The sequence below is a fragment of the Nisaea sp. genome, from assembly GCF_039990255.1.
In the GTDB taxonomy this organism is placed as follows: domain Bacteria; phylum Pseudomonadota; class Alphaproteobacteria; order Thalassobaculales; family Thalassobaculaceae; genus Nisaea.
Map to the genome: position 1 here is coordinate 112,482 of NZ_JBDXGG010000009.1, position 57,671 is coordinate 170,152.

Annotated in this window: 48 protein-coding genes and 1 pseudogene (1 of these 49 only partly in view); 28 read left to right on the forward strand and 21 right to left on the reverse strand. The window is 58.1% G+C overall.

Annotated features, from left to right (window positions below; translation table 11 throughout):
• Positions 1 to 1,341, reverse strand: partial view of a helicase-related protein gene (locus tag ABJ076_RS08535; protein ID WP_348193527.1) — the 5' end (the start) only. 1,377 nt of this gene lie to the left of the window's left edge; the window shows 1,341 of its 2,718 coding nt (coding positions 1–1,341); its start codon is at positions 1,339 to 1,341; its stop codon lies beyond the left edge, outside the window.
• A 126-nt stretch (positions 1,342 to 1,467) separates the two neighbouring features.
• Between ABJ076_RS08535 and htpG the strand changes: the two genes are divergently transcribed.
• Both htpG and ABJ076_RS08545 read left to right on the forward strand, forming a co-directional pair.
• A complete protein-coding gene (htpG, locus tag ABJ076_RS08540) occupies positions 1,468 to 3,387 on the forward strand; it encodes a molecular chaperone HtpG (protein WP_348193526.1) in 1,920 nt (639 codons plus the stop codon).
• Positions 3,388 to 4,001: 614 nt separating this feature from the next.
• Positions 4,002 to 6,314, forward strand: a complete 2,313-nt coding sequence (locus ABJ076_RS08545) for a calcium-binding protein (protein ID WP_348313408.1) — start codon at positions 4,002 to 4,004, stop codon at positions 6,312 to 6,314.
• 77 nt (positions 6,315 to 6,391) lie between these two features.
• Here ABJ076_RS08545 and ABJ076_RS08550 read toward each other — a convergent pair whose 3' ends face one another.
• From ABJ076_RS08550 to ABJ076_RS08560, 3 genes are all read right to left on the reverse strand, one after another.
• A complete protein-coding gene (locus tag ABJ076_RS08550) occupies positions 6,392 to 6,862 on the reverse strand; it encodes an MOSC domain-containing protein (RefSeq protein WP_348192178.1) in 471 nt (156 codons plus the stop codon).
• A 160-nt stretch (positions 6,863 to 7,022) separates the two neighbouring features.
• On the reverse strand, positions 7,023 to 9,230 hold the full coding sequence (locus tag ABJ076_RS08555; RefSeq protein WP_348192175.1) for a xanthine dehydrogenase family protein molybdopterin-binding subunit: 2,208 nt from the start codon (positions 9,228 to 9,230) through the stop codon (positions 7,023 to 7,025).
• A 3-nt stretch (positions 9,231 to 9,233) separates the two neighbouring features.
• Complete coding sequence (locus ABJ076_RS08560; protein WP_348192172.1) at positions 9,234 to 9,692, reverse strand: (2Fe-2S)-binding protein; 459 nt, start codon at positions 9,690 to 9,692, stop codon at positions 9,234 to 9,236.
• 139 nt (positions 9,693 to 9,831) lie between these two features.
• On the opposite strand from ABJ076_RS08560, the gene ABJ076_RS08565 reads away from it, so the two are divergent.
• Positions 9,832 to 10,749, forward strand: a complete 918-nt coding sequence (locus tag ABJ076_RS08565; RefSeq protein ID WP_348192169.1) for a LysR family transcriptional regulator — start codon at positions 9,832 to 9,834, stop codon at positions 10,747 to 10,749.
• Here the strand turns inward: ABJ076_RS08565 and ABJ076_RS08570 are convergent.
• Positions 10,746 to 11,855 (reverse strand): crosslink repair DNA glycosylase YcaQ family protein, encoded by a 1,110-nt coding sequence (locus ABJ076_RS08570; RefSeq protein WP_348192184.1) that lies wholly within the window; start codon positions 11,853 to 11,855, stop codon positions 10,746 to 10,748. The genes ABJ076_RS08565 and ABJ076_RS08570 overlap by 4 nt on opposite strands.
• Positions 11,856 to 12,027: 172 nt before the next feature.
• Here ABJ076_RS08570 and ABJ076_RS08575 point away from each other — a divergent pair, with 172 nt between their 5' ends.
• Positions 12,028 to 12,435, forward strand: a complete 408-nt coding sequence (locus ABJ076_RS08575) for a VOC family protein (protein ID WP_348192166.1) — start codon at positions 12,028 to 12,030, stop codon at positions 12,433 to 12,435.
• A gap of 6 nt (positions 12,436 to 12,441) precedes the next feature.
• Here ABJ076_RS08575 and ABJ076_RS08580 read toward each other — a convergent pair whose 3' ends face one another.
• From ABJ076_RS08580 to ABJ076_RS08590, 3 genes are all read right to left on the reverse strand, one after another.
• Positions 12,442 to 14,859: a hypothetical protein gene (locus ABJ076_RS08580; protein WP_348199305.1), complete on the reverse strand. Its 2,418-nt coding sequence runs from the start codon at positions 14,857 to 14,859 to the stop codon at positions 12,442 to 12,444.
• A 65-nt stretch (positions 14,860 to 14,924) separates the two neighbouring features.
• The gene (locus ABJ076_RS08585) at positions 14,925 to 15,161 is read right to left on the reverse strand and encodes a ribbon-helix-helix domain-containing protein (RefSeq protein ID WP_323797403.1); all 237 of its coding nucleotides are present in this window, start codon (positions 15,159 to 15,161) and stop codon (positions 14,925 to 14,927) included.
• Between the two features lie 191 nt (positions 15,162 to 15,352).
• Positions 15,353 to 16,990, reverse strand: coding sequence for a GMC family oxidoreductase N-terminal domain-containing protein (locus ABJ076_RS08590; protein WP_348192160.1), 1,638 nt, complete (start codon positions 16,988 to 16,990; stop codon positions 15,353 to 15,355).
• 180 nt (positions 16,991 to 17,170) lie between these two features.
• On the opposite strand from ABJ076_RS08590, the gene ABJ076_RS08595 reads away from it, so the two are divergent.
• The 3 genes from ABJ076_RS08595 to ABJ076_RS08605 are packed head-to-tail and all read left to right on the forward strand — an operon-like array spanning position 17,171 to position 19,809.
• Positions 17,171 to 18,193: an ABC transporter substrate-binding protein gene (locus ABJ076_RS08595; protein ID WP_348192157.1), complete on the forward strand. Its 1,023-nt coding sequence runs from the start codon at positions 17,171 to 17,173 to the stop codon at positions 18,191 to 18,193.
• A 55-nt stretch (positions 18,194 to 18,248) separates the two neighbouring features.
• Positions 18,249 to 19,016 carry an ABC transporter ATP-binding protein gene (locus ABJ076_RS08600; RefSeq protein ID WP_348192154.1) on the forward strand — a complete coding sequence of 256 codons (768 nt, stop codon included), beginning with the start codon at positions 18,249 to 18,251 and terminating at the stop codon, positions 19,014 to 19,016.
• Positions 19,009 to 19,809 carry an ABC transporter permease gene (locus tag ABJ076_RS08605; protein WP_348192151.1) on the forward strand — a complete coding sequence of 267 codons (801 nt, stop codon included), beginning with the start codon at positions 19,009 to 19,011 and terminating at the stop codon, positions 19,807 to 19,809. Before ABJ076_RS08600 ends, ABJ076_RS08605 begins: the two co-directional genes overlap by 8 nt.
• A gap of 4 nt (positions 19,810 to 19,813) precedes the next feature.
• Here ABJ076_RS08605 and ABJ076_RS08610 read toward each other — a convergent pair whose 3' ends face one another.
• Complete coding sequence (locus tag ABJ076_RS08610; protein WP_348192149.1) at positions 19,814 to 20,647, reverse strand: DUF547 domain-containing protein; 834 nt, start codon at positions 20,645 to 20,647, stop codon at positions 19,814 to 19,816.
• A gap of 164 nt (positions 20,648 to 20,811) precedes the next feature.
• On the opposite strand from ABJ076_RS08610, the gene ABJ076_RS08615 reads away from it, so the two are divergent.
• A complete protein-coding gene (locus ABJ076_RS08615) occupies positions 20,812 to 21,849 on the forward strand; it encodes a C45 family peptidase (RefSeq protein ID WP_348192146.1) in 1,038 nt (345 codons plus the stop codon).
• A 70-nt stretch (positions 21,850 to 21,919) separates the two neighbouring features.
• Here ABJ076_RS08615 and ABJ076_RS08620 read toward each other — a convergent pair whose 3' ends face one another.
• The gene (locus ABJ076_RS08620; protein ID WP_348192143.1) at positions 21,920 to 22,222 is read right to left on the reverse strand and encodes a hypothetical protein; all 303 of its coding nucleotides are present in this window, start codon (positions 22,220 to 22,222) and stop codon (positions 21,920 to 21,922) included.
• A gap of 56 nt (positions 22,223 to 22,278) precedes the next feature.
• On the opposite strand from ABJ076_RS08620, the gene ABJ076_RS08625 reads away from it, so the two are divergent.
• Genes ABJ076_RS08625 through chrA form a run of 3 tightly spaced genes read left to right on the forward strand, consistent with a single transcriptional unit; the run spans position 22,279 to position 25,298 of the window.
• On the forward strand, positions 22,279 to 23,481 hold the full coding sequence (locus ABJ076_RS08625; protein ID WP_348192141.1) for an MFS transporter: 1,203 nt from the start codon (positions 22,279 to 22,281) through the stop codon (positions 23,479 to 23,481).
• Between the two features lie 37 nt (positions 23,482 to 23,518).
• Positions 23,519 to 24,085 carry a disulfide bond formation protein B gene (locus ABJ076_RS08630; RefSeq protein WP_348192138.1) on the forward strand — a complete coding sequence of 189 codons (567 nt, stop codon included), beginning with the start codon at positions 23,519 to 23,521 and terminating at the stop codon, positions 24,083 to 24,085.
• Positions 24,086 to 24,089: 4 nt separating this feature from the next.
• Complete coding sequence (chrA, locus tag ABJ076_RS08635; RefSeq protein WP_348192135.1) at positions 24,090 to 25,298, forward strand: chromate efflux transporter; 1,209 nt, start codon at positions 24,090 to 24,092, stop codon at positions 25,296 to 25,298.
• Between the two features lie 15 nt (positions 25,299 to 25,313).
• On the opposite strand, the gene ABJ076_RS08640 is transcribed toward chrA, so the two are convergent.
• Both ABJ076_RS08640 and ABJ076_RS08645 read right to left on the reverse strand, forming a co-directional pair.
• Positions 25,314 to 25,907, reverse strand: a complete 594-nt coding sequence (locus ABJ076_RS08640) for an HNH endonuclease (RefSeq protein WP_348192132.1) — start codon at positions 25,905 to 25,907, stop codon at positions 25,314 to 25,316.
• A 239-nt stretch (positions 25,908 to 26,146) separates the two neighbouring features.
• Complete coding sequence (locus ABJ076_RS08645; protein WP_348192130.1) at positions 26,147 to 26,800, reverse strand: phospholipase; 654 nt, start codon at positions 26,798 to 26,800, stop codon at positions 26,147 to 26,149.
• An 11-nt stretch (positions 26,801 to 26,811) separates the two neighbouring features.
• On the opposite strand from ABJ076_RS08645, the gene gluQRS reads away from it, so the two are divergent.
• From gluQRS to ABJ076_RS08665, 4 genes are all read left to right on the forward strand, one after another.
• Entirely contained in the window at positions 26,812 to 27,780 is a 969-nt protein-coding gene (gene gluQRS, locus ABJ076_RS08650; RefSeq protein WP_348192127.1) for a tRNA glutamyl-Q(34) synthetase GluQRS, read from the forward strand.
• 105 nt (positions 27,781 to 27,885) lie between these two features.
• Positions 27,886 to 28,743 (forward strand): TauD/TfdA family dioxygenase, encoded by an 858-nt coding sequence (locus tag ABJ076_RS08655; protein WP_348192124.1) that lies wholly within the window; start codon positions 27,886 to 27,888, stop codon positions 28,741 to 28,743.
• Positions 28,744 to 28,894: 151 nt separating this feature from the next.
• Positions 28,895 to 30,139, forward strand: coding sequence for a PAS domain-containing sensor histidine kinase (locus ABJ076_RS08660; RefSeq protein WP_348192121.1), 1,245 nt, complete (start codon positions 28,895 to 28,897; stop codon positions 30,137 to 30,139).
• Between the two features lie 7 nt (positions 30,140 to 30,146).
• Entirely contained in the window at positions 30,147 to 31,274 is a 1,128-nt protein-coding gene (locus ABJ076_RS08665) for a PrpF domain-containing protein (protein WP_348192118.1), read from the forward strand.
• 9 nt (positions 31,275 to 31,283) lie between these two features.
• Here the strand turns inward: ABJ076_RS08665 and ABJ076_RS08670 are convergent, their stop codons facing one another.
• The 5 genes from ABJ076_RS08670 to ABJ076_RS08690 all read right to left on the reverse strand — a co-directional run bounded on the left by ABJ076_RS08670 (position 31,284) and on the right by ABJ076_RS08690 (position 36,557).
• Positions 31,284 to 32,156, reverse strand: coding sequence for an EamA family transporter (locus ABJ076_RS08670; protein WP_348192116.1), 873 nt, complete (start codon positions 32,154 to 32,156; stop codon positions 31,284 to 31,286).
• A gap of 107 nt (positions 32,157 to 32,263) precedes the next feature.
• Positions 32,264 to 33,193, reverse strand: coding sequence for a helix-turn-helix domain-containing GNAT family N-acetyltransferase (locus ABJ076_RS08675; RefSeq protein ID WP_348199303.1), 930 nt, complete (start codon positions 33,191 to 33,193; stop codon positions 32,264 to 32,266).
• 74 nt (positions 33,194 to 33,267) lie between these two features.
• Positions 33,268 to 34,425 (reverse strand): acyl-CoA dehydrogenase, encoded by a 1,158-nt coding sequence (locus ABJ076_RS08680; RefSeq protein ID WP_348192110.1) that lies wholly within the window; start codon positions 34,423 to 34,425, stop codon positions 33,268 to 33,270.
• Between the two features lie 22 nt (positions 34,426 to 34,447).
• Positions 34,448 to 35,824, reverse strand: a complete 1,377-nt coding sequence (locus tag ABJ076_RS08685; protein WP_348192107.1) for an MmgE/PrpD family protein — start codon at positions 35,822 to 35,824, stop codon at positions 34,448 to 34,450.
• Between the two features lie 25 nt (positions 35,825 to 35,849).
• Positions 35,850 to 36,557, reverse strand: a complete 708-nt coding sequence (locus tag ABJ076_RS08690; RefSeq protein ID WP_348192104.1) for a haloacid dehalogenase type II — start codon at positions 36,555 to 36,557, stop codon at positions 35,850 to 35,852.
• 304 nt (positions 36,558 to 36,861) lie between these two features.
• On the opposite strand from ABJ076_RS08690, the gene ABJ076_RS08695 reads away from it, so the two are divergent.
• The 3 genes from ABJ076_RS08695 to ABJ076_RS08705 all read left to right on the forward strand — a co-directional run bounded on the left by ABJ076_RS08695 (position 36,862) and on the right by ABJ076_RS08705 (position 40,459).
• Positions 36,862 to 38,502, forward strand: a complete 1,641-nt coding sequence (locus ABJ076_RS08695; protein WP_348192101.1) for an ABC transporter substrate-binding protein — start codon at positions 36,862 to 36,864, stop codon at positions 38,500 to 38,502.
• Between the two features lie 77 nt (positions 38,503 to 38,579).
• Positions 38,580 to 39,551: an ABC transporter permease gene (locus tag ABJ076_RS08700; RefSeq protein ID WP_348199201.1), complete on the forward strand. Its 972-nt coding sequence runs from the start codon at positions 38,580 to 38,582 to the stop codon at positions 39,549 to 39,551.
• A 14-nt stretch (positions 39,552 to 39,565) separates the two neighbouring features.
• Positions 39,566 to 40,459 (forward strand): ABC transporter permease, encoded by an 894-nt coding sequence (locus ABJ076_RS08705; protein WP_348189625.1) that lies wholly within the window; start codon positions 39,566 to 39,568, stop codon positions 40,457 to 40,459.
• 101 nt (positions 40,460 to 40,560) lie between these two features.
• On the opposite strand, the gene ABJ076_RS08710 is transcribed toward ABJ076_RS08705, so the two are convergent.
• Both ABJ076_RS08710 and ABJ076_RS08715 read right to left on the reverse strand, forming a co-directional pair.
• A complete protein-coding gene (locus ABJ076_RS08710) occupies positions 40,561 to 41,583 on the reverse strand; it encodes a threonine/serine dehydratase (RefSeq protein ID WP_348189627.1) in 1,023 nt (340 codons plus the stop codon).
• Between the two features lie 119 nt (positions 41,584 to 41,702).
• Positions 41,703 to 43,559 carry a dipeptide ABC transporter ATP-binding protein gene (locus ABJ076_RS08715; protein ID WP_348189629.1) on the reverse strand — a complete coding sequence of 619 codons (1,857 nt, stop codon included), beginning with the start codon at positions 43,557 to 43,559 and terminating at the stop codon, positions 41,703 to 41,705.
• Positions 43,560 to 43,718: 159 nt separating this feature from the next.
• Here ABJ076_RS08715 and ABJ076_RS08720 point away from each other — a divergent pair, with 159 nt between their 5' ends.
• The 6 genes from ABJ076_RS08720 to ABJ076_RS08745 all read left to right on the forward strand — a co-directional run bounded on the left by ABJ076_RS08720 (position 43,719) and on the right by ABJ076_RS08745 (position 50,627).
• A complete protein-coding gene (locus ABJ076_RS08720; RefSeq protein WP_348189631.1) occupies positions 43,719 to 44,444 on the forward strand; it encodes an AzlC family ABC transporter permease in 726 nt (241 codons plus the stop codon).
• The gene (locus ABJ076_RS08725) at positions 44,441 to 44,779 is read left to right on the forward strand and encodes an AzlD domain-containing protein (RefSeq protein WP_348189633.1); all 339 of its coding nucleotides are present in this window, start codon (positions 44,441 to 44,443) and stop codon (positions 44,777 to 44,779) included. The genes ABJ076_RS08720 and ABJ076_RS08725 overlap by 4 nt, the downstream gene beginning before the upstream one ends.
• Positions 44,780 to 45,017: 238 nt before the next feature.
• Entirely contained in the window at positions 45,018 to 45,524 is a 507-nt protein-coding gene (locus tag ABJ076_RS08730; RefSeq protein WP_348189635.1) for a hypothetical protein, read from the forward strand.
• Positions 45,525 to 45,682: 158 nt separating this feature from the next.
• Positions 45,683 to 45,994 carry a hypothetical protein gene (locus ABJ076_RS08735; protein WP_348199202.1) on the forward strand — a complete coding sequence of 104 codons (312 nt, stop codon included), beginning with the start codon at positions 45,683 to 45,685 and terminating at the stop codon, positions 45,992 to 45,994.
• A gap of 147 nt (positions 45,995 to 46,141) precedes the next feature.
• On the forward strand, positions 46,142 to 48,622 hold the full coding sequence (locus tag ABJ076_RS08740; RefSeq protein ID WP_348189637.1) for a response regulator: 2,481 nt from the start codon (positions 46,142 to 46,144) through the stop codon (positions 48,620 to 48,622).
• A 391-nt stretch (positions 48,623 to 49,013) separates the two neighbouring features.
• Positions 49,014 to 50,627, forward strand: coding sequence for a methyl-accepting chemotaxis protein (locus ABJ076_RS08745; protein WP_348189639.1), 1,614 nt, complete (start codon positions 49,014 to 49,016; stop codon positions 50,625 to 50,627).
• An 86-nt stretch (positions 50,628 to 50,713) separates the two neighbouring features.
• Here the strand turns inward: ABJ076_RS08745 and ABJ076_RS08750 are convergent, their stop codons facing one another.
• On the reverse strand, positions 50,714 to 51,598 hold the full coding sequence (locus ABJ076_RS08750) for an AraC family transcriptional regulator (protein ID WP_348189641.1): 885 nt from the start codon (positions 51,596 to 51,598) through the stop codon (positions 50,714 to 50,716).
• Between the two features lie 140 nt (positions 51,599 to 51,738).
• Between ABJ076_RS08750 and ABJ076_RS08755 the strand changes: the two genes are divergently transcribed.
• Both ABJ076_RS08755 and ABJ076_RS08760 read left to right on the forward strand, forming a co-directional pair.
• Positions 51,739 to 53,802 (forward strand): TonB-dependent receptor, encoded by a 2,064-nt coding sequence (locus ABJ076_RS08755; RefSeq protein WP_348189643.1) that lies wholly within the window; start codon positions 51,739 to 51,741, stop codon positions 53,800 to 53,802.
• 45 nt (positions 53,803 to 53,847) lie between these two features.
• On the forward strand, positions 53,848 to 54,294 hold the full coding sequence (locus ABJ076_RS08760; protein WP_348189645.1) for a hypothetical protein: 447 nt from the start codon (positions 53,848 to 53,850) through the stop codon (positions 54,292 to 54,294).
• 252 nt (positions 54,295 to 54,546) lie between these two features.
• Here ABJ076_RS08760 and ABJ076_RS08765 read toward each other — a convergent pair.
• Positions 54,547 to 54,914 (reverse strand): annotated as a pseudogene (locus tag ABJ076_RS08765) (AarF/ABC1/UbiB kinase family protein); the annotation flags it as partial.
• A gap of 79 nt (positions 54,915 to 54,993) precedes the next feature.
• On the opposite strand from ABJ076_RS08765, the gene ABJ076_RS08770 reads away from it, so the two are divergent.
• Positions 54,994 to 55,674, forward strand: a complete 681-nt coding sequence (locus ABJ076_RS08770) for a transposase (RefSeq protein ID WP_348189647.1) — start codon at positions 54,994 to 54,996, stop codon at positions 55,672 to 55,674.
• Positions 55,675 to 55,922: 248 nt separating this feature from the next.
• Complete coding sequence (locus ABJ076_RS08775) at positions 55,923 to 57,353, forward strand: hypothetical protein (protein ID WP_348189649.1); 1,431 nt, start codon at positions 55,923 to 55,925, stop codon at positions 57,351 to 57,353.
• Positions 57,354 to 57,671: the final 318 nt, after the last annotated feature.

Sequence of the window (57,671 nt, forward strand, 5' to 3'; positions counted from 1 at the left end):
CCAATGAACCGGGTCGGACACCCAGTCTGCACGGTGCGTAATATACGTCCAAGTGCGAATATGTGCGATACGGTTTACAAGCGTGTCTATATCACCGTCCGTCCGGTCGAAACGGCTGACCTGATTGGCGACCCAATCTGTCTCCAAACACTGCGCCCCGTCCGTCAAATCGAAATAAATTTTTGCCAGCAGATTGGCGTGGGATTCGCTCATCGTCTTGCGAAAATCCGGGATCTGGCAAATGTCCCACAACAACCGCACCCGGTCTGGCCCCTTTGCCCGCTCGACCACGGCTTCCATCCGCGCCAGCGATTCCAGCGTCCGGTGGTCCTCCGCATCCCGCTTCCTGATCATATGAGGTTGATCGCTGTACACTCCAAGAGAGCGCTGCAATTCACTAAGACTGCGGAACGACATGCGGTGATTACGCCAATAGACGTGCCGGAGCGGATCAAACCGGTGGCTTTCCAGCGCCTCGACCATCTCTTCGTCCAGCGGCGGGCAATCTCCTGTCACGCCGAACGTGCCGTCATTCATATGCCGCCCGGCCCGTCCGGCGATCTGCGCCATCTCTGGCGGCGTCAGTCGGCGCGGTGCACGGCCGTCGAACTTCATGTCCTCCGCAAAGGCGACATGATCCACGTCCATGTTGAGGCCCATGCCGATCGCATCGGTCGCAATCAGGTAGTCGACCTCGCCCTCCTGGTACATTGCCACCTGCGCGTTTCGGGCCCGGGGCGAAAGCGCGCCCAGCACGACGGCGGCGCCGCCGCGCTGGCGCCGGACGATTTCGGCCAGCACATAAACGTCTGCGGCCGAAAAGGCGACGATGGCAGTCCGTCGCGGCAACCGGGTCAGCTTGCGCGGACCGGTATAGGTCAGCCGAGACATCCGCTGCCGGCCGACAATCTCCGCCTTCGGGACCAGCTTCCTGATCAGCGGACGAATGATGTCGGAGCCGAGGAACATGGTCTCCTGACGGCCCCGCGCATGCAGCAGCCGATCTGTGAAAACATGACCGCGCTCCCGGTCGCCGCAAAGCTGGATTTCATCGATCGCCAAGAAATCCACAATCCGGTCAACCGGCATGGATTCCACAGTACAGACAAAATAGCGGGCGTGCGGCGGAAGTATCTTTTCCTCGCCCGTGATCAGGGCGACGGCGTTCTTGCCTTTCAGGGAAACGACACGCTCGTAGTTCTCGCGGGCCAGCAAACGCAAAGGAAAACCGATCATACCCGAGGCATGACCGAGCATCCGCTCGATGGCGAAATAGGTCTTGCCGGTGTTGGTCGGCCCCAGCATTGCCGTGATCCGACCGTCCTCAAAAACACTGCTCATGGGGGATACGGGTCCGCTCTCGGCTCACGTGGGAAGCGCTGGGGTCTTGCGATTAATGCCAACTTCCCACATATCAGGCTCCATCAATCATAATGATGTCATTCTAGGCAAGAGGTGATCAAGAAGATGACTGCGGAAAAGCGAACGTTCCAGGCCGAGGTCAGCAAGCTCCTGAAGATCGTCGCCAATTCGCTCTATAGCGAGCGTGAAGTGTTCCTGCGCGAATTGATCTCCAACGCTTCCGATGCCTGCGACAAGCTGCGCTATCTGGCCCTTACCCAACCAGATCTGACCACTGGCGACGGCGAATACAAGATCAAGATCGCGGCAGACAAGGATGCCAATACCCTTACCCTGTCGGATAACGGTATCGGCATGACCGCCGATGAACTGAACGACAATCTCGGCACCATCGCGCGCTCCGGCACGGAAGCTTTCGTCTCCAATCTGTCCGGCGACGAGAAAAAAGACAGCGGGCTGATCGGTCAGTTCGGCGTCGGTTTCTATTCAGCCTTCATGATCGCGGACAAGGTCGAGGTGTTGACCCGGCGCGCCGGTGAGGACAAGGCGCATCTCTGGAGCTCGGACGGGCTCGGTGAATACACCATCGCGGATGCCGAAAAGGCCAATCGCGGTACCATCATCACGATGTATCTGAAGGAAGACGCGCTCGAGTTTCTTGAAGAGCAGCGCCTGCAGCACATCGTGAAGCGCTATTCCGATCATATCCCGGTGCCGATCCTGTTCGTTGAAGCCAAGGGTGAGGAAACCAAGGACGGAGAGACAGAAGAGCGTCCGCTGAACGAGGCTTCCGCTCTCTGGACCCGCTCCAAGAGCGACATCACGACGGAGCAGTACGGCGAATTCTACAAGCACGTCGCCCATGCTTTTGACGAGCCCTGGCTGACCATGCACTGGAAGGCGGAGGGCGTGATCGAATACAGCTCTCTGCTCTACGTGCCGACCCAGCGGCCGTTCGACCTGTTCCATCCGGAGCGTAAGAGCCGGGTAAAGCTCTACGTGAAGCGGGTCTTCATCACGGATGATTGCGACGGCCTGGTGCCCGATTATCTGCGCTTCATGCGTGGCGTGATCGATTGCGAGGACCTGCCGCTGAATGTCAGCCGCGAACTTCTGCAACGCAATCCCGTGCTGCAAAAGATCTCCTCCGCCGTCACCAAACGGGTGCTCACCGAACTCAGCAAGAAGGCCGAAAAGGACCCCGAGGCATACGCGGTTTTCTGGGACGCTTACGGCCCGGTGATGAAAGAAGGCATCTATTCCGAAAACGGCGAACACAAGGACACCCTGATCTCTCTCGCCCGCTTCGATACGACGGAAAGCGACACGCTGGTCAGCCTCGCCGACTACAAGAAGCGGATGAAGGAAGGCCAGGAGGCGATCTACTACATCATCGGCGAGAGCAAGGAAGCACTGCTGAACTCGCCTCACATCGAGGGCTTCAAGGCCAAGGGCGTGGAAGTTCTGCTGCTCTCGGATCCGATTGACGATTTCTGGATCCAGGCCATGTTCGAGGGCTTTGAGGGCAGCCCCCTCAAGTCGATCACCCGAGGCTCCGCCGATCTCGATGCCGTCAAGGACGATGACGACAAGACAGACGAGGACAAGGCCGCGGACAAGAAGGACGAGGAGAAAGCCTCCGCCGATATCGCGCCGCTGCTCGCCTCCATCAAGCTGGCCCTCGGCGAGGAAGTGAAGGACGTTCGTGAATCAAACCGTCTGACCGACAGCCCGGTCTGCCTGATCGCGGATGACGGCGACATGGACATCAACCTGGAACGCCTGCTGCGCCAGCACAAGCAGATCGACAAGTCCAATCCGCGCATTCTGGAAGTCAACACCAAGCATGCGGTCATCAAGGCCCTCGCCAAGCGTGTAAAGGACGGCAAGACCGGCCAGGAACTGGACGACGCGGCCCACCTGCTGCTCGACCAGGCCCGCATTATGGAAGGCGAGGCCATCCCGGACCCGAAAGCGTTTGCGCGGCGGATGGCTATGGCTATGGAGCGGGGCTTGGCGCTCTAAAGACGCACCCGCAGAACAACGGAAAATCAACACAGCGGCCGGAATTTCCCGGCCGCTTCTTTTTTGCACCCAGCATTATCCAGGGTGAAGGTTGCGGACAACAGCCCCCCCGTTCGTCCATGTCGAGGGTGTCGGTTAAATGATCGAGGGTGATCGGCGGATCATGTCGCAGGTCAAGGGAAGCACGACGCTCTGCGACTTCAGCGCCTCCGTGCCACTCGCTCAGCCTGCCGGACTCGCGTCAATTTCCCGGAGCCTGAAGCCATCATCCGGCACGAAAGAGATAACGCTGCTTTTCGAAAAATCCCCTCGCACCTCATACATTTCAAACCACACCCCCAAGTACATTCGGCACAAAAATACGAACGATTGACTTATTTACATAATCTCGGCGGCTTTGTTATTTTTAAATAACACTTCCAATCACTTCAACAACTAAGTGCATTTGGTTTTCTATTTTGTCTTGAGGAAATTTGGTTACTTTTTCGGCGAAGATTTTCCACTCCCATTTTTACCAATCAATTCAACCCGTCTTCGCACGCCGTTTTCAGGCGCGTGCAATAGGCAAAACAGAGCGGGTCAGCCTCCAGCTCCAATGAACCGGGACAAAATCCATGGCTACTCTGAACACCACTGCTGCCAGCTTTGATCCGAATAACGGAACAAATGTTTCCGGGACGCTCACCGCAGGCGATGACACCCTGACTGTCGGAGATCAGGCGCATATCACCGCAGGCTCCACGCTGGTCAACAACAGCACCGGCACGGACATGCTGATCTTGGCAATCGACGGTACGGTGAACGCATACAATATCGGCGACAGCGACATCTCGGGCTGGAATCTGATCCGGTTTAACGGCAATGCGACTGCGGTCTTCAATGAAAGTCAGATCACGTCGATCGGGACAGCGCAGATAGAAAGCGTAAACAACGATGCCGTTTCCCTCACCTTCGATACGCACGGCAATTACGACCTCTCCAATATATCGCTTAACAATGTAAGGATCACCGGGACGACTGGCGCTGATACCATAATCGGCTCCAGCGGTGAGGATACCGGTTTCAGCGGAGGAGACGGCGACGACCAGCTCCATGGTAACGCCGGGGACGACCTTATCAGAGGAGGCAACGGCGCCGATATTCTTTACGGCGACGCCGGAAATGACAGAGTAAGCGGAGAAGCGGGAGACGACGTGCTCTACGGCGGTAGCGGGAGCGACTCGCTCACTGGCGGTGACGGCGCCGACACGCTCTACGGCGACGACGAGGGCGACAGGCTCACTGGTCAGGATGGAAACGACTTTCTCTTCGGCGCTGCCGGAAATGACAGACTCCGCGGAGACGCCGGAAATGATCATCTGGCAGGCGGCGACGGGAACGATTCTCTTTCTGGTAACGATGGAAACGATACACTGTCCGGCGGCGACGGGAACGATATGCTCACTGGTGGCGCCGGAAGCGATCATTTGGCCGGTGGCAACGGCAATGACGAATTCATCGGGAGTGCTACTGAGTTCAACGCCGATACGATCACCGGCCTTGCTGCCGGAGATACCATCACCGTCAAAAGTGCGGATGTCACCAGCAGCTTAAACGGCACGACGGTCGGCAGCACGATCGACCTCGGCGGCGGTAATATGCTCACTTTATCCGGCACAAGCGGTACATTGACCATCAATGCAGCATTGGACGGCGCCAATACGGCACTGACTTTTACGCAGGTCGCAGATTCCTCCGGTGGCGGCAGCTCCGGTGGCGGCCTCACAGAGACCAGTCAAACTGCGTCGGATGCAGCGGGAACAGAGACGAACCACACCCTCACTAATAATAGCGGGAGTACCGCAACTGGCGCATTGGTGGAGAATAGTGGAAACGGCAACACCGTAACCGCCACCCTCCCCACGGGGGCATCCCTCACCCAAACCGGCACCTCCTCGGCGGTCAACGCTAACGCTTCCGCCGCCGATGTAACACTGACCAGCCAAATCCAGTCCGCCGAGCCAGCCACCTCGGACCAGATCTTCCTCAACGGGCATGGACAGGTATTTTTGACTTCACTCGGCACCGGCATCGATGTCGATATCCGCTCGATCTCTTTCTCCAGCGCCAGCACCACGGCGGAGACCGTCAAGATCACCGGCGACGATGGGGCGGCGAACGGCTCCGAAGCCTTCGTCATCAATACATCCGGCCTGCCCGCCAGCTCGAACATCGTGCTCGACAATATCGAGTTCGCAGCCATCGTTGGCCAAGCTTTCGTTACCGGCGGCGCCGGACAGAACTATGTGGTCGGCGACGACGCTGTTCAGTTCATCTCGCTGGGGGCCGGGGACGATACCCTGGCCGGTGGCGGCGGAAACGACTCCATCGGCTCTGGCGTCGGCGAGGACATCATCTACGGCAACCAGGGCGACGATCTTGTCTTCGGCGGCGAGGGCAAGGACACGCTCTATGGCGGCCAGAACAATGACACCGCGGTCGGCGGCAGCGGTGACGATGTCATGCATGGCAACAAGGGCAACGACATCCTCTCCGGTGGAGAAAACAACGACATCCTCTACGGCAACCAGGGTAATGACACGCTCTCCGGCGGAGAGAACGACGACATCCTCTATGGCGGTCAGAACGACGATTTGATCTCGGGCGGGAGCGGCAACGACTTCCTTGCGGGTAACAAGGGTGACGACATACTGGACGGCGGAGATGGCGCGGATACTTTCGCCTTCTATTACAGCGGCGGTAACGATCAGATCAGCGACTTCACCGTCGGGACTGATACGCTGATGCTCGAGGACGGCCTCGGCGTCAGCGCCGGCACGGAGACGGACGGCAACACAACCATCACCTTCTCCGACGGCGGCACCCTCACCGTAATCGGCGTCTCAAAGGCTGAGATTACCTCTGCAACAGGATGGGAACTGGGCTAACCGAACACGTCCGACGCCGTACACGTAACGGTTTGAGGTTTGATTCGACTCTCGGCGCCTGACTGATCAGCCAATGCTCACTCGATCCACTCGACCAAATCGCCTGGCCGGATCACACCACCCTCGACGATCTCGCAATTGAGGCCGGAGCGGTTCAGCAGCAGTTTGAACAGCTTTTTGCCCAGCAGATCGTCGAGATACTTGCAGGGTGTGTTCAGCCTGCCGCCATAAAGCACGACATCGCCGACCCTGAAGCGCTTGCCGACAAGATGATTGAGCGGCACGCCCGTGACCGTGAGGTTGCGGCGGCTTTCGACGGGCGTCAGTTCCATATTGTGATCCCGAGCCAGCGCTTCGAGCGTCTCACTTTCGATCAAGGTGACCTGCCGGTCAGGTGCCGGTTTGTCAGAATAAGTGCCGGTTCCGAGGAAATAGCGATCTCCCTCGATACCCTGCCCCGCAACAAGTTTTGCTTCTCGCAGCTCGGTCATCGCATCGGCGCCCTTGGCGCAAATATGGATGTGATCGAGACGGCCATTCCAAGACATGCGCATGCTCCCTGATTGCGTTAGGAAAACGGTAGCATGATCCAACGAAACCGCCACACCCGTCATCACGGACGTCGAGCCGGGATGGCAATAAAAGAAGCATGAAAAACCGCCGCCCTTTGCCGGACGGCGGTTTTCTTTATTCAGTTGAGGTATCCAATCAGGCTGACTTGAAGCCCTTCTCAAACGGCAAGGTCCGCACCCGCTGCCCCGTCGCCCGAAAAACAGCGTTACTGACGGCCGGACCAATCGGCGGAACACCGGGCTCGCCAATACCGGTCGGAGATTCGGTGCTTGGCACGATATGCACCTCGACCTGCGGCATCCGCTCGATCCGGAGCGGCAGATAGGTATCGTAATTTCCTTGGTCCACCACGCCATCCGTCAACGTCAGTTCTTCCTGAAGCACCGAGCCGAGCCCGAAGCCGACACCGCCTTCGACCTGCGCCTTGATCACGTCCGGATTGATCGGCGTGCCGACATCAACGGCAGCGACGACCCGGTGCACGATCACCTCTCCATCCTCGACCGAAACCTCGGCCAGCTCGGCAACGTAGGACTGGAAGCTCTCATGCACGGCGACGCCCCAGTGATGACCTTCCGGCAGCGGCCTGCCCCAGTCAGCCTTTTCGGCCGCCAACTTCAGAACGCCCGCGTGGCGCGGATGATCCTTCAACAGGTCCAGCCGGAACTGCACCTGATCGGCACCGGTCTCGGCAATCACCTCGTCGAGGAAGACTTCGGTGGCATAGGCCGTGTGGGTCGAGCCCACCGCGCGCCACCAGAGCACCGGTACCTGCACATCCGTGGAAGTCAGCCCAACAGAAAGGTTAGGAATAGCATATGGCAGGGTGGAGGAGCCTTCGACCGAGGTGGCATCGATGCCATCCTTGATCAGTCCGGTGAACGAAGTATTGGCGGCAATCGACTGGCCGACAATATGGTTGTCCCAGGCGACCAGCTTGCCGTCCGCATCGATCCCGGCACGCAGACGGTGGACATAGGCCGGACGGTAACGTCCGCCGCGCGTATCGTTCTCTCGTGTCCACTGCACCTTAACAGGCGCCTTCCAGCCAATCGCCTTACCGATACTGACCGCTTCAAGGATCACATCAGCATCCGGTGTCCCACGCCGGCCAAAGCCGCCGCCTGTCTTCATGATATTCATGCGGACATTTTCCGGCGGCAGACCCGCCACTTTGGCGGCTATCTGACGATAGAGGTCCGGCAACTGGTGACCGCCCCAGATTTCCAGACCACCATCCGCATTCATGCGCACCACCGCATTCAGCGGCTCCATGGCGGCATGGGCGAGATACGGGAACTCGTAGGTCGCCTCCAGTACCTTTGCGGCAGTGGACAGCGCCGCCTCCGGATCCCCGTCCGTCCGGGCAACCGCCGTCGGAGCCTTTGTAGCCAGAGCGTGATATTCGGTCATGATTTCAGCCGAACCACGCGTCTCCGCCTTGCTCTCATCCCATGTGACGGTGACAAGATCGCGCCCCTTAAGGGCGGACCACATATCTGTCGCCACCACCGCAACGCCCCGGTCGATGGCCACCACGTCGGTAACGCCCTTCAATGCCTTGGCCTCATCAGCATCAAAGCTGACAACCGTCGCGCCGAATTTCGGCGGATGGATCATCACGGCCGTCAACATGCCGGGCAGTTTCACATCGATGGTGAAGTCCTGTACGCCTCTGGTCTTGCCGACCCGGTCGAACCGCTTCAGATCCGGATTGCCGATCTCGGTCCATTCGGACGGGTCTTTCAGTGCGATTGTGTCCGGGATCGTCAGGTTTGCGGCGGCTTTCGCGAAAGCTCCGAAACCGGAGGACTTGCCCGAACCGGCATGGGCAATGACACCCTTGCCGACAGTGATCTCGGAGGCCGGAACATTCCATTCCTGCACGGCAGCCTCGACCAGCATCATCCGTGCGGCGGCACCGGCCTTGCGATAGCGGTGCCAGGAAGATGCCATCGAGGTAGACCCGCCGGAGCCCTGGAACTGACCGCCCCACATGATATTGCCATAGTGGGCAACATTGCCTGAAGCGCCCTCGACCTTCACCTGCGCCCAGTCCGCCCCAAGCTCCTCAAGAACCAGCGTTGCAACGCCGTGATAGGAGCCCTGCCCCATGTCGAACTGCGAGGAATAGATGGTGACACTGTCGTCTTCGGAAATCGAGATATAGGCCGCAAGATCGCCGCCCTGTTTGGACGGTTCAGTTGCCGCGAGACCCTCCAGTGGGCGATAGCCGATAGCGAGCCCTGCCGAGGTGGCCGCGGCGGATAGCAGGAAGCCTCGACGAGAGACCGGTTCGGCCTTCACGCGTTCGGCAAGTACATTGAGTTCATGGACCAGCATCGATCAGGCCTCCAGACGGTCGGCGGCGACATGGATCGCGGCACGAATGCGTTGGTAGGTGGCGCAACGGCAAAGGTTCCCGCTCATCGCCGCGTCGATATCGTCATCCGTCGGCTTCGGCGTCTCCGCCAGCAAGGCAGCAGCGGACATGATCTGCCCGGACTGGCAGTAGCCGCATTGCGGCACGTCCAGTTCCGCCCAGACCGTCTGCACGGTCTCGGCGACCTTGCCTGTAACGCCCTCGATGGTGGTAATCTTCGCGCCCTCGATATCGCCGAGGAAAGTCTGGCAGGAACGCGCCGGCACCCCGTCGACATGTACGGTGCAAGCCCCGCATTGCGCCAACCCGCAGCCGAATTTCGTTCCGGTCAAACCGGCATGGTCTCGGATCGCCCATAGCAATGGCATATCCGCGTCAGCATCGAGTTGATGCTCGATGCCGTTCAGATTAAGTGTGATCATTTTTCAGCTCTCCCACATGCGCGAAAGTTCACTGACGCATCACCGCGCCGCTTTCGTCGCTGTTGGAATAGAGATGGGTGCCGCAGCAAAAAAGGACACCCGCCCTTGAACTGCATGTATTGTGCAATATTATTCAGCAATGCAGAGAGATATCTTCCCTCATCTTCCCGTCATCCTTGCCGTTGCGCGACGGGGAGGTTTCGCGGCCGCCGCCAAAGAGCTCGGCATGAGTGCTTCGGCGGTGAGCCATTCGGTGCGTTTTGTCGAGGACCGGCTCGGCCTCCCGCTCTTCGCCCGAACCACCCGTAGTGTCTCGCTGACGGACTGGGGGCAATTGCTCGTCGATACCACCGGCCCTTCCATTTCAGGCATTGACGAAGCGCTGGAGCGGCTGAAATCGGCTCAAGGGAAAGTTTCCGGGCTATTACGCCTGACAGTCGCGCGTCCCTTCGTTCCCATGGTGGTAACACCGGTCGTCAAGGAGATGCTCCCGCGTTATCCCGAACTGAGGGTCGAGATAGCCGTCGACAAAAGACTGGTGGATATCGTCGCCGAAGGATTCGATGCAGGCATCCGGCTCGGCGGCTCCATTGAGCAGGATATGAAGGTCTTCCGGCTTAAGCCGCCCTTCCGGACCATCGTAGCGGCCTCACCTTCCTATATCGAAAGATACGGCAAGCCGGCATCGATTGAAGAACTCGAGAACCACAATTGCATGTCATATCGAAATTCCTCAGGCCGCGTGTATGACTGGGAGCTGGAATCCGGCACCGGTGAAGTGCGCGTCCCTTCAAACGGCAACCTCGTTCTGAATGACCTGACGATCGGCCTTGATTTCGCGCTCGAAGGACTCGGCATCATCTATATTTTCGAGCCATGGATTGAGGAAGAACTGGCGGATGGCAGACTTGTCGAGCTGCTCCCAGAAGCGTCTGTCGAGGAGACCGGCCTCTTCCTCTACTTCCCGGAACGCGCTGGAAATAACCCGAAACTGCGCGCCTTCATCGACACGGCAAAAACAGTTCTGAGGCGCCGGGAAAATCCCACGATCGGCTAAAGGGCAACCTCGAACCCGTCTCCTTCCGCCCGTTCCAGACCGAGATATTTCAACCATCGGACCAGCTCCGCCTCCATCCTGGCCTTGCGCTGGGTGGTGAGACTTAACCGCGCTTCAAGCCAGTGCTTGCGCACCCGCAGCACGCCTGCGGGCCGGTCGGCTTTCATGTCGACCCGGCCAACCAGCTTGTCCCCTTCCAACATCGGGAACACGTAATAACCATATTTCCGCTGCGCCTCGGGCACGAAGACCTCGATCCGGTAATCATAACCGAACAGTCGTTGCAGGCGCTTTCGGTCACGCAGCGCCGGATCGAACGGGCTGAGAAAACGAATACGGCCAGGCGGGACCGGGGCGGCGGCGATCAGATCGAGCATGTCGGGCCGGGCCAGATGCTGACGCAAGGATCCGTCCGCATTCTCTACCTCAACCGGGATAGCCACATCGGCGGTTTGCCGTTCGGCCCAGACTTTTGCCTCCGCCGGAGAGATCGCGTCCCAATAGGCGGCCAGCTCCCCCGGTGTTGCGAAACCAAGCCGCTCAAGAGCAGAGCGGCAGGCCCAGTCGATGAACTCCGCCTCATGCACCACCGGCTCGAAATGCTCCGCCGGCACAACATTGGAGGCGATATCGTAGACTTTCTGAAAGCCTTCGCGCGCGGAGACAGCCAGCTCCCCCGTGCGCCAGAGATGCTCAAGCGCGGATTTCGACGGCTTCCAGCCCCACCAGGCCATGTTCGCGTCGCTCCCGTCATGATGGCTTTCCCCAACCGTCAGATCACGGGAACGGACCGGGCCGTTCTCGACGATGTGCGCGCAAATGCGGGAGCAGGTTTCCTCGTAATCCTCGCCAAGCCGTTCGCGCCACCAGTCCCGGCTCATCAACCGGTCCCGCGTCCGGGCGAATTTCGGCTTCCAGTAGCGATAGAACTCGACCGGAATCACCGAGGCATCATGCGTCCAGTTCTCGAACAGGGTGCGTTCCCGCTCGATATGATGATGCAACCATTCCGGCTTGTACGCGGTCGTTCTGGAAAACAGGATATGATGATGTGCCCTTTCCACAGTGCGGATACTGTCCACCTGTACAAAGCCGATACGATGCACCAATTCTGGCAGGTCCTTCCGCCGGAACCGCCGACCAGGAGGCTCCGACAGCGCGTGTAAAAAGAGAAAAAGGCGCCGCGAGTCGCGGTTGGGTATGACATTGACCATGAATTAGGCTGCTTTCGAATTGATCTGCCAAATCGGAACATAATGTGAACAAAAAGGAAAGCCCATGGCACTGAAAAAACTCGATCATGTTAATATCCGAACGAAAAACCTCGACGATATGGTTGCCTGGTATGGCCGTGTGCTGGATATGCATACAGGCGACCGGCCCCCTTTCCCGTTTCCCGGCGCATGGCTCTATGCCAACGGCGCTGCAATGGTGCACCTGGTCGGTGTCAAGGACGCGCCGGCTCCGTATCGTCCGGACGCTCAGCTTGAGCATTTCGCGATCTCGGCGGAAGGCCTCGCCACGTTTCTTGCCCATTTACGGGAGCAGAAAGTCGCCTATCGTTGCGGCGTGCTGCCGGAAATGGGTATCCAGCAGGTGAATATCCACGATCACGATGGGAACCACATCCACATCGATTTCGCTCCGGGCGAAGAAGCAGACCTGACAGATTATGATGGCAGGTAGCCAGGATCAAAGGGGGACATGACGACCGGAGATCCAACGCAGCCGCTCTCCCCGCAGAGCCGCAGCATAGGCTGCGGGAAAGAACGCTTCCAGTTCTTGAACACAGGCTTGGTTTTCGAACAGCTCGTGTTTTCGGGCCTCGATCTTGGCGACAACTTCCGCCCGCCATGCCGGGTCAGTGCCACAGGCCAGCGTGATGCGAACATAGTCCTCTGCCGTATCTGCGACCATCTCCGTCACGTCGATCGCTTTCAGCCACCCGACCGTCATTCTGCCGCGGACATAGTCAGCCGGCAGGGTGACCGGCGGTATGCCGAGGCCAAGCGCCTGAATGGTTGTGTTCCCACCGCAAAAATGAGTGGTGTCCAGCATCACCGCACTGTTCTTCAGCAAAGCATAATAATCAAGTTTTGGCATCCGCCCGACCCAATGGATGCGCTTCGTCAGCGCGCCAAGGGTCTCTGACAAACGCTCTTCAAGCTGCCGGTTTCGGGTTTCCTGCCGGTCCTTCAGCAACACAAGTATGCCATTCGGATCGCCTTCCAGAATGCCTTTCAGGATGGCATCGAAGTCCGGATGGAACTTGAACAGGGTCTGCGGACAGAAATAGAGCGTCCGGTCCTGCGGCAGGCCGAAGGCTGAAAGCGGCTTGTCCGCGACCTCAGGCAGTTCCGGATAGCAGAGCGGGATATCCTTCACCCGGATTGGCATTTCCGTGTAATGCGCTTCCGCGCCATCGATTTCCTGCAATGCGCTGCAGACGAAATAGTCCATATGCGGCAGGCCCGTCGTCACCGGATGCCCCTGCATGACACATTGCACCGGGGCAAACCGCGCGAAACCGAGATAGTAACTGAGCGGCTCCATCCCGATATCGCCGAAGACCAGAATATCCAGCTCCAGTGCCGCGATATCCTGCTGTGCCTGAAATAGATCTTCCTCGATCCGAGTGTAAACAGCCGGCCCCTGGCCTGGCGGAAAAATGTCGACATCCTCTTCCACCATGGTGCTGATCAGGTGCACCTCGAAAAGCGCGGGATCGAGATTGCGGATGATGCCTTCGCTGATGAACTTTACCGAGTGGTCGTAGAAAAATTTCGACAGGAAGCCGATGCGCAATTTGCCGCCGGAACGAGGCTTCGGTGTCCGGCAGTGCGGCGCAACGAAACCGAGCGCGGGGCAGAGCGTGAGATAAGTCTCCGCGATCAGGGACTGCAGGTCGCGGTCATTGCGACCGTGGTAAGCAAGATAGAAGTTCGGCCGGCCGACCTCCTTCAAGGGGTCCGCGATCGCCAAGCCGGAGCATTTGATCGCCTGCATCCGATGCTCAATATCCGCCCGTATGGCATCGATTTCAGCTTCGGACCGCACAATGGTCGGGAAGGTCATCGCCCGCTTCATCGCGAGACCGGCATCATCCGGGGCAATACGGAGCGCATGATCAAAGGCGTCGGCAGCGGCCTCCATGTCTGTCATATCGAACAGAAGTGCCGCGTGGTTTTTAATCGCAGGAAGCAATTCGGGGGAGATCACCCGCGCCCGCCCATAGGCAAGATCAGCACCATCTACTGTGCCCACCTCCTTGAGCATCACCCCCCGGTCGTTCCACTCCATCGCGTCCGCTGGATCAAGCAGCAATGCGCACCTGTGGCCCGCAATGGCAGCATCTTTCTCTCCCCCGGCGAAACGGGCAAGGGCGAAGGCGGCATGTGCCTTAGGCCAGCCGGGAGCGATCACAAGTGCACGTCCGCATTCACGGCTAGCGGTTTTATTCTCCCCCACCAGGTCGAGAATACGTGCGGCATTGAAAACCGCATCGAGATCGGCCGGGAAGAGGCACTGGCTACGCCGGAATACCGCTACCGCTGGAGCATACGCGCCCTGCTGGCCGAGATGATGCGCCATCAGAAGATGCAGGCGGGCCGACTCCGGAAAACGCCGGGAGGCATTTTCCAGGATCGACGAAGCATCCTTAGCTCCGATTCTGAATGAGATCTCGCCGAGCCGTTCCGCCTGTTCGACCTGCAAGTTGCCAGTCGCTGCAAGTTGGCGCCCGCTGCTCAAGACGTCGCCGTGCAAGCCCGCAGCATACGCAACCTCAAAAAGGAGAATCAGCGCTTCTGTGCTACCCGCTCCCCCTGCACACCGAAGAGGCGGAAGGGCATCGTCAGCAGCGCCACGCCGCAATCTGAGGCGGGCAAGATTGATTGCGGGTTCAGGCAGGCCCGGTTCCATTTCATGGGTCTGGGCAAGCACGACCTCCGCTTCGTCAGCGCGGCCGCTCCCGTCCAGCGCGATGGCGAGCAGGTTGCTCGTCGCCGCGTCCGGCCCGTCATCAAGAACGGCACGGTAACCCGCGATCGCACGTTCGAGATCACCCGCATGATGAGCGGATTTGGCGTCAGCCAGGAGAGGAGAAATCATCATGCCGCAATGATAACGGGTCTGGCGCAGAGCGCCACAACACGATCATCCCGGCACGAGGCAGGTTAGTGAATGGGGTCGGTATCTTCCGCCTTGGTGCGGAAATGCTCCAGCAGGAACATCCGGACAGCAGCGGTCCGGCTCATCTCCGGGAATGCCTTCTCGGCATCGGTGACGATGGAATCAATACACAATTCACGGTCATGCGCGCACTCCTCCAACGCATCCCAGAAGTCCTCTTCCAGGATGATGGAGGTCCGATGCCCCGCATAAACATTCTTGCGTGATTTTGAAGAGCTCATGCTGCCCCCGTTAAAATCCAACGCCATGGTTAATTCCCGTGAATACTAAGACAAGTTGTACGCATTCAACAATCCGAATGATCCGGAAACTAAGAAAAACATGGAACTTATTAATTCTTGTTTAACATCCAATCCCGAAAAAGCCCGCAATTTCGGAAAAAACAACCATTAGAATGATTTACTTTATTACTTCAATCATTAAGGGCTACCGATTCTGCTGATGGATTACCAAGGATCAGATCCGCAGCTTTCTCCCCGATCATCATGGCCGAGGCATTCAGGTTCGCCGAGGGCATGGTCGGCATAATTGACGCATCGACAACCCTGAGCCCCCCTATTCCCTTAACGCGCAGCTGATCGTCAACCACGGATGTCGCATCACTGTCCGGACCCATCCGGCAAGTGCCCATAAGGTGAAAAGTCGTAGTTCCTCGTTCACGGGCCGCCGCCAGCAGCTCATCGTCGCTCTGCACGCTCGGGCCTGGATACAGCTCGCCGTCGAAGTAAGGCTGCAACGGCTCCGTCTGCAACAGACGCCTGCCAAGCTTCATGCCGGAAAGCAGCACCTGCCGGTCGGTCTCGTCCGCCAGATAATTCGGCTGGATTACAGGTGCTTCGAATGGATCCGCATTGCGGGCCCGGATATAACCAATGCTCTCCGGCCGTTGCTGCCAGGAGGCGATGGTCATGCCGGGCAGATCGTCCAGTTTGGACTGCACGCCGTGCTTGTAGCTGGCCGGTGTAAAGGTGAACTGCAGATCGCTGTTTCGTGCCGCCGCGTTCGAGTGCCAGAAGCAATAGACCAAAGTAGGGCTGAGACCGAGAATACTCTTCTGTCCGGTAAAATACTTGAACACCTCTCCCCAGAGTCGCGGCCCGCGAGCCAGTTCGTTGATGCTGTTCGAGTTTTTCACCCGGGCGGTAAAGCGTGGGGCGTAATGGTCCCGCAGATTCTCGCCAACACCGGCGAGCGCATGCAGCACCTCGATCCCGAGCCCGCGCAGCAGCTCCGGATCGCCGACGCCGGAGAGTTGCAGCAGTTGCGGTGAATTCACCGCACCACCGGACAGGATCACCTCGCGCCGGGCAAAAACCTCCGTCTCTATCCCGTGCCGGCCGCCTTCGGAATAGCGGATACCGTTGGCGCTCTTGCCATCAAACAGGATCTTCGTCGCATGTGCATTGGTCCGCACGGTCAGATTCTTGCGTTTCATCGCTGGACGCAGATAACCGCGCGCCGTGCTAATCCGGCGACCGCCGTGGATTGTCCGCTGGGCGTAGGAAACGCCTTCCTGGATCTTGCCGTTATAGTCCTTGTTGTACGGGATGCCGATGCTCTCGGCGCCCTTGATGAAAGCATCACAGAGCGGGTGCTGCCAGTCGATATCAGTGACTGCCATATTCCCCTCACGGCCGCGGAACGTATCCTCGCCCTCTCCTATGCGATGTTCAGTCCGTTTGAAGTATGGCAGCACGTCGGCATACCCCCAGCCCCGATTACCGCGCTGGGCCCAACTATCGAAATCCAGACGCTGGCCGCGATTATAGATATGCCCGTTGATGGAACTGGAGCCGCCCAGGGTCTTGCCGCGCGGCGCCGCGATCGAGCGGCCACCGGTCCAATAACTCGGCTCACTCTCGTAAAGCCAGTTCACGGACGGATCGACCAGGGTCTTCATGAAACCGGCAGGGATGTGGATCATCGGATGATAGTCCGGCGGTCCGGCCTCAAGCAGGCATACGGTGACGGATGGATCCGCACTGAGACGGTTCGCGAGTACGCATCCGGCGGAGCCGGCGCCGACGATCACATAATCAAAGCTGGTCATTGAAGGCGTTTCCAAGGATGGGAAGGGCGTTTCTAGGAATTTGTTTATTGGCCCTATCATTGCTCAAGCCGAAGCGGTTGCGCAATTTGGTTTCCTCAAGGGCTCTAACCAATTAAGAGAAGGCCCGTGTCATCTAGCGGTTTTATACTGCACTTCATAAGAAACTCGGGAGGATCAGAGATGAAGCATCTCTTCACGCGCCGTGCCGTGATGGCGGGCCTTACGGCATTAGGCATCATCGCCGGAACCATCGGAACGGCCGCAGCCGCCGACAAAATCACCTTGGGCGCGCTCCGCTTCACCTCACACTCGGGCGGCTTTGTCGCCTTCGAGAAAGGCTATTTCGCCGAACAGGGGCTCGAGGTCGAGTTCAAATACTTCCAGGCGGCCCAGCCGATGGCGGTGGCAATAGCCTCCGGCGACGTCGATTTCGGCGTTACCTCGATCACGGGCGGTCTCGTCAACCTCGCCGATAAGGGCGCAGTCAAAGTGATCGGCGGCGTGTTGCAGGAAGAAAAGGGCATCGACGGTTCCGCAATCCTTGCCGGAACGGCGGCTTATGAAGCTGGCATGACCAGCCCGGACAAGCTCGCGGGCCACAGCCTCGGGATTACCCAGACAGGCTCCTCCTTTCACTACATGGCTTCCCAGGTCGCAGCGAAGGAAGGCTTCGATGTCTCGAAGGTTTCCCTGAAGCCGCTGCAAAAGGTCGGCGCCATCATCGGCGCGCTGAAGTCCGGTCAAGTGGACGCAATGATCATCGTGCCGCATATCGCCAAGCCACTGCAAAAGGGCGGCGCCGCGAAGATCATCGGCTGGATCAACGCATATGACGACTATCAGGTGACCACAGCCTTCACATCGGCGAAAAACGCTGCCGAGCGTCCGGATCTGGTGAAAAAGTTCGTCGCGGCCTACGCCAAGGGCGCCGCCGATTTCAACACTGTCATGGTCGATAAATCCAAAGGCGATGCGGCCATCGAAGAGATGACCAAGCTCATCCACAAATATGTCTATACCAGCCGGCCTTACGAGAAAGCCGCGCCGTCGATCAAGAACGGCGCCATGAGGCTGCAACCGGACCTCAAGCTGAACCTGACGAACGTGAAGAAGCAGCTCGCCTGGTTCCAGAGCGAAGGTCTGGTCGGCAAGGACATCTCCATCGACACACTGGTCGATACTCAGTTCGTCGAAACCTACTGACCCTTATGGGCCCGGCTTTTGAAGCCGGGCCCTTCCGAAACCCGCGAGCCTTCTCATGCAGCTGACACTGAACGGCATCAACCACCGCTATGGCGGCATGCCGGTTCTAAGCGATATCGACCTTGAAATTCCTGCCGGTGAGATCGTCTGTATCGTCGGCCCATCCGGCTGCGGAAAGTCGACCCTGCTGCGCCTGATCGGCGGGCTGGAACGCCCGGATGAAGGCGCGGTTCTGGAGCATGGCGCCCCACCCGCCGACAGCCTCAACCCGCTGACCTATATCTTTCAGGATTTCGCCCTGTTGCCCTGGCGCAGCGTTGCCGGAAACGTCTCTCTGGTGCTGGAAGATCATGGACTCGGCAAGGCTGAGACCGATGCGATCATTGATGACGTGCTGGCGCGCACCAAGCTCTCCGATTTCAAGGCCGCCCTGCCTCGCCAACTTTCCGGCGGCATGAAGCAGCGCGTCGCTATCGCCCGTGCCCTCGCCGTTCGCCCCGCGGTCCTGCTGATGGACGAGCCACTTTCCGCTCTGGACAGCCAGACCCGTGAGCTTTTGATGGACGATCTCGTCGGCCTCTGGTCGAAGACGCCTTTCACGGCCGTTTATGTCACCCATAATCTGAACGAGGCTGTCCGTCTCGGGCACAAGATCGTCGTGCTGTCCCGCCGTCCCGGACGCATTCGGGAGACCGTATCCATAGACATGCCGCTTGCCGAGCGCGCAGCGCGTGTGGGTGAGTTGGCCTCTAAGCAGGAACAACTCTGGTCCCTGATCCGCGACGAAGCTGCGGCCGCCGACATGGAGCTGATCGATGACTGAGCCTCGCGTGTCACAATCTGTTCCCTTCCGTGGTGGCGGTTTCAGCCCACGCCCCCGTGTCCTGTTCGGACTTGCAGTCATGGTTATCCTGATCACGGTCTGGGAGACCGGATGCAGGACCGGGATCATCCACCCGCTGGTCCTGCCCGCGCCAAGCGAAGCGGCAACGGCTTTCATGGAACTGTTCGAGAGTGGCATGCTCTGGAAGCATCTCGGCGCCTCGCTCTCGCGTCTGGTGATCGGTTGGACGGCGGGAACCATTCTGGGCATCACGGTCGGCTTCGCGATCGGACTGTTCTCCCTCGCCCGGGCTGGACTGGTGCCACTGGTCGCCGCGATCTTCCCCATCCCGAAAATCGCGCTGCTACCGCTTTTCATCATATGGTTCGGCATCGGTGAAGGCTCGAAGGTTGCCACCATCCTGTTCGGCACCTTTTTCCCGACGGTGGTCGCGACCTATGGCGGGGTCGACAATGTGGACCGGGGGCTGATCCGCATGGGCCAATCCTTCGGCCTGTCCTGGTTCTCGATCGTCCGCAAGATCATTCTACCGGGCGCCCTGCCCGCGATCCTGCCGGGCTTCCGGATCTCCGCCGCCATCGCCATCGTTCTGCTCGTTGCCGCCGAAATGATCGGCGCGGAGTTTGGCGTGGGCGCCTATATCCTGATGGCCGGAAGCTTGATGGCAATGGACCAGCTCATCGCCGGAGTCGCCATTCTCTCGACAATCGGCCTTACGGTCTCATGGATCATCGGCCGGACAGAAAAAGCACTGCTGCGCTGGCGGGTCTGAAACCTCAAGGCGCCCGCGTACTGTTTAGGCGCCAGTCGTAATCATCCCCGGCGATCCGCGAGACATCGGACAAGCCAACCGCGAGTTCGCCATTCGCATACTCCCGGAGGTGCGCGATCACACCTGCATCGTCACCACCGAAGTCCGCTTCGAACCAGTCGTAAATGCTGGATACCCGCAGGTCGCCATGCTCGATCCGGGCACCACGCGGATGGTTTATGAAGGCACGTGCCGCATCCTCAAGGAAAGCCTCCGCATTCTCAGCCGTCATAGAACGTGGCTGCAAATTCGGACAGCCGAGAGACGCGCAGTTCACGGCGTAATGGATACGAGGATCGCGCCAGATGGGGCGCAGGATGCGGTGCTCGATATCGTCGAGCGAGAGCTCTTCGCTTTCTACTGTGACCAGCTTCTTCCCCCATGGCCCGTCCGCAAAAAAGCCGGGTGAGATGTCGATGTCACGGATCGAAGCGACCGGATAATGCTCCAGCACGACGCGAACCGTCAGCGCGTTGTAGAGATTGACCCAGAATGCCTGCTGTTCGGCCCGTGAGAAGGAACGCACCGGCATGGCCGCAAGGGCGTCGATATATCCGTCTAGGGCCTTCCGATCAGCCGCAGTGACCTCGTCATAGGCAACCCGGTTTATGCCGTCACTTCCCGGCCGGACGTGATGTTCAAGGAAACGGTCCCACGCCATATGGTCCAGAACGATAGTGCTGCCCGGATCATGCGCCTCCCAGATATCCCAGAGCGCGGCTTTCGGCGCCGCCCCGGCCAGCATGGTCCAAGTCGTCAAGGCGATAAGCATCACAGCTATTCGCGTCAGAAGATTCATGCCTCGGGTCCGTTTATCGTTCTCGATCAGCGCCGCTGGTTTCAAATGGCAATGTGCGTATGGTATTCCTCTGCGGCAATATCCGCAGCCCCCACCCTTCTTCACATTGCTGTAGGGCGTCCAGCGTGAAGCACAAGAAACCATAAAACGAGAAGACGATCGCAATGGACCAGATCACCCTCAGCGGCTCTCCTTACGACCTCGGCTACGGCCTCGGGAAACAAGCGGCGGAGGCAGTCGCGAACGCGTCCTTCTCCACACCGCAATTCCGTGCACTGGAACAATGGCTCGGATCGGATCGCCTCAAGGGCCTGGAAGCTGCTGCCCGCAAAGCCTATCCGCAAATCATTCGGGAAATCGAGGGCATCGCGGACGGTGCCGGTCAACCTTTCGATAAAGTCTTCCTCTGGAACTGCCGGGGCGATCTCCGGGACCTGATACGCAGTGACGAGGATGCCTGCACCAGTTTGATGCTGCCCCCGGAAGGCGAGCGACCAGCCGCTCTCGCCCATAACGAGGACGGCGCTCCGGAACTGGCAGGGCAGGGTTTCATTGCCCATTTCCAGCCGGAAGACAGTCTCGCCTTTTCCGCCTTCTGTTATCCTGGAATGCTCCCGGGGCACGCCTTTGGCTGGAACGCGGCGGGCATTGTCCAGACCATCAACAATATCCGCCCACACGACCTGACAGTGGGCGTTCCCCGGCACGTCATCACCCGTGCCGCACTCTCCGCCACGACCCTTGAACAGGTGCTGGAAATCGTCGGGCGAGACGACCGGGCCTCCGGCTTCCACCACAATTTCGCGGACGGCGCCGGGCGGATGATTTCAGCCGAGGCACCGGCAAGCGGGATGGTCTCTCTGGAAGTGACAGAGCCACATGCTCACGCCAACCATCTGGTCCGCCCCGCATTCACCGGCATCGACCAGACCATTTCAGATTCTTCCCGGCTGCGGCAAGCCCGTGCAGACGAAATGCTGCTCGCCGGAGAGCGGGATGCCCTGACAATCCTGTTCGACCGCACGGTCCAAGAATTCCCGATCCTGTGCCGTGGTGAACACGATGCGAGCGATAGCTACACCCTCGCGACCTTCTCATGCACATTTGGTGCGGCTGGAATTGATTGGGCGGTGCATCACGGACCGGACCGCAATCCGGTCGCTTCCGGTACAATCGTCACTAACCCAACCCCGAAGAAGTGAAGACTGATGGCAGAATGTTAACACGCTGAGGAAAACAACCCTCTTCGTGCAGCCGCTTGTTTCCCGTTTGTTATTTAGATTTCAGATACCTGAGTTCATAAACATAGGATTTAGAGCCTTTCCGACTGACCCAGATCCCCTCTGGCGGATGAGAAAGAGATTGATCACCAGGAAGCGTTTCCCAGGGCTTCCCCAATATGGCATTACTCTCCTGATCAAACGCTACCCACCCCAGATCAACTTGGTGGGTAATCCAAAGGTCTTGATCACGGCGTTTATAGCCGAATACGCCATCCGACTTTTCTTGAAAGTCGAATTGATAGACTAAGTCGTCGCTCAAACGAATGAGTTCAAAATACTTAAAACCATCCATCCAACGATCATACCGTCTCCTGACAAAAAGCCACACCAAGGAAAACCGGTAGCCAAATGCGCCTAGACAAACCCATAGCTCTGCTCGCCATTGCGGAAACCATTGTCTGGGCCGGTCTCTACTACATTTTCCCCGCCCTGCTGGTGCATTGGGAAGCCGATCTCGGCTGGTCGAAGACAGAGCTGACCGGTGCCTTCACCGCCTCGATAGCCATGAGCGCACTCTGCTCTCCCATCGTCGGCAATCTGGTTGACCGGGGACATGGGGCAACGGTTCTCAGCGGCGGAACCCTGATCGGCGGCATCCTGATTTCCTTGCTTTCCCTCGTCGACAGCCTGCCCGTGTTCTATGCTGTCTGGTGCGGTCTCGGGATGGCCATGTCAGCCTGCCTCTACGAGCCCTGCTTTATGCTGGTCACCCGAACGCGGGGCGTTTCTGCAAAACGCGGCATAACCTTGATCACTCTGATGGCCGGGTTCGCCGGAACGGTCTCGTTCCCCACCGCACATGCGTTGGTCGGCTTCGCTGACTGGCACCTCGCGGTTCAGGTCGCAGGCGCGGCCGTCTGCCTCGTCGCACTGCCGTTGATGATCCTGGGTGCGCGCGAGCTGGAGCGGACCCGGACAATCCATGTACCCGCCCAGGCCGCGACGCCCGGGGATCACGACAGCCCCACGCCGAAGAAGTCCGCCTTCCTCGCCAACCCGACCTTCTGGCTGCTTGCTATCGGGTTCTCTCTGATGGCGATTTCTCACGGCGTGGTTATTAACCACCTGCTGCCTTTGTTGAAAGAACGGGGTGTCGACGCCGCGATTGCCGTTGCAGCCGCGTCGATGATCGGTCCGATGCAGGTGCTCGGCCGGGTCGTGATGATGAGTGTCGAGCGCTTCGTCTCCAACTTCATCGCCATGTGCTACTGCTTCATAGCCGTCGCCATTGCCTGCATCTTGCTGATCGGGGCCGGAGCCTTACCGATTCTGCTGGTTGGGTTTGTCTTCCTGCAAGGCAGCGGCTACGGGCTGACGAGCATCATGAAACCGGTCGTCACCCGAGAAATAATGGGCGAGACGAATTTCGGATCCATCTCCGGTGCCATGGCGCTGCCCTATCTCGCCTGCTTCGCCGCCGCCCCGTTCCTCGGCTCTCTGTTGTGGGAAATCGGCGGCTACGACTTCGCCCTCGAAGTGGTCGTGGGCACGTCGATCATCGGCTTCTTCTGCTACCTGCGGGCGGCCATGAGAGCAGGGAAAACAGCGTAACCATAAGATAGCGCTGACAGGACTTGACCTCACCCGCATGAGCGATAGAACCGACGAGACCATCCGCCGAACAGCCGGGAATGTGGCCATGGACACCGGGACTACGAGACCCTTTATCGGACACTTCCCCGAATGGCTGGTTCCCGCCGGGCTTTCCGCATTCGCCTCATCCATGCTCGGCGGTGCGTTCGCTTTCCAGTATATCGGTGGCCTCGCCCCCTGCGTGCTCTGCCTGTATCAGCGTTACCCGCACGCCGCCGCTATTGTTCTCGGACTACTGGCCCTCGCTTTCGTTAAGCGGGCCCCGAAAGTCTCACGATGGCTTTGTATTCTAGGTGGCTTGGCACTCCTTACCAGCGCAGGAATCGGCCTCTTCCATGTTGGTGTAGAGCAGCTCTGGTGGGAAGGCACAGCCGAATGCGGCGCGACCTCGGCTCCGGACAATCTGGAAGCGCTGAAAGCGCAGCTCATGAATCAGCCGGTCGTCCGCTGCACGGACATTGCCTGGGAAATGCTCGGCATTTCGATGGCCGGTTACAACTTCCTGCTTTCCACACTCGCAGGCGTCCTTGCCATCGCTCTCAGCCTGCCCCGCCGGGTTTGACAGCATGAACATGCAACCAAGAGAGCATGCGTCCGACCGGCTCTCCTGGTTCGAAATCCTGCTGATTTTTCTCAAACTTGGCTGCAGCAGCTTCGGTGGACCGGTCGCTCATATCGGCTATTTTCGCAGCGAGTTCGTCGAGCGCCGCAAATGGTTCGACGACGGCACCTATTCAGAACTTGTGGCGCTCTGCCAGTTTCTGCCTGGGCCTGCCAGCAGCCAGGTTGGCTTTGCCATCGGCTTGTTGCGCGGCGGAATTCCCGGCGCGCTGGCCGCATGGATCGGCTTCACCTTGCCTTCAGCAGCTCTTCTGGTTGCTTTTGCTTATGGCGTCAACGTCGTAGGCGGGGCAGAAGGCCAAGGTTGGCTGCATGGTTTGAAACTGGTCGCAGTCGCCGTGGTGGCCCAGGCCGCATTACAAATGGGACGTTCCCTCTGCCCCGATGCGCCGCGCGCGACCCTCGCCGTCTGCGCGGCCACGTTCATGCTCATGGCGGCACCCGCCTATGGCCAGTTGCTGGTGATTCTTATCGGAGCCATTGCCGGACTGCTGTTGCTGAAACCTGGTGATGTCTCACCGGCCGGCGCCCCCATGAAGCCGGGGATAGGCACAAAGACAGCGCTGCTGCTCTTCGCTCTGTTCGCTGCATTGCTGATTGGACTGCCGCTGCTGGCCGCCCAGTCCGGCCACACACTTATCCAGCTAACCGACATTTTCTACCGGGTCGGCGCGCTTGTTTTCGGCGGTGGTCACATAGTGCTGCCGATGCTGCAGGCGGAGATCGTACCGACGGGTATTATCGGCAATGATGCGTTTCTGGCGGGATACGGCATGGCCCAGGCCGTGCCGGGACCGCTCTTCACTTTTGCTGCCTATCTCGGCGCCGTCATCGCCCCGCCAGGCAGCGAGATCGCCTATGCCGGAGCAGCGCTGCTTGCAATCTTCTTCTCCAGCTTCCTGCTGGTCCCCGCCGCCCTTCCCTTCTGGGCGAAACTGAGAGGTAACAGCAAGGCGCACGCAGCCCTCTGCGGCGTCAATGCCGCGGTCGTCGGCCTAATCCTGGCGGCGCTTTACGATCCGGTTTTCATCGGTGCCGTAACGTCTCCGGCGGACTTCGCCCTGGTTGCCGCAGCCTATCTCGCCCTGGCAGGCTGGAAGCTGCCGCCGTGGCTGGTCGTGCTGCTCGGAGCGCTTGTGGGCTGGCTCACCTAGATCCCGGAACGATGATCAGAAGCCCGGATGGGTTTCGAACTCATCCTGCTCCAGCTCGCTATCCCAATAGAGATAATCGCGCCAGCTTTCATGCAGATAGTTGGGCGGGAAGGCTCGACCGTTCTCCTGCAGCATATAGGTCGATGGCTGCACCGGCTTCACGATAGGCATGTAGCCGCGCGACGTCGGCATCTTGTTGCCCTTATGCAGATTGCAAGCGCCGCAGGCGGTCACGACGTTTTCCCAACTGGTACGGCCACCGCGCGAACGCGGGATCACATGATCGAAGGTCAGTTCCTGGGTCGGAAAGCGGGTGTCACAGTATTGACAGCTGAAACGATCCCTTAAAAACACATTGAACCGGGTGAAGGCCGGACGCCTGGACTGGGGAACGAACTCTTTCAATGCGATCACGCTTGGCAGCTTCATCTCAAAGCTCGGTGAGTGCACCACGTGATCGTATTCGGAGAGAATATTGACCCGGTCCAGGAAGACCGCCTTGACGACATCCTGCCAGGACCAGAGAGACAGAGGAAAGTAGCTGAGCGGTCTGAAATCAGCATTCAAGACAAGGGCCGGAGAGGGATGAGCAGCTGATAGGGCGTTCACGCGTTTCTCTCCGTCCTGTCGAGGGATTACCGACTAGGAAACTGGCGGGGGCGCGCTAAGCCCGGCCACAATATGTTGTGGGGTATAACGATGTTCATTTCTCGTCGACCTCAGTTTCCAACGATTTATGCTCCAGGAGCACCCAATTGATATCAATATATTGTTACGGTTTTTCGAACTTGTCACCGGAGAATTTACCCGCCTCTTCCCGGATCGCGGGAAAGCCTTGCCGTCTGCCGCTATTGAGGTAGCACACGCTGCAGAAAGGCAAGCCCCCGGCCCAGCCCTTCTTCGTCAATACCATGGCCCAGCCCTGGACGAGACAACGATTCGACTTCGATACCTACAGCCTGCAACGCCGCCTCGGCAGCCGGCATTGCCGCGTGCGGCACAACCTCGTCCGCCACCCCATGGATCAACGAAACAGGCGGTTTTCCAACTGCTTCTTCAGCCAGCAATCCACCCGCGACGAGAGCGCCGGAATAACCGAGCACGCCGGCGGGAGCCTGTTTCAGACGGGGCGCCACATGCAGGGACGTCATGGTGCCCTGGGAGAACCCGACCAGCGCCAAACGGTCCCAGCCGAGTCCTGTACGGCCCAACTCACCGGCCAGAAAACCTTCAAGGATCGGCGCGGCCTGCTGCACGCCTTGGAGCATGACCTCCTCGGTCCGGATTTGCAGACTGAACCATTGCCGGCCGTATGGCGCCATGTCGCAAGGGTATGGTGCATTCGGGGAGACGAACTCGACATGCGGCAGATGCGGCGCCCAGACCGGCGCGAGGCCGATCAGATCGTTCCCGTCAGCACCAAGCCCATGCAAAAACACTACGAGCGCCGTCGGGGTCTCTCCGCTCGCAGCCGCCATGCGCGGCCCATCAAGTTCGGTCATTTCCATCTCCCATGCTCTATCGTGGGAGACCGGTTTCGCTCCCTCACCTGCTACGCTACCTATATCAGGAACCGTGCTCCGCCAAGCTTGGAGGCTTCGCTCTGCTTTCTTCGCTGCTGTTTTCCGACGGCACGCCGCCCCTGACCGGCACCGTCACCCGTTTCGCGCCGTCACCGACCGGCGATCTGCATCTCGGCCATGCATACTCGGCCTTGTTCGCGGCTGATCAGGCTGAGCGCGACGGCGGCACATTCCTGTTGCGGATAGAGGACATCGACGTCACCCGTTGCCGGGCGGAATACGAAGCTACAAATCTGGACGATCTCCGCTGGCTCGGTCTGTCCTGGGCGGAACCGGTGCGCCGCCAGTCGGAGCATTTCGATTTTTACCGGGCAGCCGTCGATCTGCTGGAAGAGATGGGACTGCTCTATCGCTGCTTCCTGTCACGGCGAGAGTTGAACGAGACACTCTCGGCGCCGCACGGCGCACCGGCAGAGGCACCCACAGACACCGATAAGCTGCTTACTGAAGCCGAGCGCAACCGACGCCTCGACTCCGGCGCGCCCTTCACGCTGCGGCTGCGGATGGAACGCGCGCTTGAACGGACCGGCGCGCTTGACTGGACAGACCGGCAGCGCGGCACGCAACAAGCCCGTCCCGAGATGTTCGGCGACGTGGTGCTTGCCCGGCGGGACATTCCGACGAGTTACCATCTCGCGGTGATACTCGATGATGCACTGCAGGGCATCACTCTGGTCACGAGGGGCGAGGACCTGCTGGAAGCGACACATATTCACCGCCTGCTGCAGGCCCTGCTCGACCTGCCCACACCCGACTATCAGCATCACGGACTGGTGCGAGACGAAGATGGCAAGCGGCTCGCCAAGAGAGAGCAGTCCATCGCCATCCGGGATTTACGCGCGGCCGGACACAGCGCCGGGGACGTGTGCGCCATGGCTCGAAACCAGGCTTCCGACTGACGCATGTTCGGAACCTCCAAATGGTTGAATCGGCGCCTTGTCGCCAGCCATCGACGTGGGATTAAATTGCAGTAACGCAAAAAAATAATCACACGGGAGGAAGAGATGGCTCAGTCCAGACTGGCAGAGCAGACATTCGATATCAGACCGATAGCCGGTGCCATGGGCGCGGAAATCCATGGCATTGATGCGTCCCGGGAGCTTGGCGATGCGACTGTCGCCGCCCTCCGCAAGGCGCTGCTCGATCATCTGGTGATCGTCTTACCGGGCCAGACTTTGACGCCGGAACAGCAGCTCCGTTTCGCACGCCGCTTCGGCGAGCCACTGATCTATCCCTTCGCAAAGGGGTTGGATGAATTCCCCGAGATTACACCAATCCTGAAGAAGGAAGACGATCAGTACAATTTCGGTGGGGTCTGGCACTCGGACACAGTCTACCAGGACACCCCGCCGATGGGCACAATGCTCTATGCCCAGGATCTGCCTCCTTTCGGCGGCGATACGCTCTTCGCGAACCAATATCTGGCGTATGAAAGCCTGTCCGATGGCATGAAAGCGCTACTCGGCAATCTGAGAGCCATAAACATTTCCGGCAAACGTAAGGTGCAGAGAACGCGAACACATATGATGGATCGCGCCTCAGCAGGGCTGACCGGAGACGAGTTCGAAGCATGCCATCCAGTGATCCGGAAGCACCCCGAAACAGGGCGAAAGGCACTCTACGTCAATGTCGCCCATACGGTCAGGTTCGAAGGCATGACCGAGGAGGAAAGTACACCAATTCTAGAGTTCTTGTTCGAGCACCAGATTCAGCCCGAATTCACCTGCCGTTTACGCTGGTCAGAGGGTGCTGTCGCCTTCTGGGACAACCGTGCGGCGATGCATTATCCGGTAAATGATTATCATGGATATAGACGTTTGATGCACCGGATCACACTTGCTGGCGACCGCCCGCTCCAATAAAGCAACAACTTAGGTAAAACCATTCCAAACTAGATAAAATTTCACTAAATCCGGCACTAAATCATGTAGCACAAACTCACGATTACACTTAGTCTTGTGATGTGGCGGCGAAAAAATAGCTGTCGGCACCATGCTCAGAATGGGGGAGGGCATGGCCGATTTTGTTCAGGTAAACTATCCGGGAACGACCACATTGCCTTATCCGACCCTCCGGGGCCTAGGAGCATTGGAAGAGGACTCAGAACAGCCCTTCGCCGGCTATGGCGGCGGCTTGAGCCAAACAGATCTGCCGATTCCGATCGACGCAGTGCCGGATGCCCTTGTCGTTTTCGATGCCGAGGGCATTATTCGCGGCGCAAACCGGCTGTTGAGCCAGTTGCTCGATTACAACGCATCCGAGCTTATCGGCCAGCCGATGGAAATTCTCTTTCCCGATGCAGACCGTTCGGCACATCGTTCCGTGCGTCAGACCTTTCTGTCCCAGGCTGCGGAGCCGACACAGACGCTGCGGCGCGAGGTTTTTGCCCGCAAGCGCAACGGCTCCCTGGTTCCAGTTGAGCTGTCAATGATGCTGGTACCGACTGCGGTCGGCGTGATGTTTACCGCAAGCATGCGTGACGGCTCCCGCCATGTCGAAATCGAAAAAGCCCTCACCGAAGCGGCGGACGAAGCGGAGGCCGCGAACGTCGCCAAGAGCCGGTTCCTCGGCACCATGAGCCATGAGCTGCGGACTCCATTGAACGCAATCATCGGTTTTTCCGAGATGATTCAACATGAAACCCTGGGTCCACTGCCGCACGAAAAGTATGCGGACTACGTCCAGACCATCGGAGTATCCGCGCGGCATCTGCTTGACCTGATCAACGAGTTGATCGACCTGTCGCTGATTGAGGATAACAGTCTCCGGCTCAAGCTGGAGCCCTCGAACATCAAAGAGATCCTGGAAGAATGCCAGGCAGTCATCGAGCCGAAGGCGCGCTCGCAAGGCCTTAAACTGCGCCTTCTTATGCCACATGGACCGATCGCGCACCCGGTCGATCCGCAAAGGTTGCGGCAGGTAGTGCTCAACCTTCTCAGCAACGCCATCAAGTTCACGGATTCCGGCGGCACCATCAATATCGCCTTGAGTAAGGACGCCACCGGCATGAGGGTGCTGGTTTCTGATACCGGCACGGGGATCGCCCCGGCAGTTCTGGAAAATATATTCGATCTTTATGTCCGATCGGAAACCGAACGCAATGTCTCCGCTGGCGGGCTCGGCATCGGGCTCCATGTATCGAAACGGCTGACAGAAGCGATGGGCGGCGCCATCGACATCACAAGCACCCTCGGAGAGGGCACCACAGTCACTCTCTCCTTTCCTCCGAAAGCGACTATTCCGGCAAACGAACGGTAGGCGGACAATGACAAGCGTCCGCATCCCTGCCTGCTTCTTCCGCGGTGGCTCCAGTAAGGGCGTTTTCTTCTCATTTGAAGATCTCCCACCGGACCGATCCTTCTGGGATCCCCTGTTTCTATCCGTGATCGGCAGCCCCGATCCCTATGCGCGCCAGCTCAACGGCATGGGTGGCGGGGTTTCATCAGTTTCGAAAGTAGCCGTGATCTCGCCCAGCGAACGGGGGGATGCTGATCTCGATTTCACCTTCGGGCAGATCGCGGTCGGCGATGCGCTGGTCGATTACAGCTCAAACTGCGGAAACCTTTCCTCCGCCGTTGGGCCCTTCGCCCTGGAACGCGGCCTGATTCGGTTGGCCGACGGCCAGCGCTCTGTCCGTGTTTACAACACCAACACCGACAAAATCCTGATTGCTCATTTCATTGTTGAGGACGGCCTTGCAGCCGAGGCCGGTGCTTTCACCATCCCCGGTGTTGCCGGCACTGGCGCACCGATTCGACTCGAATTCCTCGACCCAGCAGGCGCCGGAACCGGCAGCCTGCTTCCCACGGGCAATCTGACGGACCAAATCAAAAGCGATGACGGGCGCACCTTCGATGCGACTCTGATGGATATCGGGAATCCATGCGTTTTTATTGATGCCGCGGCTGTTGGCCGCAGCGCGAACGAGATTATTGCGGATCTTGAAACCGACCGGGCCCTGATGGATCTGCTTGAAGAACTTCGGCGCAAGGCTGCCATCATGATGGGGCTGGCAAAGAACGAGGCATCGGCACCCGCCGCTGTCCCCAAGATCGCGATCGTCGGTGCACCACAAACTGCCCGCGACCTTGCCGGCAACATGATCGATCCGGAGATGGCTGATCTGGCCGTCCGGATGCTCTCCATGGAGAACGTACACCGAGTGCTGCCCCTCACCGGCGCCATGTGCACTGGCGTCGCCTGCCGACTGTCCGGAACGGTCCCGGCAGCGCTCTCGAAAGTGCCTGACGGGGATGTACGGCTCGCCAATCCATCAGGTATTCTACCGGTCGGCACCGACGTAACTGTGAACGATGGCCCCGCGGTTCGATCAGTGACCGTCATCCGTACCGCACGCCTGCTGATGAACGGTGAAGTGGCCGTCCCTGTCTAGCTCTCCAACCTAGCGGTTCAGAGCAATCAGGATCACCGAACAACAGACCACCAGAACCGCGACGGCAATCCGTAGCGTCAGCACTTCGCGCCGGAAGACGACCAGGCTCAGGATCATGCTGAAGATTGGCGAGGCAGCGATGATCGGTACGACCGTCACGACCTTCCCTATGAGTAGCGCCTGATTGAGGCAAACGACCGCCGTTCCAAAGGTCAGTCCTGCTACCGCGAACCAGCGCGGCCCCGGTGCATTCCAACTGAAAGGCACATCGGCCTTCTTCACAAACCGGGCCCCTGTCGCGACCACAGCCGAAACGGTAAACCCGACGACCGTGGCGAAATAGGGATCGGGAATGTACTCCATCCCGGCTTTGGAAAGCACATGCGCCGCCGACCGGATCGCGGCTGCGGCAACCGGAAACAACAGCGCCCAGACAGGCCAGGAAACCTCTACCATCTTCCCCCGGCGGGATAACATGACAACTGCCAGAACAATGCCGACTGTGCCGAGAGCAGTCTGCCAGGTCAGTACTTCCCCAAGGACGAGAATACCCAAGGCGAGACCGAACAGTGGTGAGGTCGACGACAGAGTGGAAGACAGGGTCGGGCCAAGATAGCGGATCCCGACAACCGAAAAATTCGCAGACAGCGCCGGCCGGAAAATACCGACAGCCATAAAGATCAATACTGCCGGATGTGCCCATGCGGACCAGTCCATGAAGAACGGCGCCGCGCACCAGCACATCAAGGCCGAGACACTGATTGAAATCGCAGCTCCCGTTCGGGAGTCGACCGTTTTCACGCCGAGATTCTGCAACTGCCCACCGATGGCAAACAGGAACGCTGCGAACAGCGCGAGAAGTAGAGGCGTGTATTCAGACATCCGGAAAGCCCGCTGCAAAGGATTGGCAACGGGTCTAAAGTTCCGCGCCTGAATACTGATTTTGCTGGAAACTCTCCGTCGTAGGTAGCCCCATTCCACGCACTGATCTATGCCAGATCGCGGCGCCAATGCTGAGCTGTCAGGGACTGGCCATAGACCTGTTCGTCTTCTTCTGCATCAAGGGTGAACCCGGCCACCTTATAGACCCGCCGGGCCGCGGCCAGCATACTGTAGGTCGACAGCACCATCTCGCGATAACCGCGCGAACGGGCAAAATCGATACAGGCTCCGACAAGCTTGTGCCCGAGTCCCAGCCCGCGTGCGTCCGGCTCGACATAGACGATCCTGAGACGCGCCGTTTCCGGCCCGTCGCGTACCACAGCCGCTGATCCGGCGATCCGGCCATCCACCTCAGCAATCCAGAGACAGTCATCGTCGGGGTTGTGATGCTCGAGAAACTCGCGCCCGATCTTCAGCAGGTTCAGCTCAAAACCACCGTCCCAGCCATATTCCTGCTCATAAAGCATGGCTTGCCGGGCAAGCGCCCAGGACAGCTCACCGACCCGGTGCGGCCGGATCACGGGGACCGGTTTCACGACGGCACTCTCACCACCAAGCAAGTGCTCAGCCTGGCGCAAGGTGGAGACCAGGTCTCGACGTGCGTCCTGCCCCAGCGGCTCCAGCACAGCGGAAACCTCGGCACGCGATTTTGCCTGAAGTGCTTCAAGCGCGCTGCTTCCGGCCTCGGTAAGCGCAAGGACATGGCGCCGCCGATCCATCTCGGATACCGACCGGGTAAGGATACCGCGACGCTTCAAGCCATTCAGAAGACGGCTGAGATACCCCGGATCGAGCCCCAGCATGTCCGCCAGATCGCGGGCACTCATCCCGTCGCAATGGCCAAGCTCGAAAATCACACGGGCTTCCGGCAGCGAGAATTCGCTCTCCAGCAGACGGTCCGCCAGAACATTGATTCTGCCTGTGTAGAAACGGGAAAAGTGGCGGACAGCCTCCACCGGGTCATGCTTATCGGTCACCATGTTCCTCCCTGAGGTGGACGCATGGTGACCCCATTAAATGCTAAAAGCAATTAATTGATTGCTTTTAGCACCTATTTTGCCCTTGGCGCCCGCTGGGAGAAGCGTTTCTCGAAAACCCCTTCGGCGATCCGGTTCTTCATCATTTCAAGACTGCCCCCGGCGATTTGCCAGCCACGCGTCCGGCGCCAACAGTATTCCACCAGGCTTTCCTCCGTATAACCAAGTGCCCCCAGCACCTGCATGGCGTCGTTCGCGGCTCGGAATCCGGCCTCGTTGCAGAGAAACTTCGCGATGGCCGTATCATAAGCAGACGGCAACCGTTCAGTAGCTTCCGTCGCGACTTTGTAGAGCATGAGCTGGGCCGCCTCGATCTGGGCCGCGGCTTCCGCGAACTTCCACTGGATGCCCTGAAAGTCCGCCAACTCACGGCCGAACTGCCTACGCGTCAGCGCATGTTCCCGGGCGATCTCGAACGCGTGCCGGCCAAAGGCGAGCGCGCGGGCTGAGTTCCCGATCCGCTCAATGTTGAAGGCCGAGATCTGCTTGCGGAACCCACCCTCGCCGAGCAGCACATTTTCGGCCGGAACATAGACATCCTCAAAATAAAGCTGGCACCAGTGCTCGCCACCGACATAGCGAACCGGCTTGCCCATGGTGAATCCGTCCTGCCCACGCTCAAGAATAACCGACCCAATGCCATCAAGCCCCGGTCCGAAACGCACATAGATCAGGAAGATCCCCGCTTCCGGACTGTGGGTGGAGAACACCTTCGTTCCATTGACCCGGAAGCCGTCCCCGTCCGTGGTCGCGGTGGTGACGAGATCGGTTGCCGCAGAACCTGCTTCCGGCTCGGACATGCCTAGGGAGATTGCCATTTCGCCCCCCAAAAGCTTCCCCAACCACTTCTCCTTGTGTGCAGGGCTGGCATATTCGGCAAAAGTGCGGATTGGGCCGAAATTACCGGCCTGGATGACATCGGCGCTGCGTGGACAGATCTCCGAAACAGCCTGAATGGCAAGCACCGCGTCCATCACAGACCCGCCTTGCCCGCCGTCGGCCTCATCAAAGGTGATGCCCAACAGACCTTGCCCGGCCATCAGCTTCGCTACATCGAAAGGGAAACTCTCTTCATGCGCCCGGGCGAGCGCGCCTTCCTGCAGATGACGCTCCGCAAAACCGCGCACGGCATCCTGAAAGAGACGCTGCTCCTCACTCAAATTGAAATCCAAAACTTCCTCCTGTCAGGCGCGGTTATTCCGCTGCAGATTTTGCTGTAACTTCACCGAATGGCAGTTCGGACAGAGACGCAAAAGCATCGATCCGCCAGAGCGCATCCAGCAATGGTCTGGCCGCCGTTCCGAGCACGTCTCCGGTCAGCTCATAGAATTTATCTTCCAGTTCAGAATCGCTCAGCGGCAAATCCGGATCTCCCTTGCGGGTCCGAGCATAATGGCTGAAACGCTGGCCATCCGCGGTCTCGATCGTGACTTTTGCTGAGCGCCGCCGAGGGAACGCTGCATCGCACTCCGGATCGACCGTATGCTCGACCTTCGCCGCGATGTCGCGGGTCGCCGGGTCGGCAAGTGCCTCAGGAGAGAAGGCCGCGATCCGGACCGCACCGGTAGCGATGACCGCGCCGAGGCAATAGGGTAGCGAGAACTTCGCTTCGAAAGCCGTTTTGGGATCGGCATTGCCACAAATCTCAAGCGACTTCTGATAAGAGCCTGCTTCAATCCGGTGGATGGACTCCGTTTTCAGATTGTTCGCGGCGACAATTTCCTTCACGGCATCGACAGCCGCATGAACATGCCCGCACGCGGCATGATTCTTCTGCGTTGTCCGTTCGATGGTCCAATCGGAACCAAGCCCGGCAACGGCGGCCTGCCAATCCACATCCCGGCTCATGGCAGCACCAAACCCGGCGGCGCCTTCCAGTATATCGAGCGCGCCGGTAACACCGGCTTTCGCCATCCGTGCTGCCAGTACGCCACCTTCCGACGCCCGGCCAGCATGCAATGGTTTGCTCATGGCTTCGGCCCGGAAAGCCTGCTGCAATCCGGCCGCCATGGTCCCCGCAGAGGCAAGCGCATGCGCCGCCTCGGAAGCGGTCAGCCCCAGCAGGACGGAAGATGCCGCCGTGCCGCCGAAATACCCGATAGTCGCTGTTGTGTGCCAGTAATCGTAATGCGCCGGATTGACCGCCGCGGCGATCCGGTTGGAGACTTCGTATCCGGCAATGACCGCGCGTAGGAAATGCGCGCCATCCGCTCCGGTTTCCTCGGCAAGCGCAAGCGCGGCGGGAATGACGGCAACGCCAGGATGATAGAGCCCGTCCCGGTAAATATCGTCGAACTCAACCGTATGAGAACCGGCGCCATTGATCAGGGCAGCAGCCCGTGCGGTTGCAAGCCTCCCCGACGGGATCAACCGCGCGCGCCCGCGATCAAGATCCTCCGGCACCGCGTCGGGCAGCAATGTCGCCGGCGGGAGCACGCCGCCAGGAACGGCCGCCGCGAACCAGTCAAGGACACATCGTTTTGCATGATGTTGTGCCGTCTCCGGCACGGGCATGCCGCTCATCGCGGCAATGAAATCTCCGTATGTTTCGGTCGGGCTCTTACTGGCCATTACGTTCCTCCCTTTCTTAACAGCCTCAGCAATCGAGCTTATCGGCAACGCCCTCCATCGACTCCGCGATAACATCAAAATCGTGCTCGGCCTTAAAATCGACAGTCTGTTCCGGCCCGTATTCCGTGGGCCGTGCAATGAAAGCTGTTTTGAGGCCCAGCGCCCTGGCAGCGACCAGATCACCATTATGAGCAGCTACCATCATGCATTCCTCCGGAGCGAGGCGCAGCATGCGACATCCCGCAAGGTATGTTTCCGGATCAGGTTTGTAGCTCTGCGCAATCTCGGCCCCCAGAATCATGTCCCAGGGCAAACCGCCATGCTTCGCCATGTCGACCATTAGCTTCACGTTGCCATTCGACATGGTTGCCAAAATGAATTTGCTCTTCAAACGCGTCAGTCCCGACACACTGTCCGCCCAGGGGTTCAGACGATGCCAAGCCATATTAAGGTGCTCGACCTCAGAATCGTTCAGCCCCTTAACTCCAAACTCATCAAGCACCTCAATCAGATTTTCCCGGTGCAGCGTATCGAGGTCGATGAAACCGCGTTCCCCACTGCGTATCCGCGCCATCGCCGGAACGTAACGCCGTCGCCACGAGAGTGCGAAGGCCTGCCCATCTAGTCCCAGGCCCTTCTCGTCAGAAAAAAAGTCAATTTCCGCCGCAATGCTGTTCCGCCAATCGACAACGGTCCCAAACACATCAAAAAAAAGCGCTTTTACCATCATCATTTCACTTTCCATTTCTTCAACATGTTCCCGTAGTCCGGAAAAGCACGTCCCGTTATGCAGTGTTTCCTTGACCGGAAATCCAAAGCCGGGACAATGATATTCAGTTCGTTCAGCTGGAAGACCGGGAAACAACGGTTAGCAGACTGACGAAAGGGTAGGCGAACGGAGGAACGTCAGACAACGGTCCAATTGGTAATGAGTCCATTCTTCGCTCAGCGAAGAAGAAGAAGCGGTGACGCTCATTGCTGACCGAGCTTATTCAAAAAACAATAAATAAATCCGCCAATAGGGAAGGAACACGTCTATGAAAAATCTTTGGCGCACTGCGGCCACAACAGCGCTCGCGCTGGGTGCTGCAGCAATCTTCGGGCCTAGTCCTGCAATAGCCGAAACACCGCAATACGGCGACGAGTTGCGGTTGGTCGTCGGCTCGAAGATCCCGTCATATGACGGGCATATCGAGTCCACCTTCGGCATGATCCACCCGATCCGCCCGTTCTACAGCGTGCTCATGCGGGTCAATCCGGAGAACCCCTCCTCGCCTGTCGACTTCGTCTGCGACCTCTGTGAGGGAGACGTTCCTGCAGCGACCGAAGGCGGCACGAAATACACCTTCAAAATCCGCAAGGACGTTAAGTTCCACGACGGAACGCCGCTGACCGCACATGACGTTAAGGCGACCTTCGACAAGATTGCCTTTCCGCCAGAAGGCATCGCGTCGAACAGGCAGGCATATTTCAAGTCCGTTGAATCTATTACGGCTCCCGACGATTACACGGTCGTCTTCAAACTGAAGAACCCGACCGGCACTTTCCTGCCTTCAGTCGCCATGCCGTACAACTTCGTCTACGCGAAGAAGGATCTGGACGCGCACGGTTACACCTGGCACCAGAAAAACATCAACGGATCGGGCGCTTTCCGGTTTGTCGAGCACGTACCGGGTAGCCACGTGAAAGGCGTCAAGAACGACACCTACCATCACAAGGGCATGCCTTATCTGGACGGTTTTACCGCAATTTCCGCACCGAAAATGTCGGTTCGCTTGCAGGCAATCCGTGGCGGTCAGGCCGACATCGAATTCCGCGGTTTCCCGCCGAAAGCGCGTGACGACCTTGTCAAAGCCCTCGGCGACGACATCACCGTTCAGGAAAGCGACTGGAACTGCGTTCTGATCGTGACCCCGAACCATAAGGTCAAGCCGATGGATGACGTGCGTGTGCGGAAAGCACTCTCGCTCGCCATTGATCGTCAAGGCGGTTCCAAATATCTGTCCCGCATTGCGATCGTGAAGACGGTTGGCGGGGTTGTTTTCCCGGGCCACCCGCTTGCAGCCACCGAAGCCGAACTGTCGCAGCTTGCCGGCTATGGCAACGACATAGAAGCGAACCGTGCCGAAGCGAAAAGACTGCTGAAAGAAGCCGGTCACGAGAACCTGAAGGTCACCCTGCACAATCGCGGCGTTGATCAGCCTTACAAGGTTGTCGGTACGTGGCTGATCGATCAGTGGAAGAAGGTCGGCATAAAGGCGGATCAGTGGGTTCAGCCAACCACGCCTTTCTACGCGACGCTTCGCAAGAAGAAAGACTTCACCGTCTCACTCGACTTCAACTGTCAGTCGATCGTGAACCCGATTGCCGACATCTCGAAGTTCCTGCCCGGCGCCGGCAACAACTACGCCGAGTTCCAGGATGAGCAGCTGCTCAAATGGTACGACGAACTGCTGGCCGAAGGTGACGAAGGGAAACAGCGCGAGATCATCCGCAAGTACGAAAAGCGGGTTCTGGACGAGCTGTCTTCCCAGTTCATTACGCTGTGGTGGTACAAGATCAACCCGCACCGTTCCTATGTGAAGGGCTGGAAGATCGCACCAAGCCATTATCTGAACCAGGCACTCGACAACGTCTGGATCGATCAGGCCGAAAAGAAGAAGCAACTCGGCGGTTGATCTAGACTTCAGAGACGTCGACCGCCCTGCCTCGGCAGGGCGGTCGCCCTTTTCGAAAAAAGGTAATTTGGCAAAGCATGTACGGATATATCGTCAAACGCTTGCTCATGCTGCTCCCGACCCTTATCGGCGCGGCTATCCTCGTCTTTCTTCTGTTACGACTTGTTCCAGGTGATATCTGCCTGATCAAGTTCGGTGGTGAGGGCGCATACGCGGATCCTGAGCAAATTAGGCAGTGTCAGGTAAGTCTCGGGCTAGAGAACCCGATTTATGTCCAGTTCTGGGACTATATGAAGGGCTTCTTTGTCCTAGACCTCGGCACGTCCATGTGGACAGGCAAGGAGGTCACATACGAGATCGGCGTGCGCTTCGAGCTTTCGCTTCAGATCGCCCTTATGGCAACTCTTACGTCAATTGTGATTGCGATACCGCTTGGCGTGATTTCCGCCGCGAAGCAGAACACTATGACGGATTATGTCATTCGGGGTTTCAGCATCGCCGGGATTGCAATGCCATCCTTCTGGCTTGGAATCCTCATCATTCTAGGATTGTTGATTGGAACACAGGAATTCATGGGTCGTCCCTGGATGCCACCCATCACTTTCAAGTCGCTCTTCGACGATCCAATGCACAATCTCTCGCAGCTTGTCTGGCCAGCACTCGCGACCGGTTACAGATATTCTGCCGTCGCCACGCGTATGACTCGATCGGCCATGCTTGAAGTTCTCCGGGAGGACTACGTCCGGACAGCCCGCGCCAAAGGCCTTATCGAAAAGGTCATCGTCAACAAGCACGCCCTCAAGAATGCGATGTTGCCCGTTGTGACCATCATCGGGATCGAATTCGCCTTTCTGATGGGTGGCCTCGTCGTGACGGAGCAGGTGTTCAACTTGAATGGTCTCGGCAAGCTGTTCGTGGAGTCGGTGACCCAGGCGGATTACACCCTCACCCAGGCTTTGGTGATGTTAGTTGTTACGATTTTCGTCTTCATGAACTTCGTCGTCGATGTGCTCTATGCGTGGCTCGACCCACGTATTCGCTACAGCTAAGGGAGCTGCAGGACATGACCACCATGGATGCAAATCCCGAAACCAACACTGGTTTCAAAAGAACGACAATCGGTGATCATATCGGTCGGCTTGTGCGGCGCCAGCCGCTCGGGACCGGCGGAGCCGTTGTGATTATCCTGATGCTTCTGATGGCACTCTTCGCCGATCTGATAGCGCCTTACGACCCCGAAGCGAACAGCTTCGAATATATGCTGGTTCCGCCCAGTCTGGACTTCCTCCTCGGGACTGATCAGTTTGGCCGCGACCTGTTTTCCCGCATTGTTTATGGCGCCCGGACAGCTCTCTTCGTCGGATTTACCTGCGCCATTGTCGGTGCGTTCGGCGGCCTCGTTCTCGGCGTCGCGAGTGCATATTTCGGCGGCTGGTTCGATCTGATCATGCAGCGCATCATCGATGTGTTTATGGCCTTCCCGCTGATCATTATGGCTCTTGCTATCGTCGCCATCTTTGGCACAGGCACAGACAAGGTAATCATTGCGATTACGATTCCCTTCATCCCGCGCTGCGCCCGTGTCGTACGGTCCAGCGCGCTGGCGATCAGGGAAATGCCCTATGTTGATGCTGCCCGGTCTATCGGGTACGGCCATATGCGCATCATCATGAAACACATTGCGCCAAACGTTCTCGCACCGTTCCTGATTATGCTTACCGCCTTCCTGGGCGAGGCAATCCTGCTCGAAGCCTCCCTTTCCTATCTCGGACTGGGTGTGCAGGAGCCGACGCCAGCCTGGGGCCTGATGCTTCAGGGCGGGGCTGAGGAATATGCCGAGAGCGCACCTTGGGTCCCGGTATGGCCGGGCCTCGCGATTACAATCGCAGTCTTCGGCTTCAACCTCTTCGGGGACGCTGTCCGTGACATCCTGGACCCGAAACTCCGGACCCGCTGATTAGACCAATATCATCAGCAGAAAGCCCCGCCATTGGCGGGGCTTTTTCTTTGTCTCGGAATGTTCTCAGACAGTCATAATCAAGCTCAAACTGTTACGGCTTACTGAACTGTCAAACTGCCCAGAGTTTCGCAAAACCGTTCGAAATCGATGTTACCGCCAGTCGCCATGACGACAACGCGCTTGCCTTGAATATAATCCGGCCTCATCAGCAAAGCTGCGAGTGCCACCGCTCCCGATGGCTCCAGCACAAGTTTCAGGGTCTCGAAGGCAACCCGCATCGCCGCCCGGACTGTATCGTCACCCACTGCCATGTGATGCCGCATACCCGCCGCCCTGGCGCAGGCGAATGGCACCTCCCCTGGAGCCGTTGCCTGCAGCGCATCGCAGATCGACACAGCGCCGCCGCTGATGCGGGTTACAGTGTCAGCTTTCAGGGACTGCCCGAAGCTATCAAAGCCTTCAGGCTCCGCAGCGACAAGCTGCGTTGATGGAGAATACCGACTGAACCCCGAGGCAAGGCCGGCAATCAGGCCGCCTCCGCCGACGCACGAGAAAACAAAGTCAGGCGCCTCTCTCCCGCCCAACCGCAACTCCTCAATTATCTCCGAAGCCGCACTGGCATGCCCCGTGACAACAAACGGGTCGTCGAAAGGATGCAGCAGGACCTTGCCTTCACGTTCCGAGATATCCTTGGCCATCGCGCTGGCAACCTCCTCACGCGGGCGGTCCCCATGCTCACTCAGGACAACCGTTGCGCCATAAGCTTCCGTCTTGCGGCGCTTCGCCTCCGGCGCATCCACCGGCATCACAATCGTTGCCGGAATCCCCAGAGTGGCCGCTGCGGCGGCGAGACCCTGTGCAAAATTCCCCGAAGAATATGCAACAACACCGGCCAGCTTTTCCGCTTCGCTCAAATTACAGCACCGCCAATAAGCGCCCCTGAATTTGAAGGACCCCGTACGCTGGAGCGACTCAGCTTTCACATAAACCTCATCCGCTCCCGACAGGTCAGCGAGATGCGGCGCGGCCATCAGCGGCGTCCGCTCAGCAACACCTGCCAAGGCTTCTACAGCATTACCGATTTCCGGTTCGCTGGGCATTGTCTGTCCAAGGCTGGCCATTTACCGATCTCCTGCTTGAATGCTGGCGAGACTATATCCGGATTTTTGCTACAGAGAACGGCAAGAAAAAACGGCGCCCGAAGGCGCCGTTTTCAACTCAATGCCCTGTCCCTGCGGGATCAGCCTTCCAGCACGAAATGCCCTTCGCCGACCTGCCGGTATTCCCGCTTCGGCGGCTCATAGCCCATCGGTTTAAGCGGGCTCGGGATCTCATCAGTCATCAGGTTCAGCTCACGCTTACGGCGCGTTGGATCGGCCACCGGCACCGCTGACATCAGTTTCTTCGTGTAGGAATGCTGGGCATTTTCGAACACCGCCGCGCGAGGCCCGATCTCGACAATTTCGCCAAGATACATCACCGCGACCCGGTGGCTGACCCGCTCGACCACAGCCATATCATGGCTGATGAAGAGATAGGCCAGACCGAATTCCTCCTGAAGATCCATCATCAGGTTCACGACCTGCGCCTGGATCGACACGTCCAGCGCCGAGACTGCCTCATCTGCAATGATCAGCTTCGGGCCAAGCCCGAGAGCCCGGGCAATGCAAAGCCGCTGACGTTGACCACCAGAGAATTCGTGCGGGTACCGTTCCGCATGTTCAGCATCGAGACCGACGCGGCGGAGCAGCGAAACCACCCTTTCGTCTGCCTCCTTGCCGGAGGCGATCTTGTGCACGATCATCGGTTCTGCGATGGCCGAACCCGCCGTCATACGCGGGTTTAGGGACGCGAACGGATCCTGGAAAATCATCTGCATGTCGCGGCGCAGCGGGCGCATGTCCTTCGGGTCGAGCCCCATCAGCTCTGTGCCCTCAAACTTGATGCTGCCGCTGTTCGGCTCCACCAGCTTGATAATGGACCGCCCTGTGGTCGACTTGCCGCAGCCGGACTCACCCACCAATGCAAGGGTTTCCCCTGGTTGCAGACCGAAGGAAACCCCCTCAACCGCATGAACCCGTGCTGTAGCCGAGCCGAACATGCCTTTACGAATGTCGAACCGCGTGGTCAGACCTTCGACCGTCAACAACGGTTTTTCGGCATGCCGGACCGTGTCCTGCATCTCCTGCAATTCATGCGCGGCGGACGCGTCCTTTACCGCTTCGCCTTCCGCCCGGTTCACATCCACATTCGCGAACTTGGCCGGGAAGGTCATCCCCTTCATTGAGCCCAGTTTCGGCACCGCGGCGAGCAGGGCCTTGGTGTAGGGATGCTGCGGATCATGGAAGATCTGCTCTGCAGGCCCCTCTTCGACCTTCTTGCCCTTCAACATGACAACAACACGATCCGCCACCTCAGCCACCACTCCCATATCGTGGGTGATGAACATGACGGACATGCCGATTTCCTGCTGCAGCATCTTTATCAGATCTAGGATCTGCGCCTGGATCGTCACATCGAGCGCGGTAGTCGGCTCGTCGGCGATCAGCAGGCTCGGACGGCAGCTCAGCGCCATGGCGATCATCACCCGCTGGCGCATGCCGCCAGACAGTTGATGCGGATACTGGGACAGCTGCTTTTCCGGTTCCGGAATACGAACCAGCTTCAGCATCTCCAGAGCCATGTCGAGCGCTTCCTGCTCGCTCTTTCCCTGGTGCAGCATGATGGTCTCAGCGATCTGGAACCCGATGGTGAAGACCGGGTTGAGCGACGTCATCGGCTCCTGGAAGATCATCGAGATATCGTTACCGCGAATATCCCGCATCGTGCCCTGGCCGGCCTTGGCGATATCAATCACCTCACCATTCTTGCGCCGGAAATCGACCTTCCCCGACGCGATATGCCCGCCGGCATAATCGGTCAGCCGCATCAGCGACATGGCCGTTACGGACTTGCCAGAGCCTGACTCGCCGACAACAGCCAGCGTTTCGCCCCGGTCAATATGCCAAGAGACTCCATCAACCGCCTTGACCGTCTGGTCATCCAACGGAAAGTGAACCCGAAGATCGTCGACTTCGATCAGTCGGTCATCATGCATCTACACGGCCTCCCATGGCTCGCCTGTCCTGTCCGGTGCTGCGATTTTTTTCTTTTTGCACCATTTTCAACGAGGCAGTCTGTATGCTTTTGATAGTCAAATCCAGACGCAATCTCTCAAATTTCGCACCCTGGAAGAGTTCAGACGTATGAGACATCCGTGAGCGCACAAAATTCCGAGAGCGAGCATAGCCCCAATCGGAAAGAGGCCTTTCGCGAAGGCATACGACACGGCCTTGCGGTTCCTTCGATTGTCGTTTTCTCAACCATGCTCGGTTATGGCTCTCTCGCCCATGCCAACGGCTTTTCCGCTTTTGAAGCCCTACTCTCGACAGCCCTTGTGTGGGCCATGCCGGGTCAGGTTGCGATGGCGGACCTGCGGGCATCGGGTGCAGATCTGTTCGTAACACTGTTAGCGGTCTCCATGGCCAGTGTCCGGTTCTTCCCAATGGCGACGATCCTGGTCGGCACCTTCCGCGAGGCAGTGAAGCACCCGCTGAAGCGTATCTTCATTGCACACCTGATGTCGGCTTCGACCTGGCCGATGGGCATGGCGGCCTCTCAGCGTATGAATAAAGAGTCAGCGCTGGCCTATTACTGGCCCGTTGCGGGGCTCTGTATCATCATGGGCTGCATCGGTACGCTCGCCGGGTATTGGCTTTCGGCAGACATGCCCGCAATTGTCCGGCTGACGCTGGTCTTCCTCAACGTTGTATTTCTCTCGTTGTTGTTTGCACTGAACCGTGACCGTCTTGTTATTCTTGCCGTCTGTGCCGGCGCCGTTATCGGACCGCCGTTGCACAGTATCGAGCCAAACTACGGGGTAATCCTTACGGGTCTGATCGGCGGTACGTTTGCCTTTGCCGTTCTTGGGAAACGCCGATGAGCGCAGCAGCAATTTCACCGCTGTCGCTCGTCCTGCTTGCGGCCTCCGTCACTTTCATCTGGCGCGTGCTCGGCGCCCTTTTAGCCTCGAAAATCGACACGGACGGCGCGCTGTTCCGTTGGATTGGCTGCGTTTCCTACGCCACCGTCGCTGGTCTGATCGCACGCATGGCGGTGCTGCCGACAGGCGATCTGGCCGACACTCCATTGGCTCTCCGGCTCGGTGCAGTGGCTATCGGCTTCGCCGTGTTCTTCCTCGCAAAACGCAACCTGCTATTGGGCGCGGCAATCGGGGCGGGATGTTTTGCCGGTGGGCTGGCGCTACTCGCGAATTGATTCAAGAACCGCTTTTTCCCTCTTCGAACATTGATCAGAAGCGCAGCGCCCCTCTTCTTTCTAACAAAAGCGCATCACAAACATCCGCAGACGATCGCCAACAAAAGTAAGTTTCGGTCCAGCAACACGCCGAACGTAGCAGCGAGAGTAGAATTCCATCGGCGCCGAAAATAGGGCATCGTTGGGAGGCGAAAAGCCTGGCGGTACAGAATACCGTCTGAACGGAAAGGATCCGATCATGGCAAAAACGCTCAATCCGATCGACACCGATGAAGACCTCCTCGACCCGCTCAACCCCGTGGAAGACGTACCAAGCGAACTTGAGGAAACGACCCACGCAGAGTTCCTGGCGATCTATGCAGATGCATCCGAAAACCTGCGCTTCGCGAAACATCAGCAATGGCGCGCCGTACTCTACTTTTCCATCGGCGCCGCAGTTGCAACGGGTTACGGAGAATGGACCCATTGGGAAGATCCGACACTCGCCCAGTTACTTATGATCATGGTTTGGGTTTTCAGCCTCGCCAGCGCCGGCGTGGTCCTCAGTCTGCAATGGTGGCAATCGGCAGAGGTGAGCAAGATCGACTATGTGACATCCAAGTGGGGCAGTTTCAGTAGCGCTGCCCGCAAGCGAAAATCAAAACTGATCAGCGATCTGCAGCGTTACGGCATGATGATCGCCATGGTGCTGTACCTGGAGCTTGTGACAATCGCGGTGACCAGAATTTTCCTGCTGAATATCTAGCCGACCTGACCAAACTTAAGAGATATGATGCAAGAATACCCAGAATACGAGAAAGCCCTGCACAACCCTCCCTTTACGGGAATGGTGACATTCGATTGACGACACAAGACTTCTCACATTAAAAATCCTATCTCTCAAACAGTCGGGGTGGGACCGCGATGACTGTTGAAAACCAAGGCACAAATAAGAGCGACAGGGTGGCGTTCAGCGCGCTCAACGCGAAAGAACGACTTGTTGCCTTGCCTGACAATGGCGACGCAACCGAATGGTGCAAGTACAGTGCCGACGAGACCCGCACTTTGACCAATCTGACGCGTTTTCTATTTCGCCGGGACGTTCGCCGGGCCTGCGGTACAACAGGTGCCCAGGAATACGATCTTCAGCCCGGAACTATAATCAAGCGTTCAGGTCCTTTCGAACACTGCGTTATCAGCTCATCCGAAGAGCCCGCTATATTTAGGAACGGTTGAGGCTACGGAGTCTAATTCAGCCAAGTCAGGCTACCCCATCCCGGGTCACCCTCATTTTCAATGGTCATGCCGCGTGCATCAGACAAGACATTGTTTATTAATCATTTCTATTCGCAGCATTCCGTCAGTGAGTGAGATCTATTGCGCATGAACGGACCAACCGCCGCTGCGTCGCCATTCAGTGAACTTGCCGACGTTTTGAGCTCGCTGGTGGCCGCAGACAGTATACCTGAAATCAACCGGGTGCTTGACCAACGCATACCGAAGATCCTCTCGTGCGACCGCTCTCAGCTCGTTTTGATCGACACAGCGGGTCAAAAATTGACTTCGTATTCGGATACCGAGAGCGACACAGTCTCGCTCGATGACCCTGATTCGCCTCTCTCCCGATGCATCCGTGTTCGTAAATCGGTGGCTATTTCAGAACCAGCGCCGTCCTCGGAAATAATATCGCCGCAATCCAGCCAACAAACCACCCTTGCTGCCCCGCTTACGACGGCGGCAGGCACGTTGGGTGCAATCGCCGCGATCGCCGATCATGAGCATACTTTCACCGATTACGACCGTGAGATTCTCCGCTCAATAGCAGCCACAACGGCAGCGGTGCTGTTGTCTCTTCTGGACCGGGACACTCACTTGGCTGCTGCCCAAGACCAATCCCGGCAATTGCATGAAGAAATGAACGCCGCTCTACAGGCAATTCCGCACCCGGTGATAATCTACGACAAGGACTTCAACTTCCGAGCCTGGAATAGCGCCTTCGTCGAGATTCAAGGCTATACTGAAGAGTTGATGCAGGAAATGGGCGGCATGGCCAACCTGCTGCGTTACGAAGTCGAGCAGCTCGATTCTTTTCCCGGACAGACATATGAGGAAGTGTGGCAACAATACCTGAACTATTATGAGTTCGAGGACTTCAACCACTCTATCCAATATTGGCCGATGCGGCAGAAGCATATCGACCGGAGGACCCGGAAAACGGAGTCTGGCGGATGGGTTTCCGTGCTGGTCGACATCACCGACTGGATGAACGATCAGGAAAAAATTCGGCTGGCGAAGGATGAAGCCGAAGCGGCGGCGCGCGCCAAATCGGCTTTCCTCGCCAACATGAGCCATGAAATCCGAACTCCCCTGAATGCAATCATAGGCTTCACACAACTCGTCCTTCGGGGAGACTTGACGCAGAAGCAAAACGATCAACTGACACAGGTCGAAAGCTCCAGCCAACTCCTGCTCCGGATTCTTGATGACATACTCGATTTCTCGCGAATTGATGCTGGTATGCTGGAGCTTGAGAAACTGCAGTTTCATCGTGACGACATACTCAGCAATGTCATCGCTCTTACAGGAAATAACATACAATCGGCCGACGTTGATCTTCTCCTCTCGGTCGGAGGAGACGTGCCCGAAAGGCTTATTGGCGATCCGTTCCGGCTTGCCCAAATTCTTCTTAACCTCACCGGCAACGCCGCCAAATTCACACAGAAGGGGGCCATTGTTCTGAGTGTCGATCTGGTGGAGCGGGACGCGGAAGGCGCGACCCTTCATTTTGAGGTTAGCGATACCGGCATAGGCATGGCGCCAGAGCAGTTCGAAAACCTGTTCCAGGCCTTCAGCCAGGCGGACACCTCTACGACACGGCGCTATGGTGGGAGTGGACTTGGCTTGGCTATTTCCAAGGCACTCACAACTTTGATGGGCGGGGCAATCAGCGTCCAAAGCACTCAGGGCGAAGGCAGCAGTTTTCAGCTAACCGCGCGGTTTGAAGTGCCGACAGAAGCTGTACCACAGAAGACAGATGACATCATAAGCGACCTGAATGTTCTCATCGTCGATCCGGCCAACAAAGCCCGCTCAACCATTGCGCAATCGGTTGAGCAACTCGGAGCGACGACCGGAACAGCTATCGATTGTGACAGCGCGGAGGAAGCCTTGCGCGTGGCGGACCCTGCCTATGACATCGTACTTCTTGACAGCGGCATCACCACACCAGGAAGTGTCAATCGCCTGCGCTCGGCGCTGAAAAATCGTCCAGACATGAGAGACGGCGGGCTTGAACGCCAGTTGATCACAACGTTCAGCGGGAACGAGATACACGAAAGCGCGCCGACAGCAGAGTTGGATGGCACAATACCGAAGGCCGTAACGCCGTCGCGCCTGCGAGAGACGCTGCTCAAAGCATTTGGACAGTCAACTTCATCTGAATATACCCGTCCCGCAATCGACCAGACCCACCGCTCCACACTCGCTGGCCTGCGCGTGTTGCTGGCCGAGGATAATGCAGCAAACCAACGCGTTGCCCTCGAAATGCTGGAGCAGATCGGGATGCGTGTAACGGTTGCCGCAAACGGGCAGCGCGCCGTAGACAAACTCCGTTCAGAACCGCCAGAATCGTTTTCCGCAATCCTTATGGACCTTCAAATGCCGGAATTGGATGGCCTCAGCGCGGCGCGTCTCATCCTCAAAGATCCGAACCACAGAAACCTGCCCATTATTGCCATGACGGCAAATGCATTTGACGACGACCGCCGGAACAGCCGTGACGCCGGAATGGTCGATCATATATCCAAGCCGGTAGACCCGAAGAAGCTATACACTGTGCTGGCAAAACACATACGGCGTACGTAAGCTTTTGCTGTGATCGGACACGCACCGCAGTCGAACGATCAGCGAAACTCCAAACGACACGCGACAGCTTATCAAAGCGCCACTTCTCACAGAATTGAGAACGGTTAAGAAACCGATGGCTCCGGTCAGGTTTCGGCTAAAATGTACCAGCCCGGAAAAATCCGGACCAATCCCGAACACAGAAATGAATCTGAAGTCACAATTCAGATTCCAAAAAACCTTAAAATTTACTTCATAAATCTCCCTCAACCATTTTTCTAAACATAAGGCTCCTTATCGAAAGAATAGATATTATCTAGGATCACCGGCCATGCTCAAGCGTCTCTCCATCGGCGGAAAATTATCCTTATTACTTTTGGTTATTTCAGCCGTCGCGGTTGGGATAACGGCAGTGCTTTTGCTCGAATTGAAAAGTTCGATGCTTGAGGGTCGAAAATTGAAACTACGGGCTCTTGTGGAGTCCGCAACCAACATCGCCGATACCTATTCGCAGATGGCTGCAGAAGGAACTCTCAGCGAGGAGGACGCCAAGCGCCAGGCCGTGACGGCGATCTCCTCAATGAATTATGACGGCAAGAATTACTTCTTTATTGTAGATACTGACGGTGTCCTGGTCTGGCACCCGTCTCGCCAGGAACAAATTGGTGTCAATCTCCTCAAGGGCGAGAGCGATAAAATTCGGAAGCTCTATGGCGGATTTATATCCAACGCCAAGACGTCTGCTCGCCTTGAGGGTTACTCCAACGCCTTTGGCCGCCGGCCCGGCTCGAATGAGAATAATGTGGCGAAAATGTTCTTGTCCGCAACGGACAAGCGCTGGAACTGGGTGATAACGACGGGTCTCTTCGTCGATGATATCGAATCAACTTTTTATGAACGCGCAGCAATTTTCCTTGGCCTCGCGGCCGTTGGCCTTCTGATCGGCCTCGGACTTAGCTACATGGTCGTCCGCAGCATCACGAGACCGGTCAACAGGACTGTGAGCGCACTGGAAGATCTCAGTGAAGGCCGCACAGACACTGATGTCGAGAGTGACAACAGCGCCACCGAAGTCGGCAGGTTGACCCGCGCTTTCAACCATTTCCGGGAGAAGATAATAGAGGCTGAAGAGTTGCGCGAGCAAAAGGCAATTGCCGAGCAGCAGGCGGAACAGGAACGCCGAGAGGCGCTCCTGGGCTTCGCTGACGAGTTCGAGCGTTCTGTCGGCGCCGCTGTCACCTTCATGAATGAAGAGGTCGGCAAAGTTTCCGACGCGTCGTCAGAAATGTCCCAAAGCGCCGAGAATTCAGCCACAGGAACACAGCAGGTAAATACAGCTGCGAAATCCACGGCAAAAAATGTGCAGACCGTTGCATCGGCGGCACAGGAATTGACCGCATCAATCAGCGAGATCCAGCGACAGGTCAGCACAGTCCAGTCTGTTGTGGGAAACACCCGTACCCGGTCCGACCAGACGGAAGAACAGATGTCCGCCCTCGCCGGCACGGTTGAGAAGATCGGCTCGGTGGTTGAGTTGATCAATTCCATCGCGGAGCAAACCAACCTTCTCGCGCTTAACGCCACCATCGAGGCTGCACGCGCGGGCGATGCCGGTAAGGGCTTTGCTGTTGTCGCGGGCGAAGTGAAGGTGCTGGCAACGCAGACCAAACAGGCGACCGAAGACATCAGGGAGCAGATTACGATCCTGAATGATGCAACCGGTCAATGCGTGGGCAGCATCAAGGACGTTGCCACCTCGGTCGACGACCTGCTGAACTCGACAACCGCGATCGCAGCGGCGATTGAAGAACAGAACGCCGCAACGGCGGAAATCAGCCGGAACACGGACATAACAGCGCAGGAAACCCAGTCCATCACGCAGGCCATCGGTGATGTCAGCGCATCGGTTCAGATTACCGAAACAACCGCGCAATCCGTCAGCCAGACATCCGCTATGATGCAAGAAAAGGCGGACATGGTAAGCCGCGAAGTACAGAACTTCCTGCAGCGTGTACGCACGACTTAGGCAACGCCGGAACGCCTACAACATGGTGCTGTGATCAACCTGAATAAAGGCAAGGTCACAGCAACATGAGTTTCCCTCAACTCAACTCAACGCACGCCACACCGCCACTCCGAAGGCGAGCAGCCGCAAAACCGGCGGAAAGCAGCCGCGAACTTGGCCGGGTTTGAGTACCCGACCTGCAATGCGATCTCCATGATAGTTTCTTCGGTCTGAAGCAGTTCCTTCGCGCGCTCCATGCGACGGAAGGTCAGATATTCATAAGGCGCATACCCGGTCGAAGCGCGAAACGACCTGGTTAAACTCCGCATATCCCGGCCAAGCTCGCTCGCAATTTCAGCGGCTGTAAGGTCTGAACCGATGCGGCTTTCAATCAATTCAGCAATTTTCTGAATTTCTTTCGAGGATAAGGGCTTTACGCGCCTGACAGAGGCGGATGATCGCGGACGGTCAATCTCGACGAAACGGCGCAGGATCAGGTCCAGCCCATGATCCAGAAATGCCGTGCAAAGACCGTGCGCCTCCGCATCGTGCCAGAGCGCGGTCATGACAGAGCTGATCAGCGGATCATCGCCCAGGCTTCCGGCAGCGGGCACCAATGCGTCGATCCCGCCAACATCCGCCAATACGGTGTGTGCGCGTTCCGGGTTTATGTTGAGCCCCATAAGGCGCGCCTTGGGAGAGAAACCCTCTGCTTCGGCATTGGGTAAAACCAAAGCCTGTGTCCCGGAGCGAAAAATTCCATCAACCCTTCCCCAATCGCCTGAGCGTAAAAAGCGCCCAGCCTTGCTGAGGCCTAGCGTCAGCATCAGGTACGGCGTGCTTCCGTAATCACCTTCGAATGCGTCCAACGTGGCAACGGTGAGCATGGTCGTTCCATCCCGGTCAGAGAAATGCTCCGGCGGTCCCACGGCGCTTCGCGCGACACGTTGCTCGAACTGATAACGCTCGTCTGCCCAGTCAGTGTGAGCCATGTTTGAAAAACCTTCGCTTAGACCCGCATTCGGATTGGTCTGCCCGCAAATGGAGTAGACGACTATTCGGCAATCTGGTGATTTCACCCGCAATTAGGAATGATTATCAGTACTATTAGCGGAATTTGGGGATTCTGGCGATGCATATCGGAATACGAGGCTATCTCTCGGGCACAATGGTCTTTCTTGCTACCGCCATGCCAGCGCTCGCACAAGAAGCAAAGAGCAACACTGTTCAACTGGACAGCATCACCGTGTCCGGCGGGTTGATCGAGCGCTCCCAGCAGCGCACCGGCACCAGCGTCGATGTCCTTGATGCGGAAGAGCTGGAAAAGCGCCCGGCTATCACCAATGTGCGCGACGTGCTGGAAAACACGGTCAACATGATGGTCCCGACCGGCGCCGCAAAAGCTCCTACCATCCGCGGTGTGGACGGAACCGGGCCGGCCGAGAACGCCAATGCCTTCTTCGCCGGCAGCCGCGCCCGCCTGGGCCTTCGGATTGACGGCCGGCCAGCCAGCTACAACGAGATAGTGTTCGGAAATTCCTCTCTGTGGGATGTTGAAAAAATCGAGGTCTTGCGCGGTGCGCAAAGCACTCTGGTCGGGCGCAACGCCATCGCAGGAAACGTTTCCATCACCACGAAAGACCCGACCTTCAAGCAATCCGGGGCGCTTCAAACCTCTGTCGGAAATTACGAGGGACGCCGGTTCTCCGGCATGGTCAACACACCGATCATCGAGGATCTTCTGGCCGCGCGCTTCTCCGCGGACTGGCAGGCCGGCGAGTCCGCCGTAAACTATCAGCCATTCCCCGGCACCGATAATCCGGGGGAAATCAGAGCTCTCTCCCTGCGCGGTAAACTCCTTGCCCGGCCTAATCTCGGGCTCGATTCAACGCTGCTTCTCACCGCGTCGCACAGCAGTTACAAAGCTCCGCAAGGCGAATTCATCGTGCGGCCGTTCGAGGAAAGGAATTCGAACTTCCCGCAGCAACCGGTCCACAAGCCCTCGACGACCAGCCTCGGTGGTGAGTTCGAGGTCGATCTGGACGAGAACTGGCGCCTGGAACTGGATGCCTCCGTCACGGATTTCAGATTCACCCGTACAGTGTCACCGAACACCTCCAACGCCCGGATCGATTCGCTCGAGTTCGCCATGGACCCCCGTGTTCGCTATTCCGGCGACAACGGCTTCGAAGCCCTGCTCGGAACCCATCTCTACCGGTCGCGTCAGGATGAGTTCATCGAGTTCGTCGCCCGTCAGAACTTCGACGACGAAGTCGACACCTATGCCATCTATGGCGAGACGATCATTCCGCTCGCAGATGCTTGGGAGCTGACCATCGGCGCCCGTTTCGAGCAAGAGCAGCACCGGCGCAGCGGTGGCGATTCGACAGGCACCGTTGCGACCATCGACAGCGATCAAACCTCGAATGCCTTCCTGCCGAGGATCGGTGTGAACTGGGAAGCGGCGTACAACCAGAATTACGGTGTGCTGGTTTCAAAAGGCTATAATGCAGGCGGTGGCGGTATCGCCTTCGGCTCGCCTAACCCCTTCCCCGTCGTCCATTACGAATACGATTCCGAGACGGTCTGGAATTACGAACTCTATGGGCGACAGACCCTGATGGACGGACGGCTCGGGCTCACCCAGAATCTGTTCTACGCCCGCTATTCCGACATGCAGCTGCCATTTGACCTGACTCCACTCGACACACGGGACGAGCTGTTCGTCGTCCGCAATGCCGATCAGGTTGTGACCTATGGCGCGGAACTTGGTGCGACCTTCTCGCTCGTCGAAAGCGTCGATCTGTTCGGCAATATCGGCCTGCTGAAGACTGAAGTGGAGAAAAACCCAGGTTCAGGCATTGAGGGGAACAGCCTCTTTGGCGCTCCCAATCTTACCGCCGCCGCAGGTATTTCCTGGCAGCAGGACGGCTGGAACGCCAGCCTTGCCGCCCGCTATTCGGACAGCTATTTCACGGACATCAACAACCGGCCCCGCGGCAAGACCGACGCCTATATCGTGACGGATGCCGAAGTCGGCTACACGTTCGGCACCATCCGCGTATTCGGTGAGATCGAAAACATTTTCGATGCTGACACCGCCGTCGGCTACTATCCCGGCGCAACGACCGAAGCTGATACTGCTGTCTTGCTCCAGCCGCTTACATTCCGCGTCGGCGTCAGCGCCCGGTTCTGATCCCACACTCTGATCGTCACGTTCCTCATACCTTCCGAGGTCATCATGTCCCGCATAGCATCTGACAATACGCTCTGGCCCCTCGGCATTCTGATGCAGGACGGGACGCAGAGCCCGGAGCAGCATGATCAGATGCTGGACATCTGGAACGCCTGGTTTGCCCGTGACGAGCGTTTCATCTCGCTGCGGATCTATCTTGACGAAAGCTCCCTCGATCAGGTTCCGGGAGTTGGCCGTGTCACGAAACAATGGCTCAAAGCCGGCGCTGCCGAGGATATGCGCCGGCTGGTTTCCTGCATGGCCATCACGGTGCCTCCGTCCAGCTTCGACGTCATGAATCGCCAAAGCGTTGAAAAGGCCTTCGGCATTCCGGGCGGCGTATTTCCAAATCTGGACGGCGCCCTGGACTGGCTCGGCGAAACGGAAGATCTTTCGGTTGAAGCTGCGGCCAAGGCACACGAAATCGTGGAACGCTTTAGAGCCGGACGATGAGACACGCAGCGGGTCTCTTGCCTACACAACTTTAGCAGCACGGCGTGCCGGACCAACGCGGCTCTGCCCTATCGGATGAACAAACCGATGCCCATAATGCTGAGGGCCATGCTCGGTTAAAATATCCCGCCTGAAGTGCAATCCCCATGAGCGTATCTTCCGCCCGGAACCGTCACTTGCCGAACCCTCATGGCTGATCTCATATCGGACTTTCGCCAAGGTTTCGCGAGCCACCGCGATCTCGGTTCAGGCCTACTCCGCCTCCGGCACCCGCGCTTCCTTCAGCGCCTCAGCCTGCCGCTTCGCCAGCACGTCCACATCGAAATCCGCGACCAGATCGTGGAACAGCCGGTACCAGTTCACTTCCGCCTTCAGGTGTAGGAACACCGAGCCAAGCCCGATCGCCGCGCGGTCCATCAGGACGAACTCTCGCGGTGGTTTCCCCCCCCCCCCCGCAGACGGCGGAGTTCGACATGGACTTTTTCCGACACCGCGCGGCCATACATGCCGGTGTTGGTTTCCTGGATGCGGCGGGTCTTGTCTTCCATCAGCGGGGCGTAGATGAAGCGGGCCCACATGTTCAGAATCTCGACGGTTTCCTTGTCCAGCCCCTCGAAGCCCTGGGATTTTGGGGACACACACCTTGGATTTTGGGGACACGCACCTTAATTTCGGCCCCTTTCCTCACATGACTCCGGCATGGCGCGCGTGGTCGTGCCCGGTTTCGCCCATCATGTGACGCAGAGGGGTAACCGAAGACAGACCACCTTCTTTTCCGATACGGACTACGCGGCTTATCTGGAGATCCCGGCCGACGCGCTACCCCGCGCTCGCGTCGCGCTCCAGGCATATTGCCTGATGCCGAATCACGTCCATCTCATCCTTGCGCCGGAAACGACCGACGGCCTGGCAAAAGCCTTGGAGGAGATACACCAGCGTTACACACACACCGGGTCAATCGGCGGGAAGGCTGGCGCGGTTATCTTTGGCAGGGCCGGTTCGCCTCCTTCCCGCTCGACGATGCGCATCTCGTCGCTGCGGCGCGCTATGTGGAGCTCAACCCGGTACGCGCGCGACTTGCCGCACGGCCGGAAGACTGGCCCTGGTCAAGCGCGTGCGCGCGCTCCTCTCTCTCGTGTTCCGGAAAAGAGAACGGCCGCAGATCTCATCCTCACGTCAGACCTGCCGGATATGATTGGAGACTGGCGTCTCTTCCTTGATGGCGGCATCGCGCCGGAACTCACGGATCTGATCAGGCAGCACGAGCGTACGGGGCGACCGCTCGGGAGCGACGGGTTTCTGAAGGATCTGGAACAGCGGCTGGGCAGAAGACTCAGAAAACGAAAACCTGGGCCAAAGACTGGTGCTACGGAGCCGTGATGACAGGCTGAATTAAGCTGCGTGTCCCCATAATTCCAAACTTCTGAACCGTCCATGACGTGGGATCAAATTGCTTGATCACATTCCGGGATGCCATGCGTCCAACAGGGCACGCAGCTTAAAATCAACCCCTGAGTGCATTTCCAGTGCCCGACATGTAGATGATCCGGCCGCCCGAGCAGTAAAAGAAGAATGACGCAAGCCGTTACGATCAAACAAGACATCTCTTTACAGAACAGGAGGCAGTCATGGTCAAGAAAGACTTTGACTATTACTTTATTAATTCATCACCCTACACCCTTGAAGCGCAGGCTGAAAACGCCGATGGAAGTTATGCTCTATCGGCCATATCCGTGCCCTCCACTCCGCTCATAACAGAGGGAAGTTGCGAAATCACCTTTGAAACCCACCTCACTCATTCGTCTGGAGACTTCCAGTTCCGCACCGACACCTTACCGCCACACGATTTCCGGGAGAGCATCAACCCGTTGACCAAAGCAACCAGCGGGCCGCTGGAAGACATGATGCAGACGCCTTCGGTGATCGGCAGTGACTTCAGCCTGTCCTACGGAATGTTCGACGCAGGCTCCGAGTCAGGAACGGGATTAACGGGAAATGATCAGATCTACGCTTACCTGACTCCCTCGCAGCAGAACTGGATGGGGACACTCGCAGCGGCTCATTCAGATGTGCGGGACGCGCCTTTTGCAAGTTTTGCGCTGCCTGGCGCGCACGACGCGGGCACTTTTGATCTTGCGCAGGTGGACAAACTGCTGAGCGACGCGGCAGCCCACAAGGCGTTGACCGAAGCTGTCACCAGTGGGTTTTCGGAAGCCGGAGACCTGACCCAGTGGATTGGCAAGAAGCTCAAACATGTCATCGTAGGAGAGGCCGTCACCCAGAAAGACAACGTGAGCACGATGCTTGATCTCGGCTGTCGTTATTTCGACTTCCGGCCAGGGCATGTCCTCGGCCCCTTCAGATCCATCCTGCCGGACCTCTATCATATTCATACTCTGATACCGGGTCAGACATACAAAGGCTTTATTAAGGATGTCCTGACGTGGCTTCTGGCCAACCCGACGGAAATCGTAGCCGTCCACCTGAGCACGTCCGGGTTCCTCGCACACAGCACAATGGATCCCACGACCGAGGAACTGAAAAGCCAATTCATGGAGGTACAGCAGACTATGGGAGCGGCCTCAATTCAGATCGGTTCCGCCGCCGACCTGCAGACCTCCTACAGCGACCTGGTTAAAAGCAACAGGCGGTTGTTCTTCCTTAACCAGCCCAGCTTGAATTGGTTTCCGGCCACAAGCTACGGCTCCTATAACAGCAGCTATGAAACGACCGACCCCCAGATCATATTGAATGCTCTGGGAGCAATGACCGAGAGCGGGCAATCGGGCAAAGATTTTGCCGTTCTTTCCCTGCAAGCCACGGCGACCGGTCAGAACAAAATCAATAACGTCATCGCCCTGCTGCGCTCATTGAGCAAAGCCGACTCGCCGCTGATGTCAACCAAACCGATGATGGATTGTAATACCTACCCCTGGCTTCTCGACAATGTCTGCAATCTCCGAAACGACAACCTGCTCGCGCTGCCGAACGACTTCGTGGACAACGCCCTGGCCGGATCAATTGCCAGCGTGCTGACGTTACAGCGCTGCAGCCACTGAGACTGTCTGCTCGACGTCGGGAAGCGTCCGCAATCAAGACGACGCTTCCCTTAAACCGGGACCAGGCACCGCCTCCCACGTAAGGAGAAGATGCAGGTGACATCCCCGTCACTGGTCCCGGTGGGCAGCCCAGCTTGCTCAAACCCTCCGGAGAGGCTTGGCATCGTGCTGGACCAAACGCATTCCGTCGCGGCGGCGCGATGTCGCGTTCAACCCGGTAAGCGCGCGCTCATTTGTCTCTTACCCCGGAAAAGAGAACGGCCGCAGACCTCATCCTCACATCAGACCTGCCGGATAGGATCGGAGACTGGCGTCTCT

Excerpts from the sequence above, each read along its gene's own strand:
- gluQRS (WP_348192127.1), top strand. The coding sequence starts at position 26,812 with ATGCTCTATCGTGGGAGACCGGTTTCGCTCCCTCACCTGCTACGCTAC.
- ABJ076_RS08555 (WP_348192175.1), bottom strand. The coding sequence starts at position 9,230 with ATGCTGGTCCATGAACTCAATGTACTTGCCGAACGCGTGAAGGCCGAA.
- ABJ076_RS08710 (WP_348189627.1), bottom strand. The coding sequence starts at position 41,583 with ATGGCCAGCCTTGGACAGACAATGCCCAGCGAACCGGAAATCGGTAAT.
- ABJ076_RS08585 (WP_323797403.1), bottom strand. The coding sequence starts at position 15,161 with ATGAGCTCTTCAAAATCACGCAAGAATGTTTATGCGGGGCATCGGACC.
- ABJ076_RS08630 (WP_348192138.1), top strand. The coding sequence starts at position 23,519 with ATGAGCGATAGAACCGACGAGACCATCCGCCGAACAGCCGGGAATGTG.
- ABJ076_RS08615 (WP_348192146.1), top strand. The coding sequence starts at position 20,812 with ATGGACCAGATCACCCTCAGCGGCTCTCCTTACGACCTCGGCTACGGC.
- ABJ076_RS08625 (WP_348192141.1), top strand. The coding sequence starts at position 22,279 with ATGCGCCTAGACAAACCCATAGCTCTGCTCGCCATTGCGGAAACCATT.
- ABJ076_RS08695 (WP_348192101.1), top strand. The coding sequence starts at position 36,862 with ATGAAAAATCTTTGGCGCACTGCGGCCACAACAGCGCTCGCGCTGGGT.
- ABJ076_RS08600 (WP_348192154.1), top strand. The coding sequence starts at position 18,249 with ATGCAGCTGACACTGAACGGCATCAACCACCGCTATGGCGGCATGCCG.
- ABJ076_RS08665 (WP_348192118.1), top strand. The coding sequence starts at position 30,147 with ATGACAAGCGTCCGCATCCCTGCCTGCTTCTTCCGCGGTGGCTCCAGT.
- ABJ076_RS08610 (WP_348192149.1), bottom strand. The coding sequence starts at position 20,647 with ATGAATCTTCTGACGCGAATAGCTGTGATGCTTATCGCCTTGACGACT.
- ABJ076_RS08660 (WP_348192121.1), top strand. The coding sequence starts at position 28,895 with ATGGCCGATTTTGTTCAGGTAAACTATCCGGGAACGACCACATTGCCT.
- ABJ076_RS08730 (WP_348189635.1), top strand. The coding sequence starts at position 45,018 with ATGGCAAAAACGCTCAATCCGATCGACACCGATGAAGACCTCCTCGAC.
- ABJ076_RS08685 (WP_348192107.1), bottom strand. The coding sequence starts at position 35,824 with ATGGCCAGTAAGAGCCCGACCGAAACATACGGAGATTTCATTGCCGCG.
- ABJ076_RS08545 (WP_348313408.1), top strand. The coding sequence starts at position 4,002 with ATGGCTACTCTGAACACCACTGCTGCCAGCTTTGATCCGAATAACGGA.
- ABJ076_RS08565 (WP_348192169.1), top strand. The coding sequence starts at position 9,832 with ATGCAGAGAGATATCTTCCCTCATCTTCCCGTCATCCTTGCCGTTGCG.
- ABJ076_RS08645 (WP_348192130.1), bottom strand. The coding sequence starts at position 26,800 with ATGACCGAACTTGATGGGCCGCGCATGGCGGCTGCGAGCGGAGAGACC.
- ABJ076_RS08580 (WP_348199305.1), bottom strand. The coding sequence starts at position 14,859 with ATGATTTCTCCTCTCCTGGCTGACGCCAAATCCGCTCATCATGCGGGT.
- ABJ076_RS08605 (WP_348192151.1), top strand. The coding sequence starts at position 19,009 with ATGACTGAGCCTCGCGTGTCACAATCTGTTCCCTTCCGTGGTGGCGGT.
- ABJ076_RS08725 (WP_348189633.1), top strand. The coding sequence starts at position 44,441 with ATGAGCGCAGCAGCAATTTCACCGCTGTCGCTCGTCCTGCTTGCGGCC.
- ABJ076_RS08705 (WP_348189625.1), top strand. The coding sequence starts at position 39,566 with ATGACCACCATGGATGCAAATCCCGAAACCAACACTGGTTTCAAAAGA.
- ABJ076_RS08735 (WP_348199202.1), top strand. The coding sequence starts at position 45,683 with ATGACTGTTGAAAACCAAGGCACAAATAAGAGCGACAGGGTGGCGTTC.
- ABJ076_RS08775 (WP_348189649.1), top strand. The coding sequence starts at position 55,923 with ATGGTCAAGAAAGACTTTGACTATTACTTTATTAATTCATCACCCTAC.
- ABJ076_RS08690 (WP_348192104.1), bottom strand. The coding sequence starts at position 36,557 with ATGATGATGGTAAAAGCGCTTTTTTTTGATGTGTTTGGGACCGTTGTC.
- ABJ076_RS08575 (WP_348192166.1), top strand. The coding sequence starts at position 12,028 with ATGGCACTGAAAAAACTCGATCATGTTAATATCCGAACGAAAAACCTC.
- ABJ076_RS08770 (WP_348189647.1), top strand. The coding sequence starts at position 54,994 with ATGGCGCGCGTGGTCGTGCCCGGTTTCGCCCATCATGTGACGCAGAGG.
- ABJ076_RS08740 (WP_348189637.1), top strand. The coding sequence starts at position 46,142 with ATGAACGGACCAACCGCCGCTGCGTCGCCATTCAGTGAACTTGCCGAC.
- chrA (WP_348192135.1), top strand. The coding sequence starts at position 24,090 with ATGAACATGCAACCAAGAGAGCATGCGTCCGACCGGCTCTCCTGGTTC.
- ABJ076_RS08670 (WP_348192116.1), bottom strand. The coding sequence starts at position 32,156 with ATGTCTGAATACACGCCTCTACTTCTCGCGCTGTTCGCAGCGTTCCTG.
- ABJ076_RS08590 (WP_348192160.1), bottom strand. The coding sequence starts at position 16,990 with ATGACCAGCTTTGATTATGTGATCGTCGGCGCCGGCTCCGCCGGATGC.
- ABJ076_RS08755 (WP_348189643.1), top strand. The coding sequence starts at position 51,739 with ATGCATATCGGAATACGAGGCTATCTCTCGGGCACAATGGTCTTTCTT.
- htpG (WP_348193526.1), top strand. The coding sequence starts at position 1,468 with ATGACTGCGGAAAAGCGAACGTTCCAGGCCGAGGTCAGCAAGCTCCTG.
- ABJ076_RS08715 (WP_348189629.1), bottom strand. The coding sequence starts at position 43,559 with ATGCATGATGACCGACTGATCGAAGTCGACGATCTTCGGGTTCACTTT.
- ABJ076_RS08655 (WP_348192124.1), top strand. The coding sequence starts at position 27,886 with ATGGCTCAGTCCAGACTGGCAGAGCAGACATTCGATATCAGACCGATA.
- ABJ076_RS08750 (WP_348189641.1), bottom strand. The coding sequence starts at position 51,598 with ATGGCTCACACTGACTGGGCAGACGAGCGTTATCAGTTCGAGCAACGT.
- ABJ076_RS08700 (WP_348199201.1), top strand. The coding sequence starts at position 38,580 with ATGTACGGATATATCGTCAAACGCTTGCTCATGCTGCTCCCGACCCTT.
- ABJ076_RS08595 (WP_348192157.1), top strand. The coding sequence starts at position 17,171 with ATGAAGCATCTCTTCACGCGCCGTGCCGTGATGGCGGGCCTTACGGCA.
- ABJ076_RS08560 (WP_348192172.1), bottom strand. The coding sequence starts at position 9,692 with ATGATCACACTTAATCTGAACGGCATCGAGCATCAACTCGATGCTGAC.
- ABJ076_RS08620 (WP_348192143.1), bottom strand. The coding sequence starts at position 22,222 with ATGGATGGTTTTAAGTATTTTGAACTCATTCGTTTGAGCGACGACTTA.
- ABJ076_RS08760 (WP_348189645.1), top strand. The coding sequence starts at position 53,848 with ATGTCCCGCATAGCATCTGACAATACGCTCTGGCCCCTCGGCATTCTG.
- ABJ076_RS08550 (WP_348192178.1), bottom strand. The coding sequence starts at position 6,862 with ATGTCTTGGAATGGCCGTCTCGATCACATCCATATTTGCGCCAAGGGC.